The sequence below is a fragment of the Nonomuraea sp. NPDC003804 genome, from assembly GCF_040610675.1.
GTDB lineage: Bacteria > Actinomycetota > Actinomycetes > Streptosporangiales > Streptosporangiaceae > Nonomuraea.
In genome coordinates this window covers 130753-188423 of sequence record NZ_JBEXMT010000003.1, presented here as the reverse complement: position 1 = coordinate 188423, position 57671 = coordinate 130753, and the positions used below count along the sequence as shown (strand labels likewise).

50 protein-coding genes (1 of these 50 running past the window's edge) are annotated in these 57671 nt (G+C 70.8%); 28 read left to right on the top strand and 22 right to left on the bottom strand.

All coding sequences use genetic code 11. From position 1 onward, the window contains the following. Positions 1-891, bottom strand: partial view of a peptide ligase PGM1-related protein gene (locus tag ABZX22_RS05185; protein ID WP_354906224.1) — the 5' portion only. 495 nt of this gene lie to the left of the window's left edge; 891 of the gene's 1386 nt are visible here — the first part of the coding sequence; the start codon lies at positions 889-891; its stop codon lies off the left edge, out of view. Between the two features lie 423 nt (positions 892-1314). Here ABZX22_RS05185 and ABZX22_RS05180 point away from each other — a divergent pair, with 423 nt between their 5' ends. Then, positions 1315-2550, top strand: coding sequence for a M20 family metallopeptidase (locus tag ABZX22_RS05180; RefSeq protein ID WP_354906222.1), 1236 nt, complete (start codon positions 1315-1317; stop codon positions 2548-2550). 111 nt (positions 2551-2661) lie between these two features. Here ABZX22_RS05180 and ABZX22_RS05175 read toward each other — a convergent pair whose 3' ends face one another. After that, positions 2662-4521: a Xaa-Pro dipeptidyl-peptidase gene (locus ABZX22_RS05175; protein ID WP_354906221.1), complete on the bottom strand. Its 1860-nt coding sequence runs from the start codon at positions 4519-4521 to the stop codon at positions 2662-2664. Between the two features lie 315 nt (positions 4522-4836). On the opposite strand from ABZX22_RS05175, the gene ABZX22_RS05170 reads away from it, so the two are divergent. The 6 genes from ABZX22_RS05170 to ABZX22_RS05145 all read left to right on the top strand — a co-directional run bounded on the left by ABZX22_RS05170 (position 4837) and on the right by ABZX22_RS05145 (position 11684). Beyond that, complete coding sequence (locus tag ABZX22_RS05170) at positions 4837-5904, top strand: BMP family ABC transporter substrate-binding protein (RefSeq protein ID WP_354906220.1); 1068 nt, start codon at positions 4837-4839, stop codon at positions 5902-5904. 81 nt (positions 5905-5985) lie between these two features. Further along, entirely contained in the window at positions 5986-7578 is a 1593-nt protein-coding gene (locus ABZX22_RS05165; protein ID WP_354906219.1) for an ABC transporter ATP-binding protein, read from the top strand. Next, positions 7575-8717: an ABC transporter permease gene (locus tag ABZX22_RS05160; protein WP_354906218.1), complete on the top strand. Its 1143-nt coding sequence runs from the start codon at positions 7575-7577 to the stop codon at positions 8715-8717. The genes ABZX22_RS05165 and ABZX22_RS05160 overlap by 4 nt, the downstream gene beginning before the upstream one ends. Next, on the top strand, positions 8714-10012 hold the full coding sequence (locus tag ABZX22_RS05155; protein ID WP_354906217.1) for an ABC transporter permease: 1299 nt from the start codon (positions 8714-8716) through the stop codon (positions 10010-10012). Before ABZX22_RS05160 ends, ABZX22_RS05155 begins: the two co-directional genes overlap by 4 nt. Further along, positions 10009-10404 carry a cytidine deaminase gene (locus tag ABZX22_RS05150; RefSeq protein WP_354906216.1) on the top strand — a complete coding sequence of 132 codons (396 nt, stop codon included), beginning with the start codon at positions 10009-10011 and terminating at the stop codon, positions 10402-10404. The genes ABZX22_RS05155 and ABZX22_RS05150 overlap by 4 nt, the downstream gene beginning before the upstream one ends. 2 nt (positions 10405-10406) lie before the next feature. Continuing rightward, entirely contained in the window at positions 10407-11684 is a 1278-nt protein-coding gene (locus ABZX22_RS05145) for a thymidine phosphorylase (RefSeq protein ID WP_354906496.1), read from the top strand. A gap of 40 nt (positions 11685-11724) precedes the next feature. Here ABZX22_RS05145 and ABZX22_RS05140 read toward each other — a convergent pair whose 3' ends face one another. The 3 genes from ABZX22_RS05140 to ABZX22_RS05130 all read right to left on the bottom strand — a co-directional run bounded on the left by ABZX22_RS05140 (position 11725) and on the right by ABZX22_RS05130 (position 13957). Then, entirely contained in the window at positions 11725-12600 is an 876-nt protein-coding gene (locus ABZX22_RS05140) for an MOSC domain-containing protein (RefSeq protein WP_354906215.1), read from the bottom strand. A gap of 73 nt (positions 12601-12673) precedes the next feature. After that, on the bottom strand, positions 12674-13492 hold the full coding sequence (locus ABZX22_RS05135) for an NAD(P)H-binding protein (protein WP_354906214.1): 819 nt from the start codon (positions 13490-13492) through the stop codon (positions 12674-12676). A 90-nt stretch (positions 13493-13582) separates the two neighbouring features. Next, positions 13583-13957 carry a MarR family transcriptional regulator gene (locus ABZX22_RS05130; RefSeq protein ID WP_354906213.1) on the bottom strand — a complete coding sequence of 125 codons (375 nt, stop codon included), beginning with the start codon at positions 13955-13957 and terminating at the stop codon, positions 13583-13585. 60 nt (positions 13958-14017) lie between these two features. Between ABZX22_RS05130 and ABZX22_RS05125 the strand changes: the two genes are divergently transcribed. Beyond that, complete coding sequence (locus tag ABZX22_RS05125; RefSeq protein WP_354906212.1) at positions 14018-15463, top strand: MFS transporter; 1446 nt, start codon at positions 14018-14020, stop codon at positions 15461-15463. Positions 15464-15533: 70 nt separating this feature from the next. Here the strand turns inward: ABZX22_RS05125 and ABZX22_RS05120 are convergent, their stop codons facing one another. Then, on the bottom strand, positions 15534-16079 hold the full coding sequence (locus ABZX22_RS05120; protein WP_354906211.1) for a TetR/AcrR family transcriptional regulator: 546 nt from the start codon (positions 16077-16079) through the stop codon (positions 15534-15536). A 49-nt stretch (positions 16080-16128) separates the two neighbouring features. Between ABZX22_RS05120 and ABZX22_RS05115 the strand changes: the two genes are divergently transcribed. From ABZX22_RS05115 to ABZX22_RS05100, 4 genes are read left to right on the top strand one after another with little or no spacing between them, the layout of a single operon-like run. After that, positions 16129-16725, top strand: a complete 597-nt coding sequence (locus ABZX22_RS05115) for a flavodoxin family protein (RefSeq protein ID WP_354906210.1) — start codon at positions 16129-16131, stop codon at positions 16723-16725. 2 nt (positions 16726-16727) lie between these two features. Next, positions 16728-17753 (top strand): nitronate monooxygenase, encoded by a 1026-nt coding sequence (locus tag ABZX22_RS05110; RefSeq protein ID WP_354906208.1) that lies wholly within the window; start codon positions 16728-16730, stop codon positions 17751-17753. A 19-nt stretch (positions 17754-17772) separates the two neighbouring features. Beyond that, the gene (locus tag ABZX22_RS05105) at positions 17773-18375 is read left to right on the top strand and encodes a hypothetical protein (protein ID WP_354906206.1); all 603 of its coding nucleotides are present in this window, start codon (positions 17773-17775) and stop codon (positions 18373-18375) included. Between the two features lie 5 nt (positions 18376-18380). Then, on the top strand, positions 18381-18734 hold the full coding sequence (locus ABZX22_RS05100; RefSeq protein WP_354906204.1) for a cupin: 354 nt from the start codon (positions 18381-18383) through the stop codon (positions 18732-18734). Here ABZX22_RS05100 and ABZX22_RS05095 read toward each other — a convergent pair. The 3 genes from ABZX22_RS05095 to ABZX22_RS05085 are packed head-to-tail and all read right to left on the bottom strand — an operon-like array spanning position 18650 to position 19421. Next, positions 18650-18919 (bottom strand): MMPL family transporter, encoded by a 270-nt coding sequence (locus ABZX22_RS05095; RefSeq protein WP_354906203.1) that lies wholly within the window; start codon positions 18917-18919, stop codon positions 18650-18652. The genes ABZX22_RS05100 and ABZX22_RS05095 overlap by 85 nt on opposite strands. Continuing rightward, entirely contained in the window at positions 18916-19107 is a 192-nt protein-coding gene (locus ABZX22_RS05090) for a hypothetical protein (RefSeq protein WP_354906202.1), read from the bottom strand. Before ABZX22_RS05090 ends, ABZX22_RS05095 begins: the two co-directional genes overlap by 4 nt. Beyond that, the gene (locus ABZX22_RS05085; RefSeq protein ID WP_354906201.1) at positions 19104-19421 is read right to left on the bottom strand and encodes a winged helix-turn-helix domain-containing protein; all 318 of its coding nucleotides are present in this window, start codon (positions 19419-19421) and stop codon (positions 19104-19106) included. Before ABZX22_RS05085 ends, ABZX22_RS05090 begins: the two co-directional genes overlap by 4 nt. Positions 19422-19500: 79 nt before the next feature. On the opposite strand from ABZX22_RS05085, the gene ABZX22_RS05080 reads away from it, so the two are divergent. The 3 genes from ABZX22_RS05080 (at position 19501) to ABZX22_RS05070 (ending at position 22079) form a co-directional block, all read left to right on the top strand. Beyond that, positions 19501-20571: an adenosine deaminase gene (locus ABZX22_RS05080; RefSeq protein WP_354906200.1), complete on the top strand. Its 1071-nt coding sequence runs from the start codon at positions 19501-19503 to the stop codon at positions 20569-20571. Next, positions 20568-21173 (top strand): PH domain-containing protein, encoded by a 606-nt coding sequence (locus tag ABZX22_RS05075; RefSeq protein ID WP_354906198.1) that lies wholly within the window; start codon positions 20568-20570, stop codon positions 21171-21173. Before ABZX22_RS05080 ends, ABZX22_RS05075 begins: the two co-directional genes overlap by 4 nt. A gap of 87 nt (positions 21174-21260) precedes the next feature. After that, complete coding sequence (locus ABZX22_RS05070) at positions 21261-22079, top strand: MerR family transcriptional regulator (protein ID WP_354906196.1); 819 nt, start codon at positions 21261-21263, stop codon at positions 22077-22079. Between the two features lie 4 nt (positions 22080-22083). Here ABZX22_RS05070 and ABZX22_RS05065 read toward each other — a convergent pair whose 3' ends face one another. Genes ABZX22_RS05065 through ABZX22_RS05050 form a run of 4 tightly spaced genes read right to left on the bottom strand, consistent with a single transcriptional unit; the run spans position 22084 to position 26756 of the window. Further along, positions 22084-23697: a phospho-sugar mutase gene (locus ABZX22_RS05065; RefSeq protein WP_354906195.1), complete on the bottom strand. Its 1614-nt coding sequence runs from the start codon at positions 23695-23697 to the stop codon at positions 22084-22086. Continuing rightward, complete coding sequence (locus ABZX22_RS05060) at positions 23694-24488, bottom strand: purine-nucleoside phosphorylase (RefSeq protein WP_354906193.1); 795 nt, start codon at positions 24486-24488, stop codon at positions 23694-23696. Before ABZX22_RS05060 ends, ABZX22_RS05065 begins: the two co-directional genes overlap by 4 nt. A 1-nt stretch (position 24489) precedes the next feature. After that, positions 24490-25794, bottom strand: coding sequence for a M20/M25/M40 family metallo-hydrolase (locus tag ABZX22_RS05055; RefSeq protein WP_354906191.1), 1305 nt, complete (start codon positions 25792-25794; stop codon positions 24490-24492). Further along, positions 25791-26756 (bottom strand): Lrp/AsnC family transcriptional regulator, encoded by a 966-nt coding sequence (locus ABZX22_RS05050; protein WP_354906190.1) that lies wholly within the window; start codon positions 26754-26756, stop codon positions 25791-25793. The genes ABZX22_RS05055 and ABZX22_RS05050 overlap by 4 nt, the downstream gene beginning before the upstream one ends. Before the next feature lie 109 nt (positions 26757-26865). Here ABZX22_RS05050 and ABZX22_RS05045 point away from each other — a divergent pair, with 109 nt between their 5' ends. Further along, positions 26866-28167: an MFS transporter gene (locus ABZX22_RS05045; protein ID WP_354906189.1), complete on the top strand. Its 1302-nt coding sequence runs from the start codon at positions 26866-26868 to the stop codon at positions 28165-28167. Here ABZX22_RS05045 and ABZX22_RS05040 read toward each other — a convergent pair whose 3' ends face one another. After that, positions 28168-28620, bottom strand: coding sequence for a gamma-glutamylcyclotransferase (locus ABZX22_RS05040; protein WP_354906187.1), 453 nt, complete (start codon positions 28618-28620; stop codon positions 28168-28170). It abuts the gene before it with no gap. A 58-nt stretch (positions 28621-28678) separates the two neighbouring features. On the opposite strand from ABZX22_RS05040, the gene ABZX22_RS05035 reads away from it, so the two are divergent. Beyond that, entirely contained in the window at positions 28679-30073 is a 1395-nt protein-coding gene (locus ABZX22_RS05035) for an NAD(P)H-quinone dehydrogenase (RefSeq protein WP_354906186.1), read from the top strand. A gap of 40 nt (positions 30074-30113) precedes the next feature. Here ABZX22_RS05035 and ABZX22_RS05030 read toward each other — a convergent pair whose 3' ends face one another. The 4 genes from ABZX22_RS05030 to ABZX22_RS05015 all read right to left on the bottom strand — a co-directional run bounded on the left by ABZX22_RS05030 (position 30114) and on the right by ABZX22_RS05015 (position 35203). Further along, the gene (locus tag ABZX22_RS05030) at positions 30114-31073 is read right to left on the bottom strand and encodes a pentapeptide repeat-containing protein (RefSeq protein WP_354906185.1); all 960 of its coding nucleotides are present in this window, start codon (positions 31071-31073) and stop codon (positions 30114-30116) included. A 165-nt stretch (positions 31074-31238) separates the two neighbouring features. After that, complete coding sequence (locus ABZX22_RS05025; RefSeq protein ID WP_354906184.1) at positions 31239-32612, bottom strand: hypothetical protein; 1374 nt, start codon at positions 32610-32612, stop codon at positions 31239-31241. A gap of 72 nt (positions 32613-32684) precedes the next feature. After that, positions 32685-34430 (bottom strand): biotin carboxylase N-terminal domain-containing protein, encoded by a 1746-nt coding sequence (locus tag ABZX22_RS05020; protein WP_354906183.1) that lies wholly within the window; start codon positions 34428-34430, stop codon positions 32685-32687. A gap of 47 nt (positions 34431-34477) precedes the next feature. After that, a complete protein-coding gene (locus ABZX22_RS05015; protein ID WP_354906182.1) occupies positions 34478-35203 on the bottom strand; it encodes an SDR family oxidoreductase in 726 nt (241 codons plus the stop codon). A gap of 122 nt (positions 35204-35325) precedes the next feature. Here ABZX22_RS05015 and ABZX22_RS05010 point away from each other — a divergent pair, with 122 nt between their 5' ends. The 5 genes from ABZX22_RS05010 to ABZX22_RS04990 all read left to right on the top strand — a co-directional run bounded on the left by ABZX22_RS05010 (position 35326) and on the right by ABZX22_RS04990 (position 40698). Then, entirely contained in the window at positions 35326-35598 is a 273-nt protein-coding gene (locus tag ABZX22_RS05010) for a WXG100 family type VII secretion target (RefSeq protein WP_354906181.1), read from the top strand. Between the two features lie 214 nt (positions 35599-35812). After that, a complete protein-coding gene (mycP, locus tag ABZX22_RS05005) occupies positions 35813-36949 on the top strand; it encodes a type VII secretion-associated serine protease mycosin (protein ID WP_354906180.1) in 1137 nt (378 codons plus the stop codon). Positions 36950-37057: 108 nt separating this feature from the next. Further along, positions 37058-39259 (top strand): protein kinase, encoded by a 2202-nt coding sequence (locus ABZX22_RS05000; protein WP_354906179.1) that lies wholly within the window; start codon positions 37058-37060, stop codon positions 39257-39259. 105 nt (positions 39260-39364) lie between these two features. Next, positions 39365-39742: a hypothetical protein gene (locus ABZX22_RS04995; RefSeq protein WP_354906178.1), complete on the top strand. Its 378-nt coding sequence runs from the start codon at positions 39365-39367 to the stop codon at positions 39740-39742. 41 nt (positions 39743-39783) lie between these two features. Then, positions 39784-40698, top strand: coding sequence for a hypothetical protein (locus ABZX22_RS04990; protein ID WP_354906177.1), 915 nt, complete (start codon positions 39784-39786; stop codon positions 40696-40698). Here ABZX22_RS04990 and ABZX22_RS04985 read toward each other — a convergent pair. Both ABZX22_RS04985 and ABZX22_RS04980 read right to left on the bottom strand, forming a co-directional pair. After that, a complete protein-coding gene (locus tag ABZX22_RS04985) occupies positions 40695-41846 on the bottom strand; it encodes a transglycosylase SLT domain-containing protein (protein WP_354906176.1) in 1152 nt (383 codons plus the stop codon). The two genes, ABZX22_RS04990 and ABZX22_RS04985, sit on opposite strands and share 4 nt — an antisense overlap. Further along, a complete protein-coding gene (locus tag ABZX22_RS04980; protein WP_354906175.1) occupies positions 41843-42277 on the bottom strand; it encodes a hypothetical protein in 435 nt (144 codons plus the stop codon). The genes ABZX22_RS04985 and ABZX22_RS04980 overlap by 4 nt, the downstream gene beginning before the upstream one ends. Positions 42278-42391: 114 nt before the next feature. Between ABZX22_RS04980 and ABZX22_RS04975 the strand changes: the two genes are divergently transcribed. From ABZX22_RS04975 to ABZX22_RS04965, 3 genes are all read left to right on the top strand, one after another. Continuing rightward, positions 42392-42682 (top strand): hypothetical protein, encoded by a 291-nt coding sequence (locus ABZX22_RS04975; protein WP_354906174.1) that lies wholly within the window; start codon positions 42392-42394, stop codon positions 42680-42682. 69 nt (positions 42683-42751) lie between these two features. After that, positions 42752-49939 (top strand): NUDIX domain-containing protein, encoded by a 7188-nt coding sequence (locus ABZX22_RS04970; RefSeq protein ID WP_354906173.1) that lies wholly within the window; start codon positions 42752-42754, stop codon positions 49937-49939. Beyond that, positions 49936-50196 (top strand): hypothetical protein, encoded by a 261-nt coding sequence (locus tag ABZX22_RS04965; protein WP_354906172.1) that lies wholly within the window; start codon positions 49936-49938, stop codon positions 50194-50196. Before ABZX22_RS04970 ends, ABZX22_RS04965 begins: the two co-directional genes overlap by 4 nt. On the opposite strand, the gene eccCa is transcribed toward ABZX22_RS04965, so the two are convergent. After that, positions 50184-54155, bottom strand: a complete 3972-nt coding sequence (eccCa, locus tag ABZX22_RS04960) for a type VII secretion protein EccCa (protein WP_354906170.1) — start codon at positions 54153-54155, stop codon at positions 50184-50186. The genes ABZX22_RS04965 and eccCa overlap by 13 nt on opposite strands. Before the next feature lie 132 nt (positions 54156-54287). Here eccCa and eccD point away from each other — a divergent pair, with 132 nt between their 5' ends. Both eccD and ABZX22_RS04950 read left to right on the top strand, forming a co-directional pair. Beyond that, on the top strand, positions 54288-55649 hold the full coding sequence (eccD, locus tag ABZX22_RS04955; protein ID WP_354906495.1) for a type VII secretion integral membrane protein EccD: 1362 nt from the start codon (positions 54288-54290) through the stop codon (positions 55647-55649). 75 nt (positions 55650-55724) lie between these two features. Beyond that, positions 55725-56168 (top strand): YbaB/EbfC family nucleoid-associated protein, encoded by a 444-nt coding sequence (locus tag ABZX22_RS04950; RefSeq protein WP_354906168.1) that lies wholly within the window; start codon positions 55725-55727, stop codon positions 56166-56168. A gap of 98 nt (positions 56169-56266) precedes the next feature. On the opposite strand, the gene ABZX22_RS04945 is transcribed toward ABZX22_RS04950, so the two are convergent. After that, positions 56267-57016 carry a hypothetical protein gene (locus ABZX22_RS04945; protein WP_354906167.1) on the bottom strand — a complete coding sequence of 250 codons (750 nt, stop codon included), beginning with the start codon at positions 57014-57016 and terminating at the stop codon, positions 56267-56269. Between the two features lie 402 nt (positions 57017-57418). Here ABZX22_RS04945 and ABZX22_RS04940 point away from each other — a divergent pair. Next, positions 57419-57671, top strand: a 253-nt coding sequence (locus ABZX22_RS04940) for a pentapeptide repeat-containing protein (protein ID WP_354906494.1), incomplete at its 3' end; no start/stop codon positions are given.

Here is a 57671-nt window from a genome sequence, read left to right as displayed (position 1 = left end):
CGCGGGGAAGGTGCAGCCCTGGTAGACGGGGCCGTCGAGCACCTGGTCGTGGGTGGCGACGACGTCGTAGTGGCCGCCGGGGGTGATCCTGGCCAGCGCGCTGGGGTAGTAGAGCGGCCGGTGCTCGATGAACTCCTCGACCACCCCGCCCCGTTCGGCCAGCTTGGCCGCGAACCCGGCCCAGGTCTCGTCCGCGCCGGCGGAGAACTCCGTGGCGTTCCAGTCGTCCTTGGGCACGATCGCGTTGCCGAGACCCGAGTAGCCGTCGTTCAGCTTCACCATGACGCGCTCGCCCGGCAGTGACAGCACGGCCTGCTCGATCTGCGGCATCGTGTACAGGTCGCCGAAGCCGCGCGCCATCGGCACACCCGCCGCGGTGCCGATCTCGCGGGCCCCGCTCTTGGAGCCGTAGTAGGCCAGCGACATGGCCGGTCCGTAGATGGGGACGTTGAGTGACGCGGCGAGCTGCTCCTCCAGGTCGCTCATGACGAACGGCACCAGCCACGCGTCGTCCCCGATGACGCTCCGTACCCGGTCGATCACCTCGGGTCGGTCGAGCACCGTCCTGGTCAGCGGCTGGCTGGCCGGGTCGTTCACCGTGATCAGATGCAGCCGCCTGGCCGCGTCGTCCGGATCGGGAAGGAAGCCGAAGTAGTAGTCGACGATCTCCTGATGGATCGGCATCGAGGAGAGGTAGACCACCGAGATCCCCGGCTCGCGCAGGGTCAGCAGGAGGAAGAGCAGACGCTCCTCGTAACACCTTGCTGCCTTGATGCGGCGGAGCTCATCCTGCGGCAGGGAGAGCGAGGGTACGACCACCAGGGTCCCCTCGCTCGGCTCGAAGATGCTCAACCGTGCATGCTTCTCCCCGAACGGGATTTTAGTGATCATATTGCGAGTGAAACACGCATTCTTCTCATTTACATGCATCGTCGCAGTATGATCACCAGGACAGAAGGTGACAGGATTTGGGACATGGTCAACGTTTGGCCGTGGGCACAACGGGTGACAAACTAATGATCCGATGTGACTATTTCCGGACCAGATAAAGGCTCACGCAACGTGACGACCTGCGGTTACGGACATGCCCCGGCCCAACTTTTGGTGTAGTTGTCCGCGGGAGGGGCGGCAGGGGGGATAAAGTCGATGGCATCGCCATCAGGCTGACCGCCTAACCCCGCTCATCGTTCGGGTGTGTGGCATTCGCTTCACCGGGCAGCTGCCCCGACCGGACGGCTGAATCGTGTGATCGCACGAGAATACGGCGCAATGAGCCGTGCGACGGCGCTGTCGCACGTGACGGGACGGTGACTGATGCAGGGACGTGAGCTGCGGGGGGAACTCGACGCGTTCCTGGTGGAGAACGAGCCGGATCTGGTGGCCTTCCGCCGCGACCTGCACATGCACCCAGAGCTCGCCTTCGCCGAATACCGCACGACCCAGAAGATCGCCGACCGGCTCGACGCCGCGGGCCTCAACCCGTCCGTGCTCCCCCGAGGCACCGGCCTGATCTGCGAGGTCGGCAGCGGCGACGGGCCCACCATCGCGCTCCGCGCCGACATCGACGCGCTCGCCCTGCCCGACGAGAAGGACGTGCCGTACCGGTCGACCGTCCAGGGCATCTGCCACGCCTGCGGCCACGACGTGCACACCACGATCCTGCTCGGCACCGGGCTGTTCCTCGCCCGCCAGGCCGCCGACGGCCTGCTGCCAGGCCGGGTCCGCCTGCTGTTCCAGCCCGCCGAGGAGCTGCCCGGCGGCGCGCTCGAGGTCATGGCGCACGGCGGCATCAGCGGCGTCGAGCGCATCTTCGGCCTCCACTGCGACCCCCGCGTCGACGTCGGCCAGGTCGGCCTCAAGGCCGGTCCCATCACCTCCGCCTGCGACAAGCTCGCCATCCGGGTCAGCGGACCCGGCGGCCACACCGCCAGGCCCCACCTGACCGCCGACCTCGTCTTCGCTCTCGCCAAGATCCTCACCGAGCTGCCCGCCGCGCTCTCCCGCCGGGTCGACCCCCGCTCGTCGCTGTCGCTGGTGTGGGGCCGCGTCGAGTCGGGCTCGGCCGCCAACGCCATCCCCGACGACGGCATCGCCGAGGGCACCGTCCGCTGCCTGGACGAGTCCGCGTGGCACGCCGCCCCCGACCTCATCAAGGCACTGCTGGAGTCGGTCGCCGGCGCGTACGGCGTCGAGGCCACCATGGACTACTCCCGCGGCGTCCCGCCCGTCGTCAACGACGAGGAGAGCGTCCAGATGCTCGCCGAGGCCGCCGAGCGCGTGCTCGGGCACGGCTCGGTCGTCCCCACCCAGCAGTCGCTGGGCGGCGAGGACTTCGCCTGGTACCTCGAGTCGATCCCCGGGGCGTTCGCCCGGCTCGGCACGCGCTCGCCCGGTGGGCTCGACTACGACATCCACCAGGGCACCTTCGACGTCGACGAGAGCGCCATCGGCAGCGGCGTGCGCTTCATGGCGGCCACCGCGCTGACCGCCCTCTGGGACGGTCACCGTCCCGGACAGGTGAGCGAGCAGACGGTGGCCGAGTACATCTGACCTCGCCCGGACGGCGGCGCGGACCGGAGGGCCGGTGGACATGGGCTCCGCGATGCGCGGCGGCGTCCGGCACGGCGGGCGGCGGCGGACCGCCCGCCGTACGGGAGGGCCTCAGGACAGGCGGCCGAAGACCACCGGCAGTTCGAGCGACGACAGCCCGGGGGAGATCTCCACCTTCGTCCCCGCCGGGTACCGCAGCGTGAAGTCGTAGTCCGTCGAGGTCAGCACGAGCCCGATCTTGTGCCCCTTCTTGAACAGGTAGTCCTGCGGCTGGAAGTCCCAGCGGAAGGTGTAGGCCTTGCCCGCTCTGACGGGGTCGGTCCGGTCGGCGCGGTGCCGGTTGCGCACGTCGAGCCACCCGCGAGAGACGATCTTGTAGGGGGCCGAGACGGTCCCGTGCCGGTAGATGAACGTGCACCCGCTCTCGCCGGGCACCGCCTCGCCGTAGCAGTACTGCTCTCCGGTGTTCACCAGGCGCCCGTTGGCCCTGGTGTCGGTGCCGTAGTCCACCAGCAACGCGGTCAGGTACGGCGAGGCGCCGTCCTTGAGCGAGGCCCGCACCGTGACCGTCGGCGTGCCGGAGATCCGGACGTCGGTCGGCAGCGGGCCGGTCAGGTAGGCGAGCCTGTTGGGGTCGGCCGCGGGAGCGGTCTCGACGAGCTGTTCGGCCTTGCGGGTGTTCTGGTCGACGTAGGACTCGCGCGCCGACAGCGGCTTGGGCAGCGGGCCCAGCGTGGCGGAGGAGCCCAGCCACAGGCGGACGGGAAGCGTGCCGGGCAGCGGCCACCTGGCGTGCTGACCCCACTGGCCGGGCGCGATCTCGACGTCGGCCTGCGGCTCGGACATGATGCCCGTGTCGATCCCGTACAGCCAGTGGTCGAACCACAGGTGGAGCTGCCGCAGCCACTCGACGGTCCTGACGTTGAACGGGTCGGCGTGGGCGCCCTGGTGCAGCCAGATCTTGCGGGGCACGTCCCGCTTGGCCAGCGCCTGCCACCACTGCGCGGCCTGCTTGGTCTTGACGTTCCAGTCGTTGAGCCCGTGGACGAGGAAGACGCTGGCCTTGACCTTGTCCACGTTGACGAGGAAGTCGCGGGCGGCCCAGAAGTCGCTGTAGTCGCCGGTGATCCGGTCCTGGGCGGCGGTGAACTCGTCCATCACCGGGGCGCAGATCTCCTTGCCCGCCCTGGTGAGGACGGCCTTCGCCATGACGTCGGCGTCCTCGCCCTGGTAGCCGCCCGGCGCGAGGACACCGCCGTTGGCGCGGTAGTAGTCGTACCAGGAGGAGATGGCGGCGATCGGCACGATCGTCTTGAGCCCCTCGACGCCGGTGGCGGCCACCTGGTTGGGCAGCGTGCCGTTGTAGGAGACGCCGATCATGCCGACGTTGCCGGTGGACCAGGAGGCGGTCACGGGGTTGCCGGCCGCGTCGAAGCCCTTGGCCCTGCCGTTCAGCCAGTCGATGACGGCCTTGGGTCCGGCGCTCTCCTGCGCGTCGCCCGTGGTGGGGCAGCCGGTGGACCTGCCGCTGCCGAGGCTTTCGACGCGGGCCACGGCGTAACCGCGGGGGACGAAGTAGTTGTCGTAGTAGCCAGGGAAGGTCTCGACCGCGGCCTTGGTGTCGGCGGAGCGCAGGCCGGGCAGCGGGTTGCCGTTCTCGTCGACGTCCACCTTGTGGTTGGGCACGGTGCCGTCGATGCCCGCGTAGTACGGGCTGGACTCCATGATGATCGGGACCTTGAGCCCGGTCTCGGTCTCCTTGGGCCGCAGGAAGTCGGCCGCCACCCTGTCGTTGCGGCCGTCGCGGTCGCTGTCGACGCCTTCCACCTCGACGAAGACGGTCTGCTTGACGGCGTCAGCCCTGGAGTAGATGGGCTGCGTCGGTCCTGTGTCGGATAAAGCGGGATTCACGCCCGCCGCCGCGATCAGCACGGCGGCCAGCGGGACCGCGATCGTCCTCCGGGTGCGCATGGGGGGTGCTCCAGGTGGTATGGGAGATTTCTAGCCATCCAACGGAATCTCCCGCTTGACAGCAAGATCTTGACTTCCGGCAAGGTTGGGTGAACGGCGTGTAATGGAGCCGTGGCCGGCCCATTAGCTGCAGGTCAGGCGCACAGCGCCGGCATCCAGGTCACAGACGCGCCTGATGTCGATAACGGAGCGGTTGCGGACCTGTGTGCTGGTTTGGACTGTCATGGCCGAACAACTATCTTCCGTGCAGGGTTGCCGTGCGTTTCTTCGCGCGTGCGATGAAAGTTGGACGGCGGGGAAATGGAAGGAGTCGCCTTGCTCAGCAAGCGATTCGGCAGGATTGCGGTCGGCACCGTCGCTGGTGCCATGCTCATGGCGGCCGCGGCGTGTGGTGGCGGCGGGAGCACGGGCGCGACCAGCTCCGCGGCTCCGAGCGGGGCGGCCAGCGAGCCCGCGAAGGCCAGCGGTCTCAAGGTGGGTCTCGCCTTCGACGTCGGCGGCCGTGGTGACAAGTCGTTCAACGACGCCGCCTACGCGGGCCTCGAGCGGGCCGCGAAGGAGCTCGGCGCCGACATCAAGGAGCTCAGCCCGGCCGCTGACGGCTCCAACCGTGGCGAGCTGCTGCGCCAGCTGGCCGAGGCCGGCTACAACCCGATCATCGGTGTCGGCTTCGCCTACGGCGAGGACATCAAGAAGGCGGCGCAGGAGTACACCGACGTCCAGTTCGCGGTCGTCGACTCGGCCTCCAACGCCCCGAACGTGACCGGTCTGCTGTTCGCCGAGGAGCAGGGCTCCTACCTGGCGGGCGTCGCCGCCGCGCTGAAGAGCAAGACCAACCACGTCGGCTTCGTCGGCGGCGTCGAGAACGACCTGATCAAGAAGTTCGAGGCGGGCTTCAGCGCCGGTGTCAAGGCCACCAAGCCCGACACCAAGGTCGACGTGAAGTACCTGACGCCCGACGGTGACTTCAGCGGCTTCAAGGCCCCCGACAAGGGCAAGATCGCCGCCGAGAAGATGTACCAGGACGGCGCGGACATCGTCTACCACGCCTCCGGCGACTCCGGCACCGGCGTCTTCCAGGCCGCCGGCGAGGCCAAGAAGCTGGCCATCGGCGTCGACTCCGACCAGCGGCAGACCGTGGACGCCGCGCTCCAGCCCGTCATCATGACCTCGATGATCAAGCGCGTCGACGTCGGCGTGTTCGAGTTCATCAAGGCGTTCCAGGGCGGCGCGAAGGGCGGCAAGAACGACGTCTACGACCTGAAGGTCGACGGCGTGGGCCTGTCCACCACCGGTGGCGAGATCGACGATATCCAGGAGCAGATCGACGCCGCCAAGAAGAAGATCGTGGACGGCGAAATCACCGTTCCGAGCAAGCCGTAATCTGGGTAGACACCCAAGAGGCCATGGAAGGCCCGGGCGCGTCCCGGGCCTTCGCTCTATCCCGGCTCTCCAGGAGACCGTATGAGCTCGGACACCCTCGCCCCGGCGAAACCCGCCGTTGAGCTGGAGGGCATCACCAAGCGTTTTCCCGGCGTCGTCGCCAACCATGACATCCGCATCACCATCGAGGCGGGCAGCGTCCACGCCATCTGCGGAGAGAACGGCGCGGGCAAGTCCACTCTGATGAAGATCCTGTACGGCATGCAGAAGCCGGACGAGGGCCAGATCAGGGTGAACGGCCAGGATGTCAGCTTCCGGACGCCGAGCGACGCGATCGCGGCCGGCATCGGCATGGTCCACCAGCACTTCATGCTGGCCGACAACCTGACCGTGCTGGAGAACATCGTCCTCGGCGCGGAGCCGAAGAGCGCCGGCTTCCTCGACGCGTCCGGCGCGCGCCACCGTATCCAGGAGCTGGCCGCGGCCCACGGCCTGCGGGTCGACCCCGACCGCCTGGTCGAGGACCTCGGCGTCGGCGACCGCCAGCGGGTGGAGATCCTGAAGGTCCTCTACCGGGGCGCCCGCGTCCTCATCCTCGACGAGCCCACCGCGGTCCTCGTGCCGCAGGAGGTCGAGGAGCTGTTCGACAACCTGCGCGAGCTCAAGGCCGACGGCCTCACCGTCATCTTCATCTCGCACAAGCTCGACGAGGTGCTCAGCATCGCCGACGAGATCACCGTGATCCGTCGCGGCACCACCGTCGCGAGCATGCCGCGCAGCCAGGTCACCAGCGCCCGCCAGCTCGCCGAGCTGATGGTCGGCAGCGAGCTGCCCACCCCCGAGACCCGCGAGTCCACCGTCACCGACACCGTCGAGCTGGCGGTCTCCGACCTGACCATGGAGGCCGAAGGCTTCCGTCCGCTGCCCAAGGGCGTGTCCCTCCTGGAGTTCACGCGGGGCAAGCGGCTGCTGCTCGACGACGTGTCCTTCGAGATCCGCAAGGGTGAGATCGTCGGCATCGCCGGCGTCGAGGGCAACGGCCAGTCCGAGCTGATCGAGGCGATCATGGGCATGCGCCAGGCGCACGGCCAGATCAGGCTCGGCGCCGACGACATCAGCGAGTGGACCACGCTCAAGCGCCGCGAGGCGGGCATCGGCTACATCCCCGAGGACCGCCACCGCCAGGGCCTGCTGCTCGAGGCCTCGCTCTGGGAGAACCGGGTGCTCGGCCACCAGACGCGCAAGCCCGTCCGCAAGGGCATCTGGATCGACAGGAAGGCCGCCAAGGCCGACACCGAGCGCATCGTCAAGGACTACGACGTGCGCACCCCCAGCGTCGACACCCTCGCGCTGGCCCTGTCCGGCGGCAACCAGCAGAAGCTGATCGTCGGCAGGGAGATGAGCGGCGAGCCGTCGTTCCTCATCGCGGCCCACCCGACCAGAGGCGTGGACGTCGGCGCCCAGGCCTCCATCTGGGACCACCTGCGCCACGCCAGAGCCGCGGGGCTGGCCGTCCTGCTGATCTCGGCCGACCTCGACGAGCTGATCGGCCTGTCCGACACGCTGTACGTGATCTACCGGGGCCGGCTGGTGGCCAGGCTCGACCCCACCCAGGTGACGCCTGAGCAGCTCGGCGGCTACATGACAGGCGCCATCACCGAGGAAGGGGCATGATGCCCGCAGGGCTCTATCGCGTGCTGCTGACGGTGGGCGGCGCCGTCGCCGCCATCGTCCTGGCCATGCTGATCTCGAGCGTGGCCGTCCTGGTGGCGGGGGCCGACCCGCTGGCCGCGTTCGCCGCGCTGGTCGACTTCGGGCAGACCGAGAACAGCGTGGTCAACGGCATCACCACGGTGATCAACCGAGCGGTCCCGCTGTACATCGCAGGTCTCGCGGTCGCCGTGGGCTTCCGGATGAACCTCTTCAACATCGGTGTGGAGGGGCAGTACCGCCTCGCGGCCGTCTGCGCCGCCTACGTCGGCGCGACCTTCAGCGCGCCCGCGCCGATCCAGATCGCGGTCATCATGGTGGTCGCCGCGGCCGTCGGCGGCCTCTACGCGCTGATCCCGGCCCTGATGAAGGTCGGCAGGGGCGTCAACGAGGTCATCTCGACCATCATGCTCAACTACATCGCGATCAGCCTGGCCGCCTTCCTGGTGCGCGGGCCCTTCCAGGGGCCGCGGGCCGAGGGCCAGCTGACGGTGCAGACGGCCGACATCCCGCAGTCCGGCTGGTTCCCGGACGTCAACTTCCTGTTCACGATGTTCGGGCTGCCCGCGCCTCGTGGCGCGGGCCTGTGGGGCTTCCTCGGTGTGGCGGTCGTGCTCGGCATCGTGCTGTGGGTGGTGCTCGAACGCACGCGCTTCGGCTTCGACGTCAAGGCCAGCGGCCTGAACTCGATCGCCGCCCTCGCGTCGGGCGTCAAGCCGAAGAAGATGGTCATCTCGGCGATGGTGCTCTCCGGAGCCATCGCGGGGCTCATCGGCCTTCCCGAGATCCTCGGCCGCACCCACAACTACGGCACCAGCTTCACCGCCGGTCTCGGCTTCCTCGGCATCGCGGTCGCCCTGCTCGGCCGGAACAGGCCGGTCGGCATCGCGTTCGCCGCCCTGCTGTTCGGCTTCCTCGACCGGGCGCAGGGTCCGCTGCAGTTCGCGGACGTGCCGCCGTCGGTCATCATGATCATGCAGGGCACCATCGTGCTGCTGGTGGTCATCGCCAACGAGATCACCAGCAGGATGGCGCTCCGCCAGGAGGAACGGCGGGCCGCCCGCCAGCTCGCCACGACGAACCGCGTAGAGGTGGCCGCATGAGCGCCGTCGAGGCACGCAAGGTCAGGAAGTACCACCTCACGCTGATCGGCGTGGCGGTGCTCATCCTGCTGCTGTCCCTGGTGAGAGTCATCAGCGGCAAGGTCGACATCACCTCGTCCGGCACCTTCCAGGCGGCGCTGGTGCTGGCCGTACCCATCGGACTGGCCGGTCTGGGCGGTCTGTGGGCGGAGCGGGCCGGTGTGGTCAACATCGGTCTCGAGGGCATGATGGTGCTCGGCACCTGGTTCGCCGGCTGGGCCGGCTACCAGTGGGGCTGGCCCGCGGCCCTGCTCGCGGGCCTGGCGGCGGGAGCGGTCGGCGGCCTGCTGCACGCGATCGCCACGGTCGGCTTCGGCGTCGACCACATCATCAGCGGCGTCGCGATCAACCTGCTGGGCCCGGGCATCACCCGGTTCCTGTCCGAGGTCCTGTACGCCGAGGGCACGGCCGCCGCCGCCGCGGGAGCGGGCATCACCACCTCGCCCGCGCTGTCCTCCGAGCCGCCCGAGGTGAGCCTGCCCCTGCTCTCCTCGGGGCCCGACTGGCTCGGCGCGCTGGAGAACACGCACTGGTTTCTCATCTCGGACATCGCCGGCATCCTGCGCGGGCTCACCCACGACGTGGGCCTCCTGGTCATCGTGGCCGTCGCACTGATCCCGCTGACCTATCTCGTGCTCTGGCACACGGCCTTCGGCCTGCGGCTGCGCTCGGCGGGCGAGAACCCGTGGGCGGCCGAGTCGCTGGGCGTGAACGTCTACCGCACCAAGTACGTCGCGACCGTCATCTCCGGCGCGATGGCCGGGCTCGGCGGCGTGTTCCTGGTCTTCTTCACCTCCAAGTACGTCGAGGGCCAGACGCAGGGCCGCGGCTTCATCGGCCTGGCCGCCATGATCTTCGGCAACTGGCGGCCCGGCGGGCTCGCGGCGGGCGCCTCGCTGTTCGGCTACGCCAACGGCCTGCAGCTGCGCAGCTCGGCGGCGGTGACCGGGTTCTTCCTGTTCGGCGCGATCCTGCTGTTCATCTACGTCGCCTACCGGATCAGGCAGCTGTTCCTGACCGGCCGCGAGACGCCGGCCGCGGCCGTCGCGGGGGCCAAGGACTACACCCTCATGGCGTTCGCCGCGGGCGGCGCGGTCGTGCTCATCTGGCTGTGGATCACCGTGGACCGCCTGCCGAACGAGTTCGTCTTCATCACCCCGCACGTCCTGACGCTGCTGGTCCTCCTGGTCGCCTCCCAGCGCCTGCGGATGCCCAAGGCGGACGGCGTGCGCTACCGCCGCGGGGAGCAGCATTGAGCATCGACTGGGACGCGCTCAGGGACGAGGCCACGCAGGCGATGCAGAACGCCTACGCGCCCTACTCCAAGTTCCCGGTGGGCGCCGCCGCCGTGGTCGACGACGGGCGTGTCATCACCGGCTGCAACGTCGAGAACGCCTCCTACGGGCTCGGCCTGTGCGCCGAGTGCGGCCTCGTCTCGGCGCTGCACGCCACCGGCGGCGGCAGGCTGGTCGCCTTCACCTGCGTCGACGGCCACGGCGAGCTGCTCATGCCGTGCGGGCGCTGCCGCCAGCTGCTCTACGAGTTCGGCGGCGAGGAACTGCTGGTGGAGACGCCCGACGGGCCCCGGCGGATGGGCGACATCCTGCCCTACGCCTTCGGACCCGACGACCTGTCCAGGGGGGCATGAGCATGGACGTCATCGACGTCATCGTCACCAAGCGGGGCCGCGGCGCGCTGACCACCGCGCAGATCGACTGGGTCATCGACGCCTACACCCGCGGCGACGTGGCCGACGAGCAGATGTCGGCTCTCGCGATGGCGATCCTGCTCAACGGCATGGACCGGCGCGAGATCGCCGACTGGACCCAGGCGATGATCCGCACCGGCGAGCGCATGGACTGGTCGGTGCTCGACCGCCCGACCGCGGACAAGCACTCCACCGGCGGCGTCGGCGACAAGATCACTCTGCCGCTCGCGCCGCTCGTGGCGGCGTGCGGCGCCTACGTCCCGCAGCTGTCGGGCCGCGGCCTCGGCCACACCGGCGGCACCCTGGACAAGCTGGAGTCGATCCCCGGCTGGCGGGCCTCGCTGTCCAACGGCGAGATGCTCGCCGTCCTGCGCGAGGCGGGCGCGGTCATCTGCGCGGCCGGCGCGGGGCTCGCCCCGGCCGACAAGAAGCTGTACGCCCTGCGCGACGTGACAGGAACCGTCGAGTCGATCCCGCTGATCGCTTCCTCGATCATGTCGAAGAAGATCGCCGAGGGGACCGGGTCGCTGGTCCTCGACGTCAAGGTGGGCTCCGGCGCGTTCATGAAGGACGTCGACTCGGCGCGCGAGCTCGCCGCCACCATGGTGTCGCTCGGCGCCGACGCGGGCGTGCGCACCGTCGCGCTGCTGACCGCGATGGACCGGCCGCTCGGCCTGGCCGTCGGCAACGCCCTGGAGGTCGCCGAGTCGGTCGAGGTCCTCGCCGGCGGCGGGCCCGCCGACGTGGTGGAGCTGACGGTACGGCTGGCCAGGGAGATGCTGGAGGCCGCGGGCGTGTCCGGCAAGGACCCCGCCGAGGCGTTGAAGGACGGCTCGGCGATGGACGCCTGGCGCCGCATGATCAGCGCTCAGGGCGGCGACCCTGACGGGGTGCTGCCCAGGGCGGCCGAGACGATGACCGTGCCGTGTCCCGCCTCGGGCGTGCTGACCCGGCTGGACGCCTACGGGGTCGGGCTCGCCGCCTGGCGCCTGGGGGCGGGCCGGGCCCGCAAGGAGGACCCGGTCTCGTTCGGCGCGGGCATCACGCTGCACGCCAAGCCGGGCGACCTGGTCAGGGAGGGCCAGCCGCTGCTGACGCTGCACACGGACGAGACGGCCAGGTTCGCGCGGGCGCTGGAGGCGCTGGAGGGCGCCTACGAGGTCGGCCCGGCCTCCAGCCCGGAGCTGCTGCCCCTGGTCATCGACCGCATCACCGCCTGATCCCGCTGCCCCTCCCCGGCACGGCACCTCTGGGGAGGGGTCAGAGCAGCAGGATCCGGTCGCCGACGCGGACCCGGCCGGGGCGGAGCACCTCGGCGTACGCGCCCACGCACGGCCGCGGCCCCATGCCCGGCAGCGGCTCGACCCTGTTGTGGACGGCGGGCACCTGGAGCGCGGAGGTGTCGCGGGGAAGCGGCCCGTGTTCGAGCGTGGGGACCGCGCACCGGGGCGTCGGGACGGTGACCCGCAGGACGACCTCGTCGCCGACGGCCACCTGCCTGCCGAGCCAGCCGTTCTCCACGTAGCCCTCGCCGCCCTCGCCGCCCTCGCCGCCCTCGCGGCCCTCGGTGACCTCGCCTGCCGTACGGATGACCAGGTTGGGCCGGTAGCGGACGGCGTCGGCGGGCGCGCCGGTCGGTCCCGCGGCGCCGACGGCCGCGAGGGTGGAGGTGGCGAGCAGGTGGACGGGCGCGTAGTCGAAGAAGGTGCCGGGCGCCCCGCCGCCGAGCCTGCCCGGTTCGACGGCGACCTCGGCGGTGACGCCCGAGGTCAGCACCTGCTCGGGGACGGCCCGTTCCAGGGTGGCACCTTCGGGCGGTGTGCCGGTGAGCGTGACCTTCCTGCCGACGGCCAGCGACAGCACCTCGTCGACGTCGGGGTCGTCGCTGTGCACGATCGTGCCGTCGGGCAGGGTGATCCTGGTACGGTCACCGTCCGTGACCGCCGACAGCGTGAGCATGCTCCGCCACAGGCGGGGGTTCTTGGGGCTGGCGACCTTTCCCGTCTCACGGTCGAGAAGGGCCAGGCGCCGGTCGCCGTCGAGCCCGAGCGAGGTGAGGACGGCCTCGGCGACGTCCTCGCCGAGCAGGCCTTTGACGGGATGGCGGCGCATCCGTTCGATCGTGCCTAATTCCACAATCCCGTATTGTGCCATTAGTCATGACGGGAGGGGCAAGGCTCCGGAGAAGCCCCGCCCCTTCCCTCAGGGCTCAGCGGAAGCTGTCGGCGTTCTCCGCGGCCCACTGCGCGAACGTCCGTGGGGCGTGGCCCGTGACGTCGAGCACCACGGAGTTGACGCGGTTGGCCTCCTCCGGGACGTTGCCGAAGACCTCGATCATGAAGTCGATCAACTCCTGCGGCATCCCCTGCGCGGCCATCCGCTCCCTGGCCTGCTCCGGCGTCAGCTCGACGAACTCGATCTCCTTGCCGATCGCCGCGCCGATGATGCGGACCTTGTCGCGCGTGGTCAGCCGCTCGGGCCCGGTGAGGGGGTAGACCTTGCCCCCGTGGCCGTCCTCGACCAGGGCGGTGGCCGCCACGGCGGCGATGTCGGCCTCGTGCACCAGCGCCGTGGTGGCCTCGCCGAACGGCTCCCGCACCACGCCCTCGGCCCGTACGTCGTCGGCCCACTTCAGCAGGTTCGACATGAACTCGGTCGGCCGGATGTGCGTCCAGGCCAGGTCGCTGTCCCTGAGGGCGGGCTCCAGCGTGCTCTCGTCCCAGCCGCCGAGCACGGTCACCCGGCGCACGCCGGCCTTCCTGGCCAGGTCGACGATCTCCTTGCCGTTCGGCAGCGGCGCGTAGTCGTCACCGCCGAAGTTGATCAGGTGGACCGCCGTCACGCCCTCGAAGGCGGCCTGCAGCGTGTCGGTGGCGGCCAGGTCACCGCCCACCACCTCGACGCCCTCGGGGAAGGAGGCCTTGCCCGGGTTCCTGGTCAGGGCGCGTACGGCGTGGCCGGCCTCGACGAGGTGGCTGACGATGTGGCGGCCGACGGTGCCGGTGGCTCCGGTCACGAGAATGGTCATCGCGTGCTCCCTGACGCTTCGGTTGCGGTGTCAGGAGCAACAGTAGGAACCATCGCGGAAAGGTCGGTTCCGCAATAGGGAGCCGATGCGCTAGACGTTCGCGAAGACGTCGCAGAGGACCGCGCGGTGGGTCGGGCGGGCGGCGGCGTGGCGGCCGCGGCCCTCGTCGGTGATCCAGACGAAGACGCCGCGCCGGTCCATGTCGCAGACCCCGCGGCTGACCAGGCCGGCCTTCTCCAGGCGGGCCACGACGCGGGACAGGGCGCTCTGGCTCAGGTGCACCTCGTCGGCGAGCTCCTGCACGCGGAACTTCCGGCAGTCGGAGGAAACGATGCGATCGAGCACCTCGAACTCGCTGGCGCCGAGATCGTGCTTCTCGCCGAGCTCGCGCTCGAGCGCGCACTGCGCCTTCGCGTGCTTGGCCAGCACGTCGTGCCAGGCCCTGACCACGGCCTCCTCGTTCATGACGCGGAGAATACCACCAGGTAAATATCTATGCAACCACATTAAATTCGGTTGCATCTAATGCAAGTGCATGTAGTCTCAGTGTCCATGTCCTCCACTTCTGCTCGTACTGCTGGGTGGGGCGCGCTCGCCGTGCTCTGCGCTGTGATCTTCCTTGACGCTCTTGACGTGTCGATGGTCGGTGTCGCCCTGCCGGCCATCCAGACGGATCTGGGGCTCTCTCCTTCGTCGTTGCAATGGGTGGTCAGCGGCTACGTGCTGGGATACGGCGGTCTTCTGCTTCTCGGGGGCAGGACCGCCGACCTGCTCGGGCGGCGCAGGGTGTTCCTGGTCGCGCTGGGCGTCTTCGCCGTGGCCTCGCTGCTCGGTGGCATCGTCGACGACGGCACGTTGCTGATCGTCGCCCGCTTCATCAAGGGCATGAGCGCGGCGTTCACCGCGCCGGCGGCGTTGTCGATCATCACGACGTCCTTTCCTGAGGGGCCCGAGCGCAACAGGGCGCTGAGCGTCTTCACCGCCTCGGGGGCCAGCGGGTTCTCCCTCGGCCTGGTGCTGTCCGGCCTGCTGACCGAGCTCGACTGGCGGGCGACGTTCCTGATGCCCGTGCCGGTCGCGATCCTCGCCCTGGTCGCCGCGCTCAAGGTGCTGCCCAAGGGCCACGAGGACCGGGCCGAGGGCGGCTACGACCTGATCGGCGCGGTCCTGATCACGGCCTCGATGCTGCTGCTGGTGTTCACGGTGGTCCAGGCTCCGGAGGCGGGCTGGCTGTCGGTCCGCACCATCGGCTCGCTGCTGGCCTCCTTCGTCCTGCTCGGCCTGTTCGTCTTCGCCGAACTGAGGGTCAAGCACCCCCTGGTGCGGCTCGGCCTGCTGCGCTCGGCCCCGATCGTGCGGGCCAACCTGGGCCTGGTCATCCTGTTCGGCTCCTACGTCGGCTTCCAGTTCGTGGCCATGCAGTACTTCCAGAACCTGCTGCACTGGTCGGCGATGCAGACCGCGCTCGCGTTCCTGCCCGCCGGTCTGCTCGTGGCGCTGACCTCCACCAAGATGGGCGACTTCGCCGACAGGTTCGGCACGGCCAAGCTCATCGTCATCGGCTCGGCCGCGCTGGCCGGCGGCTATGCCATCTTCCTCGGGATCGACGAGAGCCCGAGCCTGGGCGGCCTGGTCATCCCCGGCATGGTGCTGCTGGGCATCGCCTTCGCGCTGTCCTTCCCGTCGCTCAACATCCAGGCGACCAACGGCGTGCACGACGACGAGCAGGGCCTTGCCTCCGGCCTGCTCAACACCTCGGGCCAGGTCGGCGGCGCGGTCGTGCTGGCCGTGGTCACGGCGGTGCTGACCTCCGGCTCGGCCGGCGGCATCACCATCGAGTCGCTCAAGACCTCGATCATCGTGCCGCTGATCCTGGCGGTGGTGGGCCTGCTGATCTCGGCCACGGGGCTGAGCTTCCGCCGGGCGCCCGCCGTCGAGGCCGACGAGGTCAAGGTCTACGAGACGGTCTGACCGTTCGGCGAGACGGTCCGCCCGTCCCGGCCGAGAACGGCCTCCCCGCCGCGCGGGGAGGCCGTTCTCGTCATGTCATGAGCAGGCGCGCCTGCCGCCACAGGTCGTCCAGGACCGCGGGGTCGTTGGAGATCTTGGCGAAGAGCACCATGCCCTCCAGCTGGGCGACCAGCGCCCTGGCCGTGGCGCGCTCGGCGCCCGGCCCGAGCGCGCCGTGCACCAGGTCGACCTGCTCGCCGAAGATCTGCTCGAGCCTGGCCCTGACGACCTCGTCCTGGTTGCTCAGCTCCAGCGCCAGGTTGGCCAGCAGGCAGCCGTTGATGACGCCGCTGGTCTCCTTGGAGCGTCGCTGGGCCTCGGTCTGGTCGCGGAAGAGCTGTTCCAGCCCCGCGCCGGCGAGCGTGTCCACCCAGTCGGCCCGCTGCCTGCGCCAGTGCTCGTCGATCACCTCGAGCGTGAGCGCCTGCTTCGACTCGAAGAAGTGGTAGAAGCTGCCCTTTCTGACGTCGGCCTTCGCGCAGATCTCCGCGACGCCGATGCTGCCGTAGCCACGGCTGTGGATCAGCTCGCAGGCGGCGTCGAGAAGGCGCTCGCGGGCGTTGCTCTGTCGTCCCATGCGAAGAGCATACTTGAAAAATAGTTGACCGGTCGTCTACTGTGACCGCATGATCAAGGTTGCGATCGCGTATCACAGTGGCTCCGGCCACACCGCCCGCCAGGCCCGCGCAGTGGCGGCGGGCGTCGACTCCGTTCCCGGCGCCACGGCCGACCTCCTGGAGGTGGCCGCCATGGACGACGGCCTGTGGCAGGCACTGGCCGAGGCCGACGCCATCGTGTTCGGCTCGCCCACCTACATGGGCAGCCAGTCCGCGGCCTTCCAGGCCTTCGCCGAGGCCAGCTCCAAGGTCTGGGCCGAGATGGGCTGGCGGGACAAGGTCGGCGCGGCGTTCACCAACTCCGCCGGCGTCAACGGCGACAAGCTGCACACCCTGACGTCGATGGCGCTCCTGGCCGCCCAGCACGGCATGCACTGGGTGACGCTCGGGCTGCCGCCCGGCTGGCTCTACAGCTCGGCCGGTTCCCCCGAGGACCTCAACCGCCTCGGCGCCTTCATCGGCGCGATGGCCCAGTCACCCTCCGACCTCGGCCCCGACGCGGCCCCGCTGGAGTCCGACCTGCGCACCGCCGAGCACCTCGGCCGCAGGGTGGCCACCACGGCCCTCCAACTCGCCCACGGCCGGCGCGTTCAGGCGGTGGCGTGACCATGGGACGGCTGGAAGGCCTGCTCGGCCTCGACCACCCCGTCGTCCAGGGCCCGTTCGGCGGCGGCCTGTCGTCGGTGGCGCTGGCGGCCGCCGTCTCCAACGCCGGAGGCCTCGGCTCGTACGGCGGGCACATCCTGCCCCCCGACCGGCTCACCGCCCTCGTCGCCGAACTGAAGGCGGCGACGGACCGGTCCTTCGCCGTCAACCTCTGGGTCCCGCACCCCGAGGAGAAGGACGCGGTCGCGACCCAGGCCGACGTGGAGCGGCTGCGGCCCTACTACGACGCGCTCGGCCTCACCCCGCCCACCCCGTCGCCCGCCCCCGACTTCACCGAGCAGGCCGCCGCCCTGCTGGACGCCGCCCCACCCGCGATCAGCTTCGTGATGGGCGTCCCGCCCGCCGATGTACTGGCCGAGGCAAGGCGCAAGGGCATCGTCACCATCGGCACCGCCACCACCGTCGACGAGGCCGTCGCGCTGGAGGCGGCCGGGCTCGACGCGATCGTCGCCTCCGGCAGCGACGCGGGCGGCCACAGGGGAGCGTTCCTGCGGCCGGTACGCGAGTCGCTGGTCGGCACCTTCTCCCTGATCCCGCAGGTGGCCGACAAGGTCTCGGTCCCGGTCATCGCCGCGGGCGGGATCGCCGACCGGCGGGGCGTCGTGGCGGCGCTGGCGCTCGGCGCCGACGCCGTCCAGGTCGGCACCGGCTTCCTCGTCACCGAGGAGTCGGCGGTGGGGGAGGCGCACCTGCGGGCGCTGCTCGGCGACGAGGCCAGGGTGACCGTCCTGACCAGGCTCTTCTCCGGCCGTACGGCCCGCGCCATCCCCAACACGTTCGTCAGGGAGATGGCCGCCTTCGAGGACGTGGTGCCGCCCTATCCCGCGCAGAACCAGCTCATGCTGCCGATCCGCAGGGCGGGCGGCGCCGAGCACGCCAACCTGTGGTCGGGACAGGCCGCGCCGCTCGTCAGGAGGCGCAAGGCCGCCGCGTACCTGTCCGATCTGGCCGGGCTTACCGCGGAGTGAGCCAGGGCATCTAGGAGGTATGCGGTCTTCGCGCGTTGGCGTCCTCGTGGTCGGGCTGGCCGTTCTGGCCGGATGTGGCACGGGCGCGCCGCCCACCGCCTCGGTGGCGCCCAGCGCCGGCCCTTCGGCCTCCACCGCCGCCGCCGGTGACACGTCCTCCGCCACGTCGGCTCCGAGCGCGGCCATGCCCGTGCCCACCGGCACCGCCGACGTCGAGGTGGAGGGCGATCCCGGCGAGGCCGTCCAGGTCAAGACGGTCAGGTTCGCCGACCACGGATCCCTCGACAGGGTCGTCATCGACCTCGACGGCGACGTCGCCAACTACAGCGTCAGCTGGGTCGACGAACTGGTCCAGGACGGCTCGGGCGAGCCGATCGACGTGAAGGGCGGCGCCTACCTCCAGGTGACGCTCAAGCCCGCCCGCGCCCACACCGACAAGGGCGCGCCGACCTGGATCGGCGGGCCCGTCTTCCAGGCCGGGCTCGGCAACGTGCAGAACGTCGTCAAGACCGGCGACTTCGAGGGCGTGGTCGGCGTGGGCCTGGTGCTCGACCACCGGGCCCCGTTCTCGGTGGCGAAGCTGACCGGCCCCGATCGCCTGGTGATAGACGTGGCACACTGACAGATGTGGTGAGAAAGATCGAAGGGGCGACCCGCATCCCCGTTCCCGGCGGCAAGGTCATCGACGAGCACATCGGCCGCGTCAACAGCGGCGACGAGGCCGTCTCCATCGCGCACATGACGGCGCCGCCAGGATGGGAGGAGCCCGCGCAGACGCCCGAGTTCACCGAATACACGGTCGTGCTGCGCGGGACCGTCGTGATCGAGCACGCCGAAGGTGTCACGGAGGTTTCGGCGGGCCAGTCGTTCGTCTCCGAGCCGGGCGAGAAGATCCGTTACAGCGTGGGGCCCGACGGCGCCGAGTACGTCGCGGTCTGCCTGCCGGCGTTCTCGCCCGACACCGCCAACCGCGGTGAGTAGGGCCCCGGCCACCAGCTCCTCCTGCCCAGCAGCAGCAACGCCGCGGGCAGGATCAGCACGCGCACCACGACCGCGTCCAGCAGGACGGCGACAGCCAGGCTGAAGCCGATCTGCTTCATCTCGGCCAGGTGCAGGAAGACGAAGCTGGCGAACACCGTCACCATCACGACCGCCGCGCTCGTCACGACGCTCGCCGAGCGGGCGACGCCGTCGATGACCGCGTGGCGTTGGTCTGGTCGGCCAGCTCCCGGTAGCGCTGTTCGGCGGCCGTCTCGGCGCGCTGCCGTACGAGCCTGAAGTAGAACCCCAGGCCGCCCAGGGCGACCGCGCCGAGGGTCACCATGACCATGCCGGGGATGATGATTTCCTTCAAGCGGTCGGTCCTTCCTGGTCATCGGCTTGCAGCACGTCGAGGATCGTCCCCGCCGTCAGGTGGATGTCGAAGGGGAGCAGCCGGTAAAGCTTCATGGCCTTGCCGTCCAGGGACAGCTCCAGTTCCCCTGCGACCAGCCCGGCCTTCTCCATGCGTTCCAGGTGCATGTAGAGCAGCGGGCGCGAGATGCCCAGGCGCCTGGCCAGCTCGCTGACATGCACCCTGCCCTCTGCCAGCTCGGCCACGATCCGCAGGCGCAGCGGGTGGCCCACGGCGGCCAGCACCGCCAGCAGCTCTTCACTGGTCAGCGCCATCTCCTTTCACCTGTAAGAAAAGACTGACATGTGGAAGTGTGGCCGTCAAATGCCGGATGGGGAGCGATAGGATGACGAGATGAGCCAGCGACCCAGTCTTGCCGAGATCCGCCGGGCCCCGAAGGTGCTCCTGCACGACCACCTCGACGGTGGCCTGCGGGCGGAGACCATCGTCGATCTGGCCCGCGAGTCGGGCTACGACCGGCTGCCCACCACCGACCCTGACAACCTCAGGCAGTGGTTCGAGGAGGCCGCCGACTCCGGTTCGCTGGTGCGCTACCTGGAGACCTTCGACCACACGGTCGGAGTCATGCAGACCCGCGAGTCGCTGGTCAGGGTGGCCGCCGAGTGCGCCGAGGACCTGGCGGCCGACGGCGTCGTCTACGCCGAGGTGCGCTACGCGCCCGAGCAGCACACCACCACGGGGCTCAGTCTCGACCAGGTCGTGGAGGCGGTGCTCGAAGGCTTCCGGCAGGTGCCCGGCATCAAGGTCGGCACCCTGCTGACCGCGATGCGCCACCAGGCGCGCTCGATGGAGATCGCCGAGCTCGCCGTCCGCTACCGCGACGTCGGCGTGGTGGGCTTCGACATCGCCGGCGCCGAGGCCGGCTACCCGCCCACCCGGCACCTCGACGCGTTCGAATACCTCCAGCGGGAGAACGCCCACTTCACCATCCACGCCGGCGAGGCGTTCGGCCTGCCGTCGATCTGGCAGGCCATCCAGTGGTGCGGCGCCGACCGGCTCGGCCACGGCGTGCGGATCATCGACGACATCTCGGTGGCCGGCGACGGCACCGCCAAGCTCGGCCGGCTGGCCGCCTACGTCCGCGACAAGCGCATCCCGCTGGAGATGTGCCCGACCTCCAACCTGCAGACGGGGGCCGCCGCCTCGATCGCCGAGCACCCGATCGGGCTGCTGCGCAGCCTCCACTTCCGGGTGACGGTCAACACCGACAACCGGCTGATGAGCTCCACCACGGTCTCCCAGGAGTTCGCCAAGCTGGTCGAGGCGTTCGGCTACGGCTGGGACGACCTGCAGTGGTTCACGGTCAACGCGATGAAGTCGGCCTTCCTGCCCTTCGACGAGCGGCTCTCGCTCATCAACGGCGTCATCAAGCCGGGGTTCGCGCAGCTCAAGTGGCAGGCATGAAACAGACCTACCGCTCGGCGACCGCCTTCGTCCTCGGCTGGATCTGGCTGGCGTTCGTGGCGTTCAACGCCGTCGACCTGATCGTCCGCTACAGCGGCAAGTCGTCACTCGTGGCGGCGGCGGTGCTGGGCGTGCTGACCGCCGTCGTCTACGTCACGGCGTTGCGTCCCGCCACGATCCTCGTGGAGGACGGGCTGCGGGTGCGCAACCCGCTGCGCACCACGTTCCTGCCGTGGCCGGCCATCGACGACGTGCACGTCTCCCACACCATCAGCATCACCCACGGCGACGACGTGCTGCGCGCGTGGACACCGCAGGCCTCGGCGAGGGAGCGGGCCAAGGCCGGTCGCCGCGGCGCCCCCCGCCGGCAGCGCGGGCGCTTCCAGACCGAGCCCGTCCTGTCCAAGGGGGAGCAGGCCGCCCAGCAGGCCATGGCGGGCCGGACGCACGCCGACTGGGTGGCCGAGCAGATCACCGAGCGCGCCGAGAGCGCCAAGCGGCGCGGCGCGGCGCCCGGCCAGGTCCGCGCGGTCTGGGCGCCCGACGCGCTCGCGGCCTGCGCGGCCGCGCTGGTCCTGGTCGTGGTCGCCATCCTGCTCTGACCGCCGCGGGCTGACCAGACGTCGCGGGTTGACCTGACGTCGCGGGTTGACCCTGACACGGTGTGAGGCCCTACACCTGGAGCAGTCATGTTCAGCATCGGAGACTTCGCCAGGCTCGGCCTCGTGTCGGTGCGGATGCTGCGCCACTACGACGCCATCGGCCTGCTACGCCCCGCGCACGTCGACCCGGTCACCGGCTACCGCTCCTACCAGGCCGGGCAGCTGGCCAGGCTCAACCGCGTCGTCGCGCTCAAGGATCTCGGCTTCACCCTGGAGCAGGTGGGCTCGATCCTCGACGACAGGGTGAGCACCGAGGAACTGCACGGCATGGTACGGCTGCGCCGCGCCCAGCTGGCGGCGCAGATCAGCGCCGACCTGGCCAGGCTGCGCGGGGTGGAGGCGAGGCTGCGCGCCATCGAGAAGGAGGGCGCCATGAGCGCCGACGACGTCGTGGTCAAGAAGGTGGCGCCGGTCAGGGTGGCGCAGCTCAGCGCGCGGGCGGCCAGTTACGACACCGAGGACATCGGCCCCGTCATCAAGCCGCTCTACCGGCAGATCCGCGAACGCCTCGGCGCGGCCGGCGTGCCGATGCAGGGGCCCGGCATCGCCTACTACCTGGCCGAGGACGACGGCTCGGTGACGGTGCACGCGACGTTCCCCGTCAACCTCGGCGCGGGCGAGGTCCACGACTTCGAGGTGGTGGACCTGCCCGGCATCGAGACGGCCGCGACCATCATCCACCGGGGGCCGATGGAGAACGTCGGCCCGACCTTCCAGACGCTCGCCCATTGGATCGAGGAGAACGGCTACCAGGCGCTCGGCCTGGCCCGCGAGGTCTCCCTGCACTGCCCGCCCGACATGGACGAGTGGGTGCACGAGCTGCAGATGGAGATCGCGAAGACCTGACGCCTCACAGCGCCAGGACCGAGCGCAGGTCCGCCTTGAGCGTCTCCAGGTCCGCCGCCGCCTCGGCGCGGGCGTCGGCGACCTCGCCCGTCACCGGGACGACGACCTCCAGGTAGCACTTGAGCTTCGGCTCGGTGCCCGAGGGCCGCACGACCACCCGGGCGCCCCCCGCCAGGTGGTAACGCAGGCCGTCGGTCGGCGGCAGCCCGCCCTCGCCCGCCGCCAGGTCGTCCCACGACTCCACGGTTCTGCCGCCCAGCGTCGCCGGCGGCGTCGCGCGCAACCGTGCCATGGCGCCGCCGATGAGCGCCAGGTCCGCCACGCGGAAGGACAGCTGCGACGTGGCGTGCAGGCCGTACCGCCTGGCCTGCTCGTCGAGCAGGTCGAGCAGCGTGCGCCCGGCGCGCTTGGCCGTGGCGGCGATGCCGGCGACGGTGAGCGCGGCGCCGATCCCGTCCTTGTCGTGGACGGGCAGGCCGTGCTCGCCGCCGACGCTGTGGCCGAGCGCCTCCTCGTAGCCGTAGACCAGCCCCTCACCCGCCCGCATGATCCACTTGAACCCGGTGAGCGTCTCGGCGTACCGCACGCCGTGGGCGTCGGCGATCTTGCCGAGCAGCGTCGAGGACACGATCGTGGTGGCCACCAGCCGGTCGCCGCGGGTGTGCGCGATCACGTGCTCGCCGAGCAGCGCGCCCACCTCGTCGCCCGTCAGCATCCTGAACCCGCCGCCGGCGAGCGGCACGCCCACCGCGCAGCGGTCGGCGTCGGGGTCGTTGGCCAGCACCAGGTCGGCCTCGATCTTCGCGGCCAGATCCAGCGCGAGGTCCATCGCGCCGGGCTCCTCCGGGTTGGGGAAGGCCACGGTGGGGAAGTCGGGGTCGGGGTCGCGCTGCTCGGCGACCGTCGCAGGCTCGTCGAAGCCGGTCCCGCGGAAGGCGCTGACAAGCGTCCGGTGGCCCACCCCGTGCATCGGCGTGTACGCGACGCGCAGGTCACGCGCCTCGCCCAGCGGCAGCTCGGCGAGCGCCGCCAGATAGGCCTCGACGACGGTCGCGTCGAGCACCTCGCCCTCGCCGAGCGGCAGGGAGCCGACGGGGGCGGCCGCGTCGATCGCGGCCGAGATCCAGCCGTCCACCGGCGGCACGATCTGCGACCCGTCACCCCAGTAGACCTTGTAACCGTTGTCGCGGGGCGGGTTGTGGCTCGCCGTGACCGTCACACCCGCGTCGGCGCCCAGATGCCGTACGGCGAAGGCGAGCACGGGCGTGGGCAGCGGCTCGGGCAGCAGCGAGGCGCGCAGCCCGGCGCCCGCCAGCACGGCAGCGGTGTCCCTGGCGAAGATGTCGGACTTGTGGCGGGCGTCGTAGCCGATGACCACGTGCTTGCCCGGGCCGAGCACGGCGGCCAGGCCGGCCGCGGCGCGCATCACGGTGACGCGGTTCATCCGGTTCGGGCCGGCGCCGAGCTCGCCGCGCAGGCCGGCCGTACCGAACTCGAGCTTGGCGCCGAAACGGTCGGTGAGCGCCGCGGGATCGTCGAGCAGGCTCTCCAGCTCCGCCCTGGTCTCGGGGTCAGGATCCTGGGCGAGCCAGGCCAGCGCCTGGTCCCTCAGCTTCACAGTTTGTCGACCACCTTGGCCAGCAGCACGCCCATCCGCGCCGCCGTGGCGCGGCCGACCTCGAGGACCTCCTCGTGGTTGAGCGGCTCGCCGACCAGGCCGGCGCCGGGGTTGGTGACCAGCGAGATGCCCAGCACCTCCGCGCCGCCCTCGCGCGCCGCGATGGCCTCCAGGACCGTGGACATGCCGACCATGTCGCCGCCGAGCGTGCGCAGCATCCTGATCTCGGCGGGCGTCTCGTAGGTCGGGCCGCGGAAGGCGACGTAGACGCCCTCCGCCAGCGACGGGTCGACCTCCCGGGCCAGCGTGCGCAGCCGCACGGAGTAGACCTCGGTGAGGTCGATGAAGGTGGCGCCGGTCAGCGGGTTGGCACCGGTCAGGTTGATGTGGTCGCTGATCAGGACCGGGTCGCCGACGTTCTGGGTCTCGGGCCGCAGCCCGCCGGCCGCGTTGGTGAGCACCACCGTGCGCACCCCGGCCGCCAATGCCGTGCGCACGCCGTGGACGACCGGCTCGACGCCGAGGCCCTCGTACAGGTGGGTGCGGCCGAGGAAGATCAGCGCGTGGCGCCCGGAGGGGGTGCGCACGACGCGGATCTTCCCGGCGTGGCCGGCCACGGCGGGCGGGGCGAAGCCCGGCAGGTCGGTCACCGGCAGCTCGACGAGCGTGTCGCCGATCGCGTCCGCGGCGGGCACCCAGCCCGATCCCATCACGAGCGCCACGTCGAAGACGTCGAGCCCGGTGGCCTTCCTCAGCGCGGCGGCGGCCTCCTGGGCGTGCACATAGGTCATCTCAGTAGTTTAGGAGGAGCCGGTCAAGCACCCGCACTCCAAACTGGAGCGACTCAACCGGGACACGCTCATCCACACCGTGGAACATCGCCGCGAAGTCCATGTCCTTCGGCAGACGCAGCGGAACGAACCCGAACCCGCGCACCCCCAGGTCGGCGAAGAAGGTCTTGTTGTCGGTGCCGCCCGACATGCAGTACGGCACCGCCCGCGCGGTCGGGTCCTCCGCCTTCAGCGCCGCGATCATCGCCTCGACCAGCGCGCCGTCGAACGTCGTCTCCAGCGCGATGTCGTGCTGCACGAACTCGCGGCGCACGTTCGGGCCGAGCAGCTCGTCGACGGTCTTGAAGAAGTCGTCCTCGTAGCCGGGCAGGAAGCGACCGTCCACGACCGCGCTCGCCTGGCCGGGGATGACGTTGGCCTTGTAGCCCGCCCCCAGCATCGTCGGGTTGGTCGTGTGGTGCAGCGTCGCGCCGACGAAGCGGACCAGCGGGCCCAGCCTGTCCAGGACGGGACCCGGGTCCTCGGGGTCGAACGGCAGGCCGAACGCCTCGGACACCTCGGTCAGGAACCGCCGCACGGTCGGGGTGAGCGTGATCGGCCACTCGTGGCCGCCCAGCCGCGCCACCGCCTTGGCCATCTCGGTCACCGCGTTGTCGGCGTTGAGCATGGAGCCGTGGCCGGCCGTGCCGTCGGCGACCAGCCGCATCCAGGCCAGGCCCTTCTGCGCCGTCTCGATGAGGTAGAGCCGCAGCGACGGGTCGACCTCCAGCGAGTAGCCGCCCACCTCGCTGATCGACTCGGTCACGCCGTCGAACAGGTCCCGGTGGTTGGCGGTGAGGTACTTGGCGCCGTAGACGCCGCCCGCCTCCTCGTCGGCCACCCACGCGAAGACCAGGTCACGCCTGGGCCGCCGGCCCTCGCGGACCATCTGGCGCAGGACGGCCAGCATCATCGCGTCCATGTCCTTCATGTCGACCGCGCCGCGGCCCCAGATGTAGCCGTCGCGGACCTCGCCGGCGAACGGGTCGACGCTCCAGTCGGCGGCGTTGGCCGGCACCACGTCCAGGTGCCCGTGGACCAGCAGGGCGGGCAGGGACGGGTCGGTGCCCTCGATCCTGGTGACCACGTTGCCCCGGCCGGGAGCGCTCTCGCTGTAGTGGGCCTCGACGCCGACCTCGGCCAACCGGGCCATGACGACCTCGGCGGCGGCGCGCTCGCCGGGTCCGCTCCCGTCGCCGTAGTTGCTGCTGTCCACGCGGATCAGCTCGGCGGTCAGCTCGGCGACTTCCAGTTCGGCGGGGGTCATGAGTACTCCAGGCTCTTGCGCAGGAATCCGCGCTTGTAGGCGCGGGTGATGAGGGTGACGTTGACGTCGGTGACGTCGTCCAGCGGGCCGACGACCTCCGTCAGGAACCGGTAGAGGTCGGCCTCGTGAGCGACCGCCACCTGGACGAGCATGGTGTAGGTGCCCGAGGTGGCCGCGCAGTAACGGACCCCGGGGTCGCCGGTGAGCCGCTCACCGACCTGGTCGAGGCCGTGCGGGCGGACCCGCAGCCACAGCTGCGCCTCGACGTCCAGGCCCAGCAGCGAGGGCTCGACCTCCGCTCGCAGCATCAGCAGCCGCCGCTCCAGCAGCGAGGCGACCCGGCGCCGGGCGGTCGGCACCGAGACCCCCAGCTCGTCGGCGATCGCGGTGAACCCGATCCGGCCGTCGCTGACCAGCAGCTCGGCCACCTCGCTCTCCAGCGGGGACAGCCCGTCGTGGTCGGGCAGCTCCACCGGCGGCGACGGGGGACGCAGCAGCGCCACCTCCTGCTCGGTGAGGTACGGCGCGTGCCACTCGGCCACCGTGCGGAAGGTGTGCAGCACCACCTGCGTCTGGGTGCCCGCGACGCCGTCGATGCCGTGCACCTCGACGTTGAGGATCTCGTGCAGCGCGGTCCTGCTGGGGGCGACGAGCTCGGCCCCGATGTCGGCCGCGCCGGTCACCGAGTAGACCGAACGCGTGTCGGGCCTGCTCGCCAGGGCGTCGGCGACCGCGGCCGCGGTGCCGGGCCGTACCTGGACGTGCAGGTGGACCGGACGGCCGTGGCCGGAGCGCAGGTCGTCGTAGATCGCGGTGACCTGCACCGCGCCCTCGGCGATCAGCCGTTGAAGCCGCCGGGCGACCGTGCGCTCGTGCTCGCCCACCGCCCTGCCGATCTCACCCCACGACGCGCGCGGGCTGACCTGCAGCGCGGCGACCAGGCGCCGGTCGAGAACGTCCACCTCGGGCTGTCTCCATGTCGGGTTTGTAAATATGTGGCGAGATATTTGACTGTTTCGGTCGTCCGGATGCACAGTAAGCCATCCCCGAACGCGAAGCAAAGGAGCCCCAGTGGCAACCCCCTCCCTTGAGCATTCGCCACTCGGCATCCCCCGAAGCCGCGGCCGCCAGCTCCTGGCGGCCAACGTCGGCAACGTGGTCGAGTGGTACGACTGGTACGCCTACAGCTTCCTGGCCGTGTACTTCTCCGAGCAGGTCTTCCCCAAGAACGACAACCCTCTCGTCCCCGTGCTGAGCGCGTTCGCGATCTTCGCCGTGGGCTTCTTCATGCGACCGCTCGGCGGCCTGCTGGTCGGCTCCTTCGCTGACAGGTTCGGCCGCAAGGCCGCGATGACGTTCACGATCGTGCTCATGGGCGCCGGCTCGCTCCTGCTGGCCGTCACCCCGACCTACACGGCCGCGGGCGTGCTGGCGCCGATCATCCTGACCCTCGCCAGGCTCATCCAGGGCCTGTCGGTCGGCGGCGAGTTCGCCGCCGCCACGACGTTCCTGGTCGAGTCGGCCCCTCCGGGCCGCAGAGGCCTGTTCTCCAGCTTCCAGTACGTCAGCACCACCATCGGCCAGCTCCTCGCCTCCGGCCTGGCCGCCCTGCTGGCGACCATGCTGGTCAAGGAGGACATGGACTCCTACGGCTGGCGCATCCCGTTCCTCATCGGCGCCGTCATCAGCCTGGTCGGCCTGTGGATCCGCAAGGGCGCCGACGAGACCTCCGCCGTGGCGCAGGAGATCCAGGAGGGCAAGGCCGAACGGCCCAAGCTCTTCGAGTTCCTGACCCGCCACCCGAGCAAGGCCGCCCTGATCGTCGGCATCACCGTGGCCGGCACCGTCGCCTACTACACCTGGACCACCTTCCTGCCCACCTACGCCCAGCAGAACGTCGGCTTCGACAAGGCCATGTCCCTGCAGGTCGGCACGATCTCGCTGCTGTTCTTCATGGTGCTGCAGCCCGTGCTCGGCATGCTGTCGGACCGGATCGGCCGCAGGCCGATGCTCATCGCCTTCGGCCTGGCCTTCACCCTGCTGCCGGTGCCGCTGCTCAGCGCGCTGTCGAACTCCTTCGCCAGCCTGCTGACCATCCAGCTCATCGGCATGGTCTTCCTCGGCTGCTTCACCTCGATCTCGGCCGCGGTCAACTCCGAGCTCTTCCCGACACGCGTGCGGGCCTCAGGTGCGGGTTTCCCGTACTCGCTGACCGTCGCCATCTTCGGCGGTACGGCGCCGCTGATCGGCACCGCGCTGAAGGACGCCGGCAACTCGGCACTGTTCCCCTGGTACATGTCGGCCCTGGCGCTGGTGTCGACCCTGGTCTACGTCTTCGCGTTGAAGGAGACCAAGGACCAGCCGTTGTCCTAGCTAGCCGCCCAGCGACGTGCAGGGCCTGCCGCGCAGGTCCTTCACGTAGTCGTCGGGGGCGCCTGCCTTCTCCGCCGCGTCGGCCAGGATGCCGAGGTAGCGGGCGGAGGGCAGGCCGCCCTCGTAGCTGTCGAGGACGTAGAACCAGGCGACGACCTCACCGTCGAGCGTCTGCACGCGCAGCCGCACCTTGTGGTAGAGGCCGCCGGCGGCGCCCTCCCACTGGTCGAGGGAGTTCTCGTCCCACTCGGGCACGTCGTAGAGGACGACGAAGACGTGCTCCTCGGGATCTTCCACGATCGTGGAGAGCGCGCCCTCCCAGCCGATGTCCTCCCCGCCGAACGTCAGGCGCCAGCCCTGCAACCAGCCGACGCCGCGCATCGGTGAGTGGGGGGCGCGCACGGCCATCTGCTTCGGGTCCATGTTGGAGCCATAGGCGGCGTAGACAGGCACAGCCACCAAGGGTAGCCCCGTTCGTCGGCGGGTTGCGAGATGCGGGACAATAGGACACGTGACAAGGATCGTGATCATCGGTGGCGGACCAGGTGGCTACGAAGCGGCCCTCGTGGCCGCGCAACTCGGCGCGCAAGTCACGATGGTCGAAGAGGACGGCCCCGGCGGCGCGTGCGTGCTGACCGACTGCGTGCCGTCCAAGACCCTGATCGCGACCTCGGTCCGCAAGCAGGCGCTGCTCGACGCGCCGTCCCTGGGCGTCCACTACAGCGGCGGCTCCGACGGTGACGTCGGGGCGGCCGAAGTCGACATGCCGCTGGTCAACAAGCGGGTCAAGGAGCTGGCGCAGGCGCAGTCGGCCGACATCGGGACGCGGGTCGCCGCCGAGGGCGTCGAGATCATCAAGGCTCGCGGGCGCCTGGTCGACCCCCAGGTCGTGCGCGCGGGTGACCGGACGATCAGGGCCGACGTGGTGATCGTGGCGACGGGCGCCACCCCGCGCATCCTGCCGGGCGCCGAGCCCGACGGCGAGCGCATCCTCACCTGGCGGCAGCTCTACGACCTCGACGAGCTGCCCGAGCACCTCATCGTGGTCGGCTCCGGTGTCACGGGGGCCGAGTTCGCCGGCGCCTACCGCTCGCTCGGCTCCGAGGTCACGCTGGTCTCCTCCCGCGACCGCATGATGCCCAACGAGGACGCCGACGCGGCCGAGGCCCTCGAAGAGGTCTACCGGCGGCGCGGCATGAACGTCATGGGCCGCTCCCGCGCCGCGTCCGTCAAGCGCACCGCCGACGGCGTCGTGGTCACGCTGGAGGACGGGCGCACCGCCGAGGGCACCCACGCGCTGATGACGGTCGGCATGGTCCCCAACACCTCAGGACTCGGGCTCGAGGAGGCGGGCGTGACCCTCGACCGGGGCGGGTTCATCCAGGTCGACAAGGTGTCGCGGACCTCCGCTCCCGGCGTGTACGCCGCGGGCGACTGCACGGGCGTGCTCATGCTGGCCTCCGTCGCGGCCATGCAGGGCCGCATCGCCGTCTGGCACGCGCTCGGCGAGGCGGTGCAGCCGCTGCGGCTGGCGACCGTCGCCTCCAACATCTTCACCGACCCCGAGATCGCCTCCGTCGGCGTGTCGCAGAAGCAGATCGAGGCGGGGGAGATCGAGGCCAACGTCGTCAAGCTGCCGCTGTCGACCAATGCCCGGGCGAAGATGCAGGGCTTCAACGACGGCTTCGTCAAGCTCTTCTGCCGCCCGCACACCGGGATCGTGCTCGGCGGCGTCGTGGTGGCGCCCAGGGCCTCCGAGCTGATCCTCGCGGTGTCCGTCGCGGTGCAGCAGCGGCTCACGGTCGACCAGCTCGCCCACACCTTCGCGGTCTACCCGTCGCTGTCCGGGTCGATCACCGAGGCGGCGCGCAGGCTGATGCAGCCGACCGCCGCGATCGGCATCTGACACCCGGGCCGTCCGGCGGGCGCCCGGCGACCGGGTGTGGTCAGGCGCGGTAGGCGCGTGGGCGCCGGGCGGCGCTCGCCCAGAGGGTGAGGGTGACGGCCAACCCGAGAGAGCCGACGACCACCAGCACGAGCCCGACGGAGACCCTGGGCCCCGCCTGCGGCTGCGGTTCGACGTCCAGGCGCATGGCGCTCTGCTCCTCGGGGGTCGGCGACGGCGCCGCCGTGGAGTAGCCTTTCACGCCCTCGGGAAGCGTCTTCGGCCTGCCGGTGGCGCCCGTCAGGTCGAGGTCGTCGGCGAAGGTGAAGTCGGCGTCCTGGACGTTGGCGCCGCGCAGGACGGCCCCGTCCATCTCGGCGGAGCTGAAACGCGCCTCGCGCAGGTCGGCGTCGCGGAAGACGGCGTTCGGCGCCTCGATCGAGATGAGCTCGGCCTCGTGCAGCTTCGCCTTCGTGAAGTCCGCCTTGCGGGCGTTGGCCTGACCGAGCTTGGCGTCGGCGAGGTCGGCGCCGACCAGCTTGGCCAGCGTGAGGTTCGACTGGCCGAGCACGGCCCTGGTGAGCCTGGCGCCGCTCAGGTTCGCTCGCGGGAACTGCGCCTGGGTGGCGCCCACGTCCACGAGGATCGCGTTCCGCAGGTCGGCGTAGTCGGCGTGCATCTGACCCAGGTCGGCCTCGCTCAGGTCGGCCTCCCTGAAGTCGGTGTACTTGGCGGTGACCTGGCTGAAGTCGGCCTGCTTCAGCGAGGCCCGCCGCAGGATCGCCCCCGTCAGGTCCTTCTGGGTGAGGTCGACGCCGTCGAGCTTGGCGCGCGTCAGGTCGGCGCAGCGCAGCGTCGAGGGCAGCGCGCGGCCCTTGGTGAAGTCGGCTCCGCGCAGGTTCACCCGGTCGCTGGGACGGCACGGCCCCGCCTGGGCGAGCGCGGGAGCAGCCGGCGCCAGCGCGAGAACGGGCACCAGAGCCACGGCGGCGCATAAGGCGAGGGCGATCAGACGGCGCAACAGGGCCTCCTAGACACTGGCCCCGAGGTCTGCCAGGCGGGTGGTTTTGCCCCTACTTTACAAAGCGGACCCCCGTCCGCGCGCGGCGAGCCCGGCCGTGCACGCGAAAGCCCCCGGTGACCGTTCACCGGGGGCCTTCGCCGTCAGATCAGGAGGCGGAGCCTGTCACCAGTCGCCGCCGCCGAAGTCACCACCACCGAAGTCGCCGCCGCCGAAGTCACTCAAGCCGCCGCCACCGCCGAAGTCACCTCCGCCACCGAAGTCGCCGCCGCTCGCGTCGGAGTAGCCCTCGGCGTAGCCGGCGCCGTAGCCGCCGTAACCCCAGCCGCCGCCGAGCAGGCTGCCCATCATGGTGCCGACGAACATCATGGTCATGATGTCGCCGAAACCGCCGTAGTAGCCGTAGGCGTAAGGCTGGTAGGCGGGACCCGCGTCGTAGTACGGCCGGTACTGGCCGTTGACCATGACCTGGCGGGTCTGCGGGTCGTAGCCGCTCTCCACCGCCATGGCGTCGGCCGCGCAGGCGGGCACGTCGCGCGGAGCGCCGCCGGGCGGGGCCCAGCGCACGTCGCGCACCGACGGGCCGTGCTGCGGGTTGAAGAAGCAGGGCGCCCGCCGCTCGGGCACGGGCTGGTTGTTGACCTTGGCCTTCACCACGGCCAGCGCGTAACGGCCGTCCTCGAGCGTCGTGGTGACGTCGCGGACCTGCTCGGCCTGCGTCACCGCGGCGAGCTGCGTCTTGGCCTTCTCGTAGGAGTCGAGGGCGGTCTGCCACTCGGTGATGTTCTGGCCGCCCTGGCCGGCGAGCTTGACGTCGGTGTCGAGCACGGTGATCTCCTCACCGAACTTGGTGACGTCCTCCTCGACGGTCGTCTTGACCGCGGCCAGCTCGGCGGCGCGCTGCGCGGCGAGCTTCTTCTTGCGGTTCTTGGAGTACAGGAAGTAGCCGCCACCGCCGGCGAGAGCCAGCACGCCGATGCCGATCAGCGCGCCCGTGCCCGAACCGCCGGAGCCGGCGGAGCTGCCCGAGTCGAGAGCGGAGGACTTGCCCTGAGCGGCCGCGTTGACGCGGTTGACGAAGTCGCTCATGCCGGTGACGACGTCGTCGTTGCTGCTCGTCGAGAGGTTGGCGAGCTGGCCGGCCAGCCCCCGCTTACCGAAGTTGGCCGCGGCGAGCAGCGAGTTGCCGTCGAGCACCGCGACCGCGTACTTGCCCGTCTTGCCCGCGGACTTCAGCCCGTTGCCGAGGGCGGGAAGGTAGGCGGCGGGGTCGGTGACGGTGCCGTCGGGGAAGGCAGCCACGTAGACGGGCGTGCCGGCGTCCTTCAACGTGGAGCGGATCTCCGCCTGCTGGTCCGACGTCAGGGTGGCGCCGGAGCCGACGTACAGCCGGTCCTTCTGGTTCTTCCAGTAGGAAACCACCGTGTCGGCGTCGGGTGGAGCCGCGGCGTGCGCGGCGGGCGAAAACGCGAAGACAGCGAACAGACCGGCGATCAGAGCCGCGATCGCGGCCGTCGTCCGGCGCAGCGGATGGGTCATGGGCAGCAAGCCTCCTTCGTCCTTCAGGACGAATGAGCGGTTGGCAAAGTTCCTCTTCTGCGAAACTACCCGCTATGCGTCCTTGATCTCGCAGATGGTCGCGCCCGCGGTGACGGTCTGCCCCACGGTGGCGGCCAGGCCGGTGATCGTGCCGGACTTGTGGGCGGCGAGCGGCTGCTCCATCTTCATCGCCTCGAGCACCACCACCGTGTCGCCCTCCGCCACGCTGTCGCCGTCGGCGGCCACGATCTTGACGATCGTGCCCTGCATGGGGCTGACCAGCGCGTCGCCGCTCGCCGCCGCCTTCTTGGCGCCGCCGGCGGCACGCCGCGCCGGCTTGTTCGCGGCCGGCGCGCGGCTCCCTGAGGCCAACCCGGCGGGCAGGACGACCTCCAGGCGCTTGCCCCCGACCTCCACGGTCACCGTCTCCCTGGCGGCCGGCTCGGCGACCTCGGCGGCCCCCTCGTACGGCGGGATGCCGCCCGCCCACTCGGTCTCGATCCACCGGGTGTGGACGGAGAACGGCTCGGCCGTGAAGGCGGGGTCGTGCACCACCGCCCGGTGGAAGGGCAGCACGGTCGGCATGCCGTCGATCTCGAACTCGGCGAGGGCGCGGCGCGAGCGTTCGAGGGCCTCCTTGCGGGTGCGCCCCGTGACGATCAGCTTGGCGATCAGCGAGTCGAACGTCTGCGGAACGGTCATCCCGGCCTCGTAGCCCGCGTCGAGCCGCACGCCGGGCCCGGCAGGGGCGCGCATGGCGGTCAGCGTGCCGGGCGCGGGCAGGAAGTTCCTGCCCGGATCCTCGGCGTTGATCCGGAACTCGATCGAGTGGCCGCGCAGGACCGGGTCGTCGTAGCCGATCGCCTCGCCGGCGGCGACGCGGAACATCTCGCGCACCAGGTCGACACCCGCGACCTCCTCGGTGACCGGGTGCTCGACCTGGAGGCGGGTGTTGACCTCGAGGAAGGAGATCGTGCCGTCCTGGCCGACGAGGAACTCGCAGGTGCCGGCGCCGACGTAGCCGGCCTCGCGCAGGATCGCCTTGGAGCTGCTGTAGAGCAGCTCGACCTGCTCCTCGGACAGGAACGGCGCGGGCGCCTCCTCGACGAGCTTCTGGTGGCGCCGCTGCAGCGAGCAGTCGCGGGTGCTGACCACGACGACGTTGCCGTGGGAGTCGGCCAGGCACTGGGTCTCGACGTGGCGCGGGCGGTCGAGGTAGCGCTCGACGAAGCACTCGCCGCGGCCGAACGCCGTGACGGCCTCGCGGACCGCCGAGTCGTACAGGTCGGGGATCTCCTCGAGGGTCCTGGCGACCTTGAGGCCGCGGCCGCCGCCGCCGTACGCGGCCTTGATCGCGATGGGCAGGCCGTGCTCCTCGGCGAACGCGACGACCTCCTCGACGCCCGCGACCGGGTCCTTGGTGCCCGCGACCAGGGGCGCGCCGACCTTCTGCGCGATGTGCCTGGCCTGCACCTTGTCGCCGAGCGCGGCGATGGCGGCCGGCGGCGGGCCGATCCAGACCAGCCCGGCGTCGATGACGGCCTGGGCGAAGGCGGCGTTCTCGGCGAGGAAGCCGTAGCCGGGATGGACGGCGTCCGCGCCGGTCTCGGCGGCGACGCGCAGCAGCTTGTCGATGTCGAGGTAGGTCTCGGCGGGTGACTGGCCGCCCAGCGCGTGGGCCTCTCCGGCGACCTTGACGTGGAGCGCGTCGAGATCCTGCTCGGCGTAGACGGCGACGCTGGCCAGGCCGGCGTCCTCACACGCCCTGGCGATCCGGACGGCGATCTCGCCACGGTTGGCGATCAGAACTTTCCGCACCGACGTCTTTCCTTTCTCCACCGGCCTGCAAAGGAGTCTAGGGGCGGTCACCTGCCCAGGTACGCGCCACCGTTCACATGGAGGACCTGCCCGGTGAAGTGGCCCGCGCCGGGGGAGGCGAGGAAGAGCACCGTCTGCGCGATGTCGTCAGGGGTGCCCGCGCGGCCGTTGCGGGTGCTGTCCACCCGGTGCCTGACGCCCTCGGGGGTCAGCCGGCCGCGGAAGAACTCGGTGTCGAGGACCAGCCCAGGGGCCACGACGTTGGCGGTGCCCCTGGAGCCCAGCTCCGCCGCCAGGTCGGCGGTCCACGACTCGAGGGCGGCCTTGGCCGCGCCGTACGAGCCTGAGCCGGTGCCGCGCGCCGCGATGGAGCCGAGCGAGATGATCCTGCCGCCCTTGACCAGGCGGGGCAGGAGGGCGGTGGTGACCAGGACCGCCGACAGCAGGTTGGCGTTGAGGTTGGCCCACCAGGCCTCCGCCAGGTCCATCAGGTCGTCCTCGCGCTTCTGCCTGTCGAGGTTGGTGTTGCCGCCCGCGTTGTTGACCAGCACGTCGACGGTGCTGGGCAGGTGCGGCAGCGCCTCCTGCACGGCGACCGGGCTGGCGGCGTTGAAGGCGACGTAGGAGGCGCCGCCGCCGAGCCTCTCGGCGGCCTCCTTCAGCACGTGCTCACGGCGACCGGTGATGGTGACCCTGTCGCCCTGGGCGGCGAACGCGGCCGCGATGGCGTAGCCGATGCCGGTTCCGCCGCCGGTGACCACGACCTCGCGCATGGTTGTCCCCCTTATATCCGAACAATCCTCTGGAGGACCATAGCCGCTCGGCATAACGGAGGGCGACGGCGGGGCCGGCTGCCTATCGTGAGGGCGCCCGTCGGTCGATCCTGGAGGAGCGTATGACGCACAACTTGCTCGGTGGCAACCCCGCGGAGATGCAGCAGATGGCCACCCAGTTCACCCAGCAGGCCGAGGCGGTGCGCAGCACGATGGCGGTGCTGGACCGGGAGGCGGCCAAGGTCGGCACCGCCTGGACGGGGCCGGGGGCCGAGCGGTTCGGCGGGGCGTGGCAGAACTACCGGGCCGCTTTCCAGCGGATGTCGGAGGAACTGCAGGAGGCGGCTCGGGTGATCAACACCTATCGCGGCAACATCGAGTCGGCCACCCGCTGACCCCGCCGCCCTCTCGGACACTCCGGCCCGGCGGACAGGTGACTGCCGGGCCGGGGCCTTCTCCGGGGCCTTCTTGCGGGGCGTTTTCAGGGGCGTTTTCAGGGGCGCTCCTGTGCGCGGGCCGGGGTCTTTCCGGATTTTCCTGGAGGGTCTTCGCCGGTTCTGCCGGAAACGGCTACAGCGCGGCAAAAGGGGCAGGCTAGGCTCTGACTCCGTGATCGGAAGGGTCCTTTTCGCGCTCAGCGTGGCGATGACGTTCACGCTCGTGCCGGTCGCCGCCCAGGCCGCCCCCGCCAGATGCGAGGAGAGGCTGGACGAGGGCCTGACCGAGATCGGCACACCGTGGGCGCTGACCCGCCTCGACCCGCGAAGGGTCTGGCATCTCACCAGGGGCGCGAACGTCACGGTCGCGGTGATCGACAGCGGCGTCGCGCGGCATCCGCTGATCCCGCTCCGCAAGGAGATCGACTACAGCGGCACGGGCAACGGCGACTGCGTGGGCCACGGCACCGCGGTGGCCGGCATCATCGCCGGCCGCTACCGGGGCGACTTCCCCTTCTACGGCGTGGCCCCCGACGTCAGGCTCGTGTCGCTCAAGCAGACCAACAAGAAGACCGGCGACGTCGGCGTCCTCGTCCGGACCATCAAGGACGCGGCCGACATGGGTGTCAAGGTGATCAACATCTCCACCCAGACCACCGACCAGCCGGACCTGAGGGCGGCGGTCTACTACGCCCTCGACAAGGACGTCGTGATCGTGGCCGCCGCGGGCAACTCCGACCCCAAGGAGAAGGACAGCAAGGAGTACCCCGCCGCCTACGAGGGCGTGCTGTCGGTGGGTTCGGTGTCGGCGCAGGGCCAGCGTTCCGACTTCTCCAACACCGAGTCCAAGGTCGATGTCATGGCGCCGGGCCAGGACGTCACCAGCACGTGGCCCGACGGGCTCCTGATGGAGGGGCTCGACGGGACCAGTTTCGCCGCGCCGTACGTGGCCGGGGTGGCCGCGCTGGTGCGCTCTCGTTACCCCAGCCTCACCCAGGAGCAGGTACGGCGGCGCATCGAGGTGACCGCGGACGGCGCGCTCGGCGTCGGCACGGGAGCGGGCATCGTCAACCCGTTGCTGGCCGTCACGGCGGTGCTGCCGGCCGAGCAGGTGGAGCTGGCCCCTCCGCTGCCGCCGCCGCTGCCGAAGGACGCCGTGGCCAAGGTGCCCCCGGTCGACGGGCGGGCGATCACGGTGGCCGCGATCGTGGCGGCGTCGGCGCTGGCACTCGCGGGCGCGATCATGGCCGCGCGGCTGGTCATGCCGTTGGGCAGAGCCAGGCGCTGGCGGTCCGGCCGGCCGAATTGATTACGACTTGACGGTGAACTGTCAGGATCTGCGGCGAAACTATCGTTACGGGTGGGGCAAATTTGGTTCAATGTGCTCCGATCATGATTTGTCGTTGAAAGGTGGATCATGGACGCCTTGTCGCCGGGAGACCCGGAGCGCTTCGGTGACTACGCCATCGTCGGACGGTTGGGCGAGGGCCCGCGCGGCGTGGTCTACCTTGGGCGCGAGTCCGATGACGGAGAACTGCGCGCCATCAAGCCGCTGACCGGCGAGTCCGCGGAAGACAGCGAGACCCTCGACCGGTTGCGCAGCGTCAAGCGGATCTCCAGCGCCTACGTGGCCCGCGTGTTCGACGTGGGAGTCGAGGACGGCACGCCGTACGTGGTGCGCGAGCACATCGAGGGCCGCACGCTGGCGGAGACCGTCGAAGAAGAAGGCCCGCTCACGGATGACGCGCTCGAGCGGGTCGCCGTCGGCGTGCTCACCGCGCTGACCTCAGCGCATCTGGCGGGGGTCACCCACAGGGGCCTCACCCCGCACAACGTCATCCTCAGCGCGGACGGCCCGCGCGTGACCGACGCGGCCATCGGCGAGCCCGCCGGCGAGCTCGGTTACCGCTCGCCCGAGCAGCTGAAGGAGCTGCGGTACGGCCCGCCGTCCGACGTCTTCTCGTGGGCGGCGACCGTGGTGTACGCGGCCACGGGGCGGGCGCCGTTCGAGCACGAGACGCAGGCCGTACTGAACGAGAAGCCCGACGTGGGCCCGCTGCCCCAGCCGCTGCGCAGGGTCGTGGTGTCGGCGCTGTCGAAGGAGGTCGCCAAGCGGCCGACCACCTACACCGCGCTGCTGCAGCTGCTGGGGGACAAGAACGCCGACAAGCTCGTGGCGGGCGCGCCCCTGCCCGCGGTGGTCGTCCCCGACCCCGCGCCGCCCCTGGAGGGCACGCTCAGGCTGCCGATGTACCGGACGCCCGAGCCCGAGCCCGCCGCGGCACCGCCCGTGCCGGCCGCGCCCCAGGCGTGGGGCCCGCCGCCGGCCGAGGCGCCGGAGCAGCCCGCGCCGCCGCAGGGCCCGCACCCTGTCGTCTCGGTGCCGGCGCAGGCGCCGCCGCCGAACCGCAGGCCGTTCCCCGTGGGTCTGGTCGCCGCGATGGCGGCGGTCGTGACGATCTCCGCGGTCGGGCTGTGGGGTGCCAACCGGTACGCGGGCACGCAGACCATCACCGCGGTGGCGGCCGAGGGCAGGCAGCCCGCCGACGCCGTACCGAGCCCGAACGGCGAGAGCGCGGTCACCACCTCCGGTAACGGGGTCGGGCAGCCGCAGCCCCAGCCGCAGGGCACGCAGCAGGGCCAGGGACAGGGCCAGGGCAAGGTGGCGGTGCCGTGGGCCAAGACGCCGGCGCCGGACTCGACGGACGTCATGCCGTTCGAGCTGCCGACCGACGACCCGAACAGCCCGCTGCCCGAGCCGGAGCTGACCTCGGTCAGCTCGCCGGCGCCCGTGCCGACCCAGAACATCGCCGTGCCGCCCCAGACGGTCGCGCCCGTGCCCAGCCCGGCGGTGACGGTGACGGTCGAGCCCACGCGCAAGGCCGAGGACAAGCGCGAGGACAAGCGGGAGGACAAGCCCGAGCACAAGCCCACCAAGACCAAGGAGGGCGAGCCCGAGCCGCCGGCGGACGAGCGTCCGACGCCGACGCCCACCGAGGACCGGCGGCCGCCGCAGCAGGACCCGACGCCGACGCCGACCCGCACGGAGGAGCCGCCGAGCGTGCTGCCCTCGCCGAGCAGGACGCCGGAGCCGAGGCCCACCGAGCCGAGGCCGACGGTGACGGTGACCAAGCCGTCCGAGCCTCAGCCCACGGTGACGGTGACCAAGCCGTCCGAGCCCAAGCCGACGGCGACGCCGACCAAGCCGTCCGAGCCCAAGCCCACGGCGACGCCGACCAAGCCCGCCGAGCCCCAGCCGACGCCGACCAAGCCTTCGGAGCCACCCGCCGAGACGACCAACCCGTACACGCCGGCCCAGGCCTGCGGCGGCGGCGGGTTCTACGTCCAGCGTCAGGCGAGCTTCGCCGGTGGCACGACCTACCAGCTGTACAACGACAGCACCGGCTACAACTGTGTGGTCACCATGAAGACCGCCAAGATCGGTCAGCTGACCAGCGTCAGCGCGACCCTGGAGGTTCAGGGCAAGTCTCCCGTCACCGACAGCGGCTCGTACAAGTACTACGCGGTCGCCAAGGCGTACGGGAAGGGCAGCTGCGTGAAGTTCTCCGGCAGCACGGACCAGGGCAGCACCAGCTCCGGTTTCGCCAACTGCGGGTGAGCCGCCTGATACACGTCAGTAACCAGAGCTCGACTTCTGCGAAATGAACCGGGCGGATCATGGCCGAAAGGCGTGATCCGCCCGATTCATTTCCTGGGAGATCCTATGAGCGAGCCGCCACAGCTGGACGCGGACTTATCCCAGCACACCGTCGCCGCAACCACCTTCCGCGACATCGGCGCCGACTTCGTCGCGGCCGTGAACCACGCCGTCAGGGAGCTGGAGGAGCTCGGCAACTGGCCGATCGAGGAGGAGTCGGATCGGAAGTTCGCCGAGTGGTACGCGCCCAAGCGCGTGGAGATGATGAAGCTGCTCGGCCAGTTCGGGCTGGCCTACGGCGACGTCGGCGACAAGCTGGCCATCATGCGGGACAACGTGGCGGTGGCCGACTGGGCCAGCGCCGACGACATGACGGTCCAGGACGTCCCCGCCTACGAGCTGCCGGACCTGCAGGGCTTCATGCCGAAGGGCCCGATGCCGTGATCGCCGCCGCCTTTCCCGTCAACCGCCTGATGATGACGTTCATGGCAGGCACCGCAGGCACGCTGGTGGGCCTGCGCGTGTGGGCGGGAGTCGTCGCCCCCGAGGCCTCGCCGGACAAGCTGCGCCGCGCCGCGCAGATCTTCGACGAGCTCGCCGACGCGATCGACGGAGGCGACGACCCCAAGAGTGGGCTCGCCTACCGGGCCGACCAGTCCTACGCCTCGGTGGTCAAGGACAACACGGGCGCCGGGATCGACTCTTTCTCCACCGTCTACAACACCAACGTCAGGCCGCTGCCCGCCGCTTTCGTGGCCGATCTGCGGGTCGTGGCGATGGTCTGCACGGCCTACGCCAAGATCGTCGACGATGTGCGCCGCCGCTTCGCCGAGGTCGAGAACGACCTGCTGCAGATGGTGTGGATGGTCATGTTCCAGCCGATGACCACGTGGCTGTACGCCGTGGCCACCGTCAGGATCGTCAAGCTGATCAAGACGGCGCGGCTGCTCAAGGCCCTCTTCGGGGCGAACGCGGCCAAGATCTTCAGGGCGGGGTTCTCCTCGTACGCGCTGACCACGCTCGTCTACGCGACGGTGGACGGCATCGCCTACGCCGGTGGTTCCGTCGGCATCAAGGCCATGGTCAACCTCGCCCACGGCCAGCCGGTCGGCTCGGCGAAGGAGAACGGCGCCGAGTTCATGCGGATCTGGGCGGGCAACACTGGTTATGTCCTGGGTTACGACGCCGCCAAGTTCCCTCTGCGGAACCTGCCGTCCAGCCGTCTCACCGAGTTGTACGCCAGGCTGGCAGGCTCCGGCCTCGGCTACACCCCCACCTACAACCTGTCCGACGGCACGGACGGCCCGATCGCCACCACGCCCGAGGAGTGGGCGGGCAAGATCGAGGGACACGGGCTGCGCGCGCTGATCTTCCCGCCCGGCTGGCTGCCCCGCCGCTAGTACGGCCGGTAGCCGCCGCCCCGCTCCAGGGACGCGATGCCCGGATGATGGGCCAGGTCGCCGTAGCGCTGGTAGGTGTAGAGGACGCCGGCGATGATGTTGTCGACCGGCTCCAGGATCCGCTTGTGGCCCGGCAGGCTGTGGGTGTCGAAGGTGGGCGGGATCGTCTGCATGAGCCCCTGTGAGGGCACGCCGTTGCGGGCGTTGATGTCCCAGTTGTTGATCGCGCTCGGGTTGCCGCCGGACTCGTGATGGATGATCGTCCAGATCCGCTCGATGTCCTTGGGGTCGTTGGGGTCGAGGTCGCTCACGTCGATGCCGCGCCTGCGCATGATGCCGGCCATCTCCTCCGATCTGATGACCCGCAACGCCTCCTTGATCCACTCGACCACCTGGGCGCGCGGCGCGGGCACGTCACCCGCCGAGGAGACGCCACCGCCGCCGTAGCTGCCACCACCACCGCTGCCACCGCCACCGCTGCCGCCCGCGCCCCCGCCGCCCGTCGTGCCGGCGCCCGCGAGGTCGGTGGTCCGGCTCAGGTCGGTGCGCGTCCACTGTGTCTTGGTCCCGTTGCCGGGGACGAAGTCACGCTCGAGCGGGTTCTTGATGTTCTTGAACGTCTCCTTGCGCAGCTTCAGGGCGTTGCCGATGGCGGTCCTGGCGTCGTTGACGGCGGTGTTCGCCTTCGTGACCTCGCTCTCGGCATCGGACACCGCCTTGGTGCCCATGTCCGTCAACCCCTTGGTCACGCCGTCCGGGTCGTCGGGGTTCAGCTTGGCCCAGTCGCGCCTGTACTCGCCCGCGCGGATGAGTAGGTCCTCGCGGATCCACCTGACCTTGCCCTCCACGGTCTCGAGCACACCGGCCGCCGTCTCCACGGCGTTGGCGCAGCCCGCCAGCGCGTCGTGCATCCCGTCGCCGGCCTTGCCGTAGCCCTCCATGTACGACTGGAAGGAGGTCGCCGAGTCGCCGTGCCACACCCGGCCCACTTCCACGACGGCCTTGCCGAGCTTGCCGGTCTCGTCCAGGGCCTCACTGGCGATCGTCCGCCATTGCGAGGCCATCGTGCGGATCGCCCCTGGGTTGCAGGTGACCTTGGTCACCAGCGCGTCGAGCTTGGCCAGGCCGGGAGTGCTCTCGTCGCTCATGGCTGGTCGGCCGCGCGGATGTTCGCCTGCACCTTGTCGAGGGCTCGCTCGACGCCCCCCAGCTTCGCCCTCGCCTCGCCGAGTTCGCCGGTGATGTGGTCGCGCCAGATGGTGTCGATGTCCGCCGCCAGGTTCTGCGAGTTGTCGTACTTGCCGAAGACGTCGGCGTCGGTCACCTTGCTGGGCGGCGGCGTCTTGTCGGGGAGAATGTCGGCGGGAATGAGCACCTTGGCCGCGTTCGCCGCGACACCGGCGCATTCGTCCAAGGCTTGGAAGTAGACATCGAGACCCGCCACCGGCTGCGCCTCCCCGAGATGCGTATCTGGACAAGATCGAGCATAGCGGTCAGGGCGTTTCGTCAACATTCGCGCGGAGAAGCCGTTGTCCGAGGTCGTCCCCGCGGACGAGCCCGAGCCGATCGTCGTGCGCACCTGACCGGGCGAGCTCGCGGCGGGACGAGGACGTGTGCGGAATTCTCGACCGGCTTCGTCGAGAGTCTGGCAGTATTGCCCGCTAATGAGTCTTATGTGGTCGATGGGGCTGATGTGACAGGCTTCACCGTTCGTTGGAACAGTGTCAGGCGACGCGGCTCCGACGCGAGGGAGGAGGCCGCGTTCATCAGGGACGTCAGGGACAAGGTGCTGGCCGCCTTCGCCGAGGCCGGCCGTCCGATGGGTCACGACCGGTACGGCGCCGAGGTGGAGAAGGCCTACCCCGCGATGCGCGACGGCATCCTCGACGCCCTCAAGAACTACGCCGACGAGGTGGAGCGCTCCGGCGACGGGCTGAAGGGCACCTCGCACACCTACGAGACGGCCGAGCGGCCCGAGGCCTGATCGCTGGTGTGGCTCGACGGTGTGCCCATCCCGGGGTTCGCACGTCCGTGGATCGGCTGGGTGGTCGGCATGGACTGGCCCCAGGGCGACGAGAAGGCCCTGTTCCGGCTCGCCGACGCGCTCGTGGCGGCGCTCTACGAGGTGGTCGGCGGCCCGGACGGTGACCCGTCGAGGAGCCTGCTGGGCAGACGGCCGCCCGACGCGGACGAATGGGACGGCGAGGCGCTGCAGGCCTTCGTCAAGCACGTCCTGACCACGACGCGGGGACATCAGGCCGACGCCGTCAACCGCCTGGCCGCCATGGCGCTCGCCCTGAACGATCTCGGGGTCCAGCTCGAGTACACCAAGCGCATGATCAAGTTGACCGTCGTGCTGCTGGTCGTGCAGATCGGGGCGGTGATCCTGCTGCTCGGCACCCCGCTGGCCGGGCCCACGTTCAAGTGGATCGGCTTCCGGGCGCTGCTGAGCCGCGCCGTGATCGCGCAACTGGCCAAGCGGCTGCTGTTCTGCTGCGGGCTCTTCGGCACGATCATGGGCGTGATGGACTACGCCATCCAGGCGAGCCAGTCACGCAGGGACCACGTCGACGTCGGCCAGGTCCTCACGTCCGCGGGCACCGGGGCGCTGTCCGGGGCACTCATGGGCCTCGGCGCCGGGCTGCTGCCGACCCGGTCGATGCTGATCTTCATGGCCCAGTCGGGCGTGGTCGGCGGCATCACCGCGCTCGTCACGGAGGTGTGGAGCGCGGTCGGCAGCGGCCGGCCCGTGGACTGGAAGCTGGTGGCGGAGGGGCTGACCTCCGGCTTCGTCGGCGGCATCGACCGCACCGGCGCGGGCGGCGGCGCGCACTCCGGCCCCGGCAAGACCGGCGCCCACCTCTTTCCCACCGACGTTCCCCCCGACGGTACGGCGGGGCCGGCCGCGAGCTCGCTCGACGGAGTCGCCGCGGCGACCAAGCGCCTCGACGAGGACGGCCCGGCCACCTCGAAGCCGGCCGCCGATCCCTTCCTGGACGGCATGCGCACGGCCGCGCACGAGACGGGCCGCGTGGCCGATGGCGACCTGACCACCCTGGCGCGGGCCACGACCGACCGGGCGGCCGACGGGGCGCGGGCCGTGGGCGGGCAGGCGGCGAACGTCGCGCGAGCCGTACCCGACGAGGTCAGGACGAGCCCGCACCGCGCGGACGACGGCACCCAGCCCGCGCCCCCGGTCAGGAGCGACCAGGTCCGCCCGCCCGCCCGCGCAGAGCCGCCGCCCGCCCGCACGGAGACGGCTGCCCGTGCGGAAGCCCCCGCGCGTGCGGAGGCTCGTGCGGAGACGCCTGCCCGGGGCGAGGCCGGGACGGCGTCGAGACCGGCGGCCGTGCCGGAGCGTGGGGCCGGGGGCGAGGTGACCCACGAACGGGCCGGACGCGCGGACGCCGATCCGGATCCCGGCGGCAGGCCGGACGCGCGCCCCGAGCGGACGGGCAGGCCGTCCGGCGACCCCGAACGGCCCTCCGCGCATGCCAGGTCGACGGACCGGGGCGACGGCCCCGCCTCGCACGGCGACGCCCCCGCCGGCCGTACCGAGTCGACCGGGAGCCGGGGCGAGGGGGCGGGCCCGCGGACGCCGGAGAGCGGTGGCGGGGCCCGCGCGGACGGGGCCGTCACCCGGGTGGCCGAGAGCACCGGCACCCACGCCGACGGGCCGGTGGCGCGAGCCGGTGAGACCTCCTCCGCGATGGCGGAGCGCAGGCCCGAGCCGGCCAACCGGATCGAGGGCCTGATCAACTGGAGCACCACCCGCGCCGAGCCGCCACCGTCGTGGCACGGCATGACGCAGGAGCAGTTCGCCGCGCTGGCCGCCAAGGGCACCGTCGGCGACCCCGTCGTGCTGTCCAGCGGCACGGAGTCGGTCAAGGTCGAGCGGGTCACGCTGACCGACGGAGGACCGGCGGCCAGGAAGGAGACCGCCACCACCGAGATGCGCGACGCCGAGCACCTGTCCTCGATGCTCCTGCGCTCGCTGGGTCTGGACGTGCCCCCGACCCATCTCGTCGACGAGCACACGCTGATCACCGGCTGGGTCGAGGGCGAGCGGCCGGAACTCCGCTGGCACGGGGACCGCTGGGAGCTGCCCGAGCATGTCATGAACAGCCGTGACGCCGTGCTCATGGGCCTGGGCGACGCGCTCATCGGCAACTACGACCGGGCGCACGGCGACGGCATGCGGGTCGGCGACGACGGCCGTCTCCGCGGCTTCGACCACGACAAGACCTTCCGGCCGATGATGCCCGATCCGAACAGCCCGCTGACGAGGCTGTTCTTCCGGGAGGTGGAACCTGGCAGGTTCGACTGGGCACCGAACCCGATGTCGGTGCGGGACATGGCCACCCTCAAGGCCGCGGTCGAACAGTTACGGCCGGAGTTCGAACGCCTGGGCAGGGGCGACTGGTTCGCCAACGTCCAGTTCGTCCTGGACAAGGTGGCCGAGCATGCGGGCGGCGCCGACTCGGTGCTCAAGGCCCCGGTGGACAAGCCGTTCTTCTGGGCGGCCGACGAGGATCTCGCCGCGCGGGCGCGCGCCCATCGCGCGGTCACCGACCTGTCGACGGACCTGAGCCGTCCCCTGGTGGACCCGCATGAGCAGCTCGCCGCGAGGACCGGGCGCGGAAACGTGGGGGACCGGTTCGTCAACGGCGACGAGGGGTTCGCGGAGCTGGTCGTCCACCGCGACGGTTCGGAGGCGCTGGTCCTCCGCGACGAAGCCGCCAGGGTCGCCGAGGCCGAGGCGCTGCTGCGCGACGCCCTCGGCCTGGACGGCCCCGCCGTCCTCAGGATCGACGACGACACGGTCCACCAGGCGCACGGCAGTGACCGGCTCAGGGCCGCCGTCCAGTCGGGCGTGCGGAACTCCCTCGTGATCGACACCATGCGAGGCCTCGAGGAGGTCGTCGAGTTCAACGACGGCACGTTCGCCATCCGCCGCCAGTTCGAGGACATCGAGGCGGCCGACCGGGCGGAGCTGGCCGCGCTCGAGCTCGGCGCGGTCAAGGACGGCACGTCGGGGGTGTACCGGGCGGACACGACCGTCATGTACGAGCACCGGCTGGGCGCGAACCAGGGGGAGCTGGCCAGACGCGGCCTCCACACGCTGCTGATGGCCGACGGCCCCATTCCCGCCGAGCTGTTCCAGCGGATGGTGGCCGACAATCCGCTGCTTGAGCGGATCAGCGGGGACAAGGGACTGTGGTCCCAGCGCGACATCGACGCGGTCACCACGAAGCTTCAGGAGCTCGGCCCCGAGTTCGCCCGGCGCGGCCTTGCCGACCTGCACGAGCGGATCAGCGACAACTGGGCGCGCCTCGCGCGGCCTGCGCAGGACACGCCCGTCCCGCTGGGTTCCCTGGACCACGGCCCCCGCCTGGTGCCCGACTACTCCGGCACGCCGTGGCGCCCGCCGGACCAGCCGATCCCCGCCCTGCCGCACCTGCTGGAGGGCACCAACCTGCGGCAGGTCAACGAGCTGGCGCACGGCGGCGATCCGCTGGCCGACGCGATGCTGCGCCAGGCCAGTGCCGAGCTGGCCCTCCTGCCGCGACAGGAGGGGACCGTCACGGTCAGGGTGCCGGAGGAGTGGGTCCCCGCGAACCTCGCGCCGGGCGCGGAGTTCGCCTTCAAGGGCATCCTGGAGGGCGTCGACGACCCCCGCTTCCTCGGCGACGAGCCGCGTACCGTGCGCCTGACCATCCGGGCCGGCGACTACGTGGCGGCGGAAGCGCTGTCCGGCCGGCCCCACCACGCGCTGTTCCGCGTCGACGCGCCCTTCAAGGTGCTCGCGTTGCAGGAGTTCTCCCACGGGGAGCGGCACTACTTCCTCGTCCAGGCGCCCGACGGGATGGGCACCGCCGCCTTCGCCGCGCCGGTCCACCGGGCCACGCCCGAACTGAGCCCGGCCGCCCGGCACCACTACGACCACCACCGGGTGGAGACGGGGGCGGGTATCTGGCTGCGCGATCCGACCTTCTCCCACGACATGGGGATCGAGCGGTCCGCTCTAGGAGTGCGCTCCATCGACGGTGCCTACTACGTGGACGGCCACGGCGGCCCTGACGGGCTGATGGTCGGCGGCAGGACCGTCAGCGCCGAGGACCTGGCGGCGATCATCCTGAACGATTCCTGGCTCGAACACGACGATCTGGTCATCCTCGCCAACTGCAACGTGGGCGCCCACACCTACGCGCAGGAGGTGGCCAGGCTCACCGGCCACGTCGTGGTGGCGGCCGACTCGCGGGTCAGGGTGGGCCCCCACGGCGACATGTTCGCGATGGACGCCGAGCACGGCGCCCTGGGCGGCCGCGGGAACCTGCGGATCTTCCTGCCGGACGACGTCGTGCCGCCCACCGCCTGGGAGCGGGTCAAGTCGGCGGTGCGCGGCTTCTTCGGCGTCGACGACTCGGTGACGCGTTCCGCCGAGCCGTACGCGCGGACGCTGGAGGGCGTCAGGGACGGCATCGCGGGCTACGAGAGGTTCGCGGCCCGGGTGGAGGCCATGGTCCGCGACCTTCCCGAGAGCTCGCCGTTCCGGCGACTGGCGATCGAGGAACTGGTGGCCCTGCACACCTACGCCAACGGGCTCGACGCGCCCATCGACAGGGCGATGGGCGACCCGAGGCTGCTGCCGCCGTACGAGGAGCACGTGCGCGGCATCCTCGGCGCGCTCGACACGCTGGGGGAGTACCAGGCGCCGTTCACCGGGCAGGCCCACCTCAGCGTGGTGCTGTCCGAGGCCGACAGGGCGGCCTACACGCAGGGGGCCATCGTCTCCGACCCCAGGTTCACCACCGCCTACCGCGAGCCGCGCGAGCCCGTCGCGGTGCCCGGCCGCGTGGACTTCGTCATCACCTCCAGGACGGCCCACGACATCAGCGTCGCCGCCGGCGACCCCGCCGAAGGCAGGCTGATCTTCCGGCCGGACACCGAGTTCCGCGTGGACCGGGTCGACGGTGACACCGTCTACGTCAGCGAGGTGGCCAGGTCGGGCGACGGCTGGGTGCCCTGCGCGTGCGCGGCGGGCCGGCACTGGGGCACCAACGGCGCCGCCGGGCTGCTGCTGCTCAGCAAGGGCGGCGACGGTGAGACGTACGTGCTCATGCAGCACCGCGCCGCCACCTCCGACGGCGGCGACAGCTGGTCGCTGCTCGGCGGTGCCAGGGACCTGAACGAGGGCGCCGTGGCCGCCGCGCTGCGGGAGGCGGCCGAGGAGAGCACGCTCGACCCGTCCACGGTGCGGATCCACGGCCGCCACGTCAACGACCACGGCGGCTGGTCCTACGAGACGGTCATCGCCACCCTGCCCGAACCGGTGGACATCAGGCCGTCCTCCTGGGAGTCGCAGGGCGTCCGGTGGGTACGGCTCGACGAGCTGGCCGCCCTCGACCTGCATCCCGGCTTCGCCGAGAGCTGGCCGGACGTGCAGGCGGAGAGCCACCGGGTCATCGACTGGGACACGGCCGCGCCCAGGGACGTGTCGCGCACCCTCTACCGCCACGACGAACTGCCGGTCGGCGACGTCGACGCCCTCCTGGCCAGGTTCGCCGAGGAGGGCGTCTCCGGAGAGCTCGTCCGCGGGAACAGCCGGCTGCCGGGGGAGGGCGTGCCGGTCGAGAGCGTCATCCGCACCGCCTCGGGTGACACCCTGCCGCCCGGCACGGCGCTGCGGGTGCTCGCGGTGGAGCGCGACGCGACCATGCCGGACGGCAGGCGGGGGATCAGGCTCTACCTGACGGAGGGGAACGCCCCGGCCCGCGTGCCGGACCTGAGCCACCGGGTGCTCAGCGTGGACCAGCAGCGCTTCAACGCCGTGACACGGACGGAGTCGCCGGTGGGCGTCGGCTTCAGAGTCTTCGGCGACCTGGAGGACGCGGCCGTGACCACCAGGATGGTGGGGGCACGTCCGGTCGAGGGCGCGGTCACGGTCGGCATCAGGTCGGACTACCACGCCTTCCGGGTGGGCGACGTCCCGGTCCCGGTCAGGGACCTGGCCACCATGCTGGCGCTGGACCCGCGGCTGGTGGCCGAGCCCGGCGCGGCGATCGTGCTGCGGGGGCCGCACGCCGCCCACGACAAGCTGCTCGTCCAGGAGCTGGCGGACCTGACGGGCCGCGTCGTGATCGCCTTCGAGGACCCCACCAGGCGGTGGCCGACGGACGGGGCCGCGAAGATCTTCCTTCCGGAGGCGGACCAGCCGGCCCCCGCGCACCCGCACCAGCCGGTCCCGGCGGGAGACCCGCCCACCCTCGGCGGGCCGGGTGCGGAGCGGCCGGAGGGACCGGCTCCGGTGCGGCCGGCACCCGACCTCCACACGGTCCGCGAGTTCGCCCGCCTTCGCGAGCTGAGCAGCACAACCTACAACCTCGACTTCCAGGGCAGGACCGACACCGTCGAGTACGCCAGGGCGGTCGCCGAACGCGACTGGCTGGAGGCCAGGCTGGCCGAACGGATGCGGGATCGCGCCGAGGCCGCCTACATCGACCAGCACGCCGCCATCCTCCTCGAGACCAGGGCGCTGGCCGACGAGCTGGGCATGGACGTCGAACGGCTGCGCGCGCACCTTCGCGACGAGCTGGTCACCATGCTGGCGGACCGGCCGATCTCGATGCGGGTCAGTCCCGAGACGCTGCGGGCCGTACTGGCCGAGGGGCGGTTCAAGACGCAGTTCGAGGTCGCGAGCTCGGGTGGGGTCTACGACAACGTCCTGCGCTCCGCCTACGAGGAGAGCTGGTTCGGCTATCCCGCCGACCTGCCCCCCGAACTGCGGCCGGTCTACGGCTACGTCAACCTGTACGAGCGGATCTCCGACCCGTCCCTGATCGGGATGGGCACCACGAACCGGGTGTCCGAGTACGGCGAGGTCCAGGTCACCCTGCGCCCCGAGGTCAGGGACAGGTCGACCTTCTGCGTCGGCGACTCCATCGAGGTCACCGAGACCGCGGTGCCCAGCAGGATCAACGACCCACGCCCCGAGTCGTACGCCGCGGCCCCCCTCCGCGGGTTCGACCCCGCGAAGGAACCGCTACGCGGTGTGCGGCGCGACTACGCGGGGCTGGACTGGCAGAACAATGCCTATGTCGAGGCGCAGATGCACGGCGGCGTGCGGGTGGGCGACATCAGCCATGTCGTCTTCACCGTCCGTCCCGACGCCGGCCTGGTGGCGGCGCTGGAGGCGGCGGGCATCGACTGGTACTACGTCTATCCCGGGAGTACGCGATGATCAGAACGGTGGGTCGCAGGTCCGACGGGGCGATCCTGGTGGCGCTCGGCGAGGCGGCGGTGATCCTGCCGCCCGGCACGCACGTGCTGCCGCTGGCCTCCGCGCTGGCGCACGCCGAATGGGAGCCGGTCGACGAGCAGCCCCCCGACCTTCCCTCGCGCCTGGTCGAGGCGCTGACGAGGAAGGACGGGGAGCTGCGCGCGGCCGTCAGCCCGTTCATCCGCGAGCTCATGGAGCGGCGGCGTCAGGGGAGGTAGGCGGTCTGGATCAGCCGCGCGCCGGACTTCCGGTCGACGAAGTAGCCACGGCCCACCGGCAGCGGCTGCGGGCGGATGTTGCCGAAGACGTAGCCCTCGTCCTTGTTGCCCGACATGACCAGCGCGGGGCTCGCCATGTCCTTGATCTTGGTGATGATCGGGTCGAACATCGCCCTGCCGACGCCGCCCATCTGCCGCGACATGATCAGGTGCAGGCCGATGTCGCGGGCCTGCGGGAGCAGGTCGGCCAGCGGCTGCAGCGGGTTGTTCGAGGTGGCGACCAGGTCGTAGTCGTCGACCACGATGTACAGGTCCGAACCCTGCCACCAGCTGCGGGACCGCAGCTGCTCGGGCGTCAGGTCGGCGGGCGGCAGGCGCTTCAGCAGCGCCTGCCTGGCGTCGTTGATCAGGCCGGCGGCGGCGGCGCTCGACGCGGCGTAGCCGATCCGGTGCTCGGTGGCCGCCGAGTCGAGCAGCGACCTGCGGTAGTCGATCACGATCATCATCGCCTCGCGCGGCGTCTGCCTGGACACCACGCTCTCGGCGATGAGCCGCAGCAGGTTCGACTTGCCGCTCTCGGTGTCGCCCACCACGATGAAGTGCGGATCGGCCTCCAGGTCGATCAGGACGGGCGCGAGCATGGCCTCGTCGATGCCGATCGGGATGAGCTTGCGCCCCGTCTCCTCGATCCCCGGCAGCATCTCGGCGGGCAGCACCGAGGGCAGCAGCCGCACGCCCGGCGCCGCGGGACCCTGCCAGGCGTCCCTGACCGTCTGCACCAGCGCGCGTACGCCCACCGACAGATCCTCGGCGCTCTGCACGCCGTCGATCCTCGGCAGCGCGGACAGGAAGTGCATGCCTTCCTTGGTGAGCCCGCGTCCGGGCGTCCCCTCCGGTACGGCGAGCGCCGTCTTGCGGTTGATCTCCGACTCGTAGGCGTCGCCCAGCTTGAGCTCGATCCTGGTGCCGAACAGGTCGCGGATACCCGGCCGGAACTCCGACCACTTGTTGGTGGCGGCCACGATGTGGATGCCGTAGCCGAGGCCGCGCCCCGCCAGGTCGGTGATCGTCGGCTCCAGCGAGTCGAACTCCTGCCTGATGGTCAGCCAGCCGTCCACGACGAGGAAGATGTCGCCCCAGCCGTCGCCCTCGAACGAGCCCTCGGCGACCATCCGGCGATAGGTGGCGATCGAGTCGATGCCGTGGTCGGCGAACATGCGCTCGCGCTGCTGGAGGACGGTGGCGACCTCGGCGACCGTACGGCGGACGCGGTCGGCGTCCAGGCGGCTGGCCACGCCGCCGATGTGCGGCAGGCCGTCGAGGCCCGCGAGCGAGCCGCCACCGAAGTCGAGGCAGTAGAACTGCACCTCGCGGGGCGTGTGTGTGAGCGCCATGCTGGTGATGAGCGTGCGCAGCACCGTGCTCTTGCCGCTCTGCGTGCCGCCCGCGACGCCGACGTGTCCCGACGCGCCCGACAGGTCCAGCCAGAACGGGTCGCGCCGCTGCTCGAACGGCTTGTCGATGATGCCGATCACGGCGTGGAGCCTGCCGCGGCCCGACCAGTCGGTGGTCGACAGCCCGTAGGCGGGCGTGACCGACAGCGGCGGGAGCAGCTGCGCCAGGGTCGGCGCCTGGCCGAGCGGCGGCAGCCAGATGCGGTGGGCGGCGGGCCCCCGCTCGTGCAGCCGTCCCACCATGATGTCGAGCAGGCTGACCTGCGGCGTCTTCTCCTCCGCCGCGGCCAGCTCCTTGGGGGGCGTCTCCACCACGGGGACGGGCACGAAGGCGGGGCCGTACTCCACGACCTCGCGGACGGGCCCGCCGGCGGCGGAGGCCGCCGACTGGTAGGGGTCCGGCTGGTAGGGGCCGGAGACGTAGGCGGCCTTGAACCGCGTCATGCCGGTGGTGTCGAACTTCAGGTAGCCGTTGCCGGGCGCGGACGGCAGCTCGTAGGCGTCGGCGACGCCGAGCACGACGCGGCTCTCCATGGCGGAGAAGGTGCGCAGACCGATCCGGTAGGACAGGTGCGTGTCCAGGCCGCGCAGCCGGCCCTCCTCCAGCCGCTGGGAGGCGAGCAGCAGGTGGACGCCGAGCGAACGGCCGAGCCGGCCGATCATCACGAACAGGTCGATGAACTCGGGCTTGGCCGACAGCAGCTCGCTGAACTCGTCGAGCACGACGAACAGCGTGGGCATCGGCGCCAGCTCCGCGCCCTGCTCCCTGGCCCGCTCGTAGTCGCGCAGCGAGGCGTAGTTGCCGGCCGCGCGCAGCAGCTCCTGGCGGCGGACCATCTCGCCGTGCAACGCGTCGTGCATGCGGTCGACCAGCGGCAGCTCGTCCTCCAGGTTGGTGATGACCGCCGAGACGTGCGAGAGCGACTCGAGGCCGAGGAAGGTGGCGCCACCCTTGAAGTCGACCAGGACGAAGTTGAGGATCTCGGAGGAGTGCGTGACGGCCAGGCCGAGCACCAGCGTGCGCAGCAGCTCGCTCTTGCCGGAACCGGTGGCGCCGATGACCAGACCGTGCGGGCCCATGCCGCCCTGCGCCGACTCCTTGATGTCGAGCTCCACCACGCGGCCGTCGGCGCCGAGGCCGATCGGCACGCGCAGCCGGTTGCGGCCCGCCCGCGGCCGCCAGGTGTGCTCGGTGTCGAGCCTGGTGGGATCGCCGACGCCGAGCAGGTCGGTGAGCGTGGTGTTGATCGACAGCACGTCCTGCGACTCGCCCCCTGCGGACCCCGACGAGAGCCTGAGCGGTGCCAGCTGCCTGGCCAGCCCCTCGCACATCAGGTAGTCGAGCTGGTCGGGATCGCCGAGCCGGGTGCTGGTCGCCTTGCCGGCGTGGTCCAGCTTGATCATGTGGAAGGCGTCGCTCTGGATGTCCAGCCGCAGCATCGCCTTCTCCTCCACCAGCCCCGCGGCGTCGGACAGGTCGATCAGCGTCACACCCTGGATGGCGTCCATGCCGAGCTGGGAGTCGTGCGGCACGTACCCGCCGTCCACGATCACCACGTGGTACGGCAGGGAGTCGGCGGGCGCGCCCGGCTTGAACCTGGCCCGCTCCTTCAGCTCGCCCCCGACCAGCCGGTCGAGCTCGTTGAGGTTCTCGGCCATCAGCCGGACCTGCCCCGCCAGGTCGGTCTGGTCGGGATGCAGGGCGTGCGGGAGCCACTTGACCCAGTCCCAGTGCGCCATCGACTCCTTGCCCGCGCAGACCAGGATCCGCAGGTCGTCGGGGGAGTGGAAGACGACCATCTGCGCGATCATGGCCCTGACCAGCCCGCGGATCGCCTGCTGGTCACCGCTCAGCTTGATGCGGGCGAAGGAGCCGAGCGCCACGGAGACGGGCAGCTCGGAGACCGTCGCATGCGCCCTGACGAACCGCCGCAGCGCGCCGGCCGTGAGGGCGTCGAGGTCCTCGACCGGCTTGGAGTCCGGCGGGATGAGCTGGATGGCCAGCTTCTGCATGCCGGTGCCGAGCCGTACGGTGCCGAAGTCGGGGTCGCGCGGCCGGCGCTCCCACAGGCGTGGGCTCATGGCGATCCACCAGAGCGAGTCGGGCGCGGGGCCGCTCCACTCCAGCGCCTCGCGCTGCTGCCTGGCGGCCCTGCGGGCCTTCCTGCGGACCTGTGACAGGTAACGGAAGTAGTCGCGGCGCAGGCCGTTGAGCCGTTGCTTGCGCTCGCCCGACTGCCTGCCGAGCTGCCCGATGGTCATGCCCATCATGGAAAAGGCGAACAGGCCGCTGGCCACGTACATGAGCGGGTTGGAATTTCCTCCCGCGGTGAACATCAACCCCATCGCCGCCCCGCCGGCCACCATCGGCAGGAAGGTCAGGACCCCCATGAAGCCTTGACCCTGGACTTCGGGGATCTCGGGTGGGCTTTCGAGCAGGACCTCGCCACGAGGTGGCTTGGGGCTGGCACGGCGTTCGGGCCGTCGCACAATCACGATGCTCACACGGCAATTTCTTACCATCAATGCGGGTCTTTCCGCTTGCCCGATATGTTTCCTTCTGTGAAGTCGCTTGCTCATGGACCAGCCCCGCAAGGCCCGATGCAGCAGGGCGCTCTCGCGCAGATCCCCGCGCCGATGCCGGCCTTGTGCCACGTCACAATCGTCGGCCCGCGCAAGAGAGCCGATCTCGCGCTGCCCGCGGACATCCCGCTGCCGCACGTCCTGCCCGGGCTCCTCCGCGCGATGGACGAAGTGGGGGGCGAGGCCACGTCCGCCGCGGGATGGATGCTGCAGCGCCTCGGCGGCGCGCCGCTCGACATCGGCCAGAGCCTCGGCGCCCTCGGCGTCCTCGACGGTGAGGTGCTCTACCTCAGGCCGCGCGACGCCGTCCTGCCGCCGGCGCTCTACGACGACGTCGCCGACGTGGTCGCGGGCGGGGTCAAGGAGGGGGCGGGCAAGTGGACGCCCGACCACACCCGCCTGGCGGGCACCAGCGCCGCGTGCGGGCTGCTGGTCATGGGGGCGCTCGCGCTCTACGCGGCCGGCCCGCCGTGGACGATCAGGGCGATCGTCGCGGGCGTGCTGGCGCTGCTGCTCCTGGTGACGGGCGCGGTCATGTCGCGCGCGATCGGCGACTCGAAGGTGGGCGCGCCGATCGGATGGGCGGCGCTGCCGTACGGGTTCCTGGCGGGCCTGCTGGCCCCCGGCGGCGCCGGCTTCTCCGCGCCCAACCTGCTCGCCGCCTTCGCCTGCACGGCGCTGGTGGCCGCCTTCGGCGGCGCGCTGACCGCCGACGGCCAGTCCGGATTCCTCGGTACGGCCATCGCCTCGGTCACCGGGGCGGCGGGCGCGGCGGTCGTCATGATCTGGGGCACCTCGCCCGCGGGCGTGGCGGCGGTGTCGGCGACCGTCCTGCTGGCCTTCACCCCGCTCATCCCCACGCTGTCCTTCCGGATGGCGAAGCTGCCGCTGCCGAACATGCCGACGACCGCGGAGGAGCTGCGCAACGACAACCAGCTTCTCGACGCCACGCAGGTCAAGGAGCGCACCGCCAAGGCGCAGTCCTTCGTGACCAGCCTGATCGCCGCGGCGTGCCTGGTGGCGATGGGCGCGCTGTTCCTGCTGGTCATGGAGGGCGGGTGGGCCGCGAGGGTCATGGTCGTGGTGCTCGCGCTGACCCTGATCATGCGGGCGCGGGTCTTCCACGGGCTGGGCCAGCGGATCTGGCTGCTCGTGTCAGGACTGGCCGGGCTCGCGGCGCTGGGATTGTCCGTGAGCGCCGGCATGGGCGACATCGCGGCCGTCGCCGTGGGCGTCGGGCTGCTGTGGGTCGCGCTCGTCGCGGCCGGACTCGGGACCTGGCTGCCCACGGGCAAGCCCTCGCCGTTCTGGGGCCGCGCGGGCGACATCGTGGACCTCATGCTGATCGCGGCGCTGTTCCCGCTCGCGCTCGGCGTTCTCGACGTCTACACGTGGGTGCGCGGGCTCTCGGGCTGAGCGTTTCCATGATTGCGGAGTAAACCGGCAACCGATACGTTGCTGGACGTTTCCCCCTCCAGGACGGAGTAGCCAGTGCAGGACTTCGGGGACTTCGCGAACCTCGACATCGACAAGCTCCTCAAGACCGCCGACGAGCAGTTCGCGCGCGTCGAGGAGATGCAGAAGACCATGGGCGAGCTCGTGGGCCGGGCGCAGGACGAGGACGGCCTGGTCAGCGCGGAGTACACCAGCGCCGGCCTGACCGGGCTCGAACTGCACCCGAAGGCGATGCGGCTGAGCTCGGGCGAACTGGCGGAGAAGGTCAAGGCCGTCGTCCAGGACGCGACGGCCGACCTGCAGCGTCAGGTCAACGAGACGATGGGGGAGGTCTTCGGCGAGGACGAGAACCCCATGAAGTTCATCAACAACCCTGACGCCGCCTTGGAGCAGGTCAAGAACGCCGAGGCCGCCTACAACAGGACGTTCGAAGACGTGATGGGCGAACTCGACAAGATCCGCCGCCGCCTCGACCTCTAGAGCCGTGCGGGATGGGGGAACGACGAGGGTGTCGACGATCAGCTCGCGAAGGCGGATCTCAACACCCTTCTCGCCGCGTTCCGCGGGCCGGCGGGGTGCTATGCCTGCGCCGGTGCCTTCTCGTTCAGCTTCTTCTCCCAGTTCGCCTCAGGCAGATTGAACGTGGCCTCGCCGCCGCCGTGGGGATCGTTGACCTTGGTGTCGAGCTGTGCGGCATTCGTGATGTGCCACGCTTCACCGGCGGCGAAGATCGCTGCGGCCGCGGAGATCACAATCACTCTTTTGTTGAGTAGGTTGAGAGCGATCTGCTCCAGCGTCGCGTTGGCGAGCCAGCCCTTGATTCCGGCCGCCGCCGTCCCGACCCCGGGCAGCGCCTTGATGGCCAGCAACACCATGGCGATGGTGAGGGCAGTGGTTGCGAGGGTCAGCGCTGCGTAGGCCATGACCTTGCCCTCGAGGCTGGTCTGACCGACAGTGCCGGACCTGCTCGTGCAGATCGCCTTATCTCTTTCGGCGTCCTTGAGGAACGCCTCGACGTTCTTTTTGAACTCTTCCTTGTCCTCGCTGGTCCAGTCCGCAGGCGGCTTGGCGTTCAGGGCCTTCGTCAATGCCGCGGTGGCCGTGTCCAGCAGCTTGACGGTCTCGTCCCATTTCTCGGTCAGCGCCTTCTGCTTTTCAGGTTCGCAGGCCAATGTCTCGATGGCGCCAGGAAGGCCGAAAGCAGCCTTCGGATTCATCTTGATCGCCGCGTTTGCCGAGGATCTCGGGTTCGGCCCGAATTTCATGTTGATGAGGGCGGCGAACGTGGCGAGTGTTGCTGCTGTGTGATAGACGCTGAGATAGCCCATTGGCTCAGCCCTTCTTGTACTCGCTGGCGTTGTCGGCGCCCTCCCAGACCAGGCCGGACTTCTTCAACGCGGTGTTCCAACGGCCAAGGAGCTCGACGCCGGAGTTCGTGTATTTAGCCGCCGCGTCGCGCGAGCTGTCGTGCTGCATCCGCATGGGTGTGCCCGCGAGGCCGAAGGTCATGAAGTCGACATGATTGCCCTTGAGCATGTCGTGGACCTTCTTCATATGGGGAGCGGCTTCATTGATCACGATGTTGGCCACATTGTTGTAGTCCTCCTTGGAGACGACCTTGGTCTGGCCGTCCGAGCCCCCTTTGTTCTTGCCGTCGTCCTTGTTCTGGTTGCCGTTCTTCGGGTTGTCCTTCTTCGGGTTGTCCTTCTTCCCATCGGGGTTTCCCGTCCCTGGGGGGTTGCCGCTGGGCCCTCCGCCACCGCTGGGCCCTCCGCCGCCTCCGCTGGGGCCGCCGCCACCGCCACCCGGGATCTTCGGGGTCTCCGGGGCGGGAGTGTCCCCGGTACCATCGCCTTCCCCGGGCTTTTCCTCGCCGGGCTTCTCTTCGCCGGGCTTCTCTTCGCCGGGCTTCTCTTCGCCGGGCTTCTCTTCGCCGGGCTTCTCTTCGCCGGGCTTCTCTTCGCCGGGCTTCTCTTCGCCCGG

Bases quoted from the DNA above. Each gene is read 5' to 3' on its own strand.
- ABZX22_RS05015 (WP_354906182.1), bottom strand. From the start codon at position 35,203: ATGCGCGAGGTCGTGGTCACCGGCGGCGGAACCGGCATCGGCTACGCC.
- ABZX22_RS05155 (WP_354906217.1), top strand. From the start codon at position 8,714: ATGAGCGCCGTCGAGGCACGCAAGGTCAGGAAGTACCACCTCACGCTG.
- ABZX22_RS05125 (WP_354906212.1), top strand. From the start codon at position 14,018: ATGCAAGTGCATGTAGTCTCAGTGTCCATGTCCTCCACTTCTGCTCGT.
- ABZX22_RS05055 (WP_354906191.1), bottom strand. From the start codon at position 25,794: ATGACCCCCGCCGAACTGGAAGTCGCCGAGCTGACCGCCGAGCTGATC.
- eccD (WP_354906495.1), top strand. From the start codon at position 54,288: ATGCCGGCCTTGTGCCACGTCACAATCGTCGGCCCGCGCAAGAGAGCC.
- ABZX22_RS05160 (WP_354906218.1), top strand. From the start codon at position 7,575: ATGATGCCCGCAGGGCTCTATCGCGTGCTGCTGACGGTGGGCGGCGCC.
- ABZX22_RS05075 (WP_354906198.1), top strand. From the start codon at position 20,568: ATGAAACAGACCTACCGCTCGGCGACCGCCTTCGTCCTCGGCTGGATC.
- ABZX22_RS05080 (WP_354906200.1), top strand. From the start codon at position 19,501: ATGAGCCAGCGACCCAGTCTTGCCGAGATCCGCCGGGCCCCGAAGGTG.
- ABZX22_RS05070 (WP_354906196.1), top strand. From the start codon at position 21,261: ATGTTCAGCATCGGAGACTTCGCCAGGCTCGGCCTCGTGTCGGTGCGG.
- ABZX22_RS05025 (WP_354906184.1), bottom strand. From the start codon at position 32,612: ATGACCCATCCGCTGCGCCGGACGACGGCCGCGATCGCGGCTCTGATC.
- ABZX22_RS05165 (WP_354906219.1), top strand. From the start codon at position 5,986: ATGAGCTCGGACACCCTCGCCCCGGCGAAACCCGCCGTTGAGCTGGAG.
- ABZX22_RS05110 (WP_354906208.1), top strand. From the start codon at position 16,728: ATGGGACGGCTGGAAGGCCTGCTCGGCCTCGACCACCCCGTCGTCCAG.
- ABZX22_RS04990 (WP_354906177.1), top strand. From the start codon at position 39,784: ATGGCAGGCACCGCAGGCACGCTGGTGGGCCTGCGCGTGTGGGCGGGA.
- ABZX22_RS05010 (WP_354906181.1), top strand. From the start codon at position 35,326: ATGACGCACAACTTGCTCGGTGGCAACCCCGCGGAGATGCAGCAGATG.
- ABZX22_RS05135 (WP_354906214.1), bottom strand. From the start codon at position 13,492: ATGACCATTCTCGTGACCGGAGCCACCGGCACCGTCGGCCGCCACATC.
- ABZX22_RS05085 (WP_354906201.1), bottom strand. From the start codon at position 19,421: ATGGCGCTGACCAGTGAAGAGCTGCTGGCGGTGCTGGCCGCCGTGGGC.
- ABZX22_RS05130 (WP_354906213.1), bottom strand. From the start codon at position 13,957: ATGAACGAGGAGGCCGTGGTCAGGGCCTGGCACGACGTGCTGGCCAAG.
- ABZX22_RS05060 (WP_354906193.1), bottom strand. From the start codon at position 24,488: ATGACCTATGTGCACGCCCAGGAGGCCGCCGCCGCGCTGAGGAAGGCC.
- ABZX22_RS05115 (WP_354906210.1), top strand. From the start codon at position 16,129: ATGATCAAGGTTGCGATCGCGTATCACAGTGGCTCCGGCCACACCGCC.
- ABZX22_RS04985 (WP_354906176.1), bottom strand. From the start codon at position 41,846: ATGAGCGACGAGAGCACTCCCGGCCTGGCCAAGCTCGACGCGCTGGTG.
- ABZX22_RS05145 (WP_354906496.1), top strand. From the start codon at position 10,407: ATGGACGTCATCGACGTCATCGTCACCAAGCGGGGCCGCGGCGCGCTG.
- ABZX22_RS05120 (WP_354906211.1), bottom strand. From the start codon at position 16,079: ATGGGACGACAGAGCAACGCCCGCGAGCGCCTTCTCGACGCCGCCTGC.
- ABZX22_RS04995 (WP_354906178.1), top strand. From the start codon at position 39,365: ATGAGCGAGCCGCCACAGCTGGACGCGGACTTATCCCAGCACACCGTC.
- ABZX22_RS05175 (WP_354906221.1), bottom strand. From the start codon at position 4,521: ATGCGCACCCGGAGGACGATCGCGGTCCCGCTGGCCGCCGTGCTGATC.
- ABZX22_RS05105 (WP_354906206.1), top strand. From the start codon at position 17,773: ATGCGGTCTTCGCGCGTTGGCGTCCTCGTGGTCGGGCTGGCCGTTCTG.
- ABZX22_RS04945 (WP_354906167.1), bottom strand. From the start codon at position 57,016: ATGGGCTATCTCAGCGTCTATCACACAGCAGCAACACTCGCCACGTTC.
- ABZX22_RS05000 (WP_354906179.1), top strand. From the start codon at position 37,058: ATGGACGCCTTGTCGCCGGGAGACCCGGAGCGCTTCGGTGACTACGCC.
- ABZX22_RS04970 (WP_354906173.1), top strand. From the start codon at position 42,752: ATGGACTGGCCCCAGGGCGACGAGAAGGCCCTGTTCCGGCTCGCCGAC.
- ABZX22_RS05180 (WP_354906222.1), top strand. From the start codon at position 1,315: ATGCAGGGACGTGAGCTGCGGGGGGAACTCGACGCGTTCCTGGTGGAG.
- ABZX22_RS04965 (WP_354906172.1), top strand. From the start codon at position 49,936: ATGATCAGAACGGTGGGTCGCAGGTCCGACGGGGCGATCCTGGTGGCG.